This is a genomic window from Candidatus Macondimonas diazotrophica (assembly GCF_004684205.1).
Classification (GTDB): domain Bacteria; phylum Pseudomonadota; class Gammaproteobacteria; order UBA5335; family UBA5335; genus Macondimonas; species Macondimonas diazotrophica.
This window is the reverse complement of record NZ_SRIO01000010.1, coordinates 55,726-108,597: the sequence shown is the minus strand read 5'-3', so window position 1 is coordinate 108,597 and position 52,872 is coordinate 55,726. Positions and strand designations below refer to the sequence as shown.

48 protein-coding genes, 1 tRNA gene and 1 pseudogene are annotated in these 52,872 nt (G+C 62.4%); 41 read left to right on the top strand and 9 right to left on the bottom strand.

The window, feature by feature from the left end; genetic code table 11:
- Nucleotides 1-446 (top strand): annotated as a pseudogene (locus E4680_RS08960) (peptidase S8 and S53, subtilisin, kexin, sedolisin); the annotation flags it as partial.
- A 731-nt stretch (nucleotides 447-1,177) separates the two neighbouring features.
- Entirely contained in the window at nucleotides 1,178-1,594 is a 417-nt protein-coding gene (locus E4680_RS14295) for a HigA family addiction module antitoxin (RefSeq protein WP_205688861.1), read from the top strand.
- A gap of 509 nt (nucleotides 1,595-2,103) precedes the next feature.
- On the opposite strand, the gene E4680_RS08950 is transcribed toward E4680_RS14295, so the two are convergent.
- Nucleotides 2,104-2,895: an SDR family NAD(P)-dependent oxidoreductase gene (locus tag E4680_RS08950; protein ID WP_205688859.1), complete on the bottom strand. Its 792-nt coding sequence runs from the start codon at nucleotides 2,893-2,895 to the stop codon at nucleotides 2,104-2,106.
- A 93-nt stretch (nucleotides 2,896-2,988) separates the two neighbouring features.
- Between E4680_RS08950 and E4680_RS08945 the strand changes: the two genes are divergently transcribed.
- The 5 genes from E4680_RS08945 (at nucleotide 2,989) to E4680_RS08925 (ending at nucleotide 10,098) form a co-directional block, all read left to right on the top strand.
- The gene (locus E4680_RS08945; protein ID WP_135282062.1) at nucleotides 2,989-3,573 is read left to right on the top strand and encodes a TetR/AcrR family transcriptional regulator; all 585 of its coding nucleotides are present in this window, start codon (nucleotides 2,989-2,991) and stop codon (nucleotides 3,571-3,573) included.
- A gap of 1,382 nt (nucleotides 3,574-4,955) precedes the next feature.
- Nucleotides 4,956-6,143 (top strand): N(2)-acetyl-L-2,4-diaminobutanoate deacetylase DoeB2, encoded by a 1,188-nt coding sequence (gene doeB2 / locus E4680_RS08940; protein ID WP_135282061.1) that lies wholly within the window; start codon nucleotides 4,956-4,958, stop codon nucleotides 6,141-6,143.
- A gap of 62 nt (nucleotides 6,144-6,205) precedes the next feature.
- Nucleotides 6,206-7,483: an aspartate aminotransferase family protein gene (locus tag E4680_RS08935; protein WP_135282060.1), complete on the top strand. Its 1,278-nt coding sequence runs from the start codon at nucleotides 6,206-6,208 to the stop codon at nucleotides 7,481-7,483.
- Nucleotides 7,480-8,691 carry an ectoine hydrolase gene (gene doeA, locus E4680_RS08930; RefSeq protein WP_135282059.1) on the top strand — a complete coding sequence of 404 codons (1,212 nt, stop codon included), beginning with the start codon at nucleotides 7,480-7,482 and terminating at the stop codon, nucleotides 8,689-8,691. The genes E4680_RS08935 and doeA overlap by 4 nt, the downstream gene beginning before the upstream one ends.
- A 36-nt stretch (nucleotides 8,692-8,727) precedes the next feature.
- Nucleotides 8,728-10,098, top strand: a complete 1,371-nt coding sequence (locus tag E4680_RS08925) for an NAD-dependent succinate-semialdehyde dehydrogenase (protein WP_135282058.1) — start codon at nucleotides 8,728-8,730, stop codon at nucleotides 10,096-10,098.
- Nucleotides 10,099-10,362: 264 nt separating this feature from the next.
- On the opposite strand, the gene mutS is transcribed toward E4680_RS08925, so the two are convergent.
- Nucleotides 10,363-12,951, bottom strand: a complete 2,589-nt coding sequence (gene mutS, locus E4680_RS08920) for a DNA mismatch repair protein MutS (protein WP_135282057.1) — start codon at nucleotides 12,949-12,951, stop codon at nucleotides 10,363-10,365.
- Between the two features lie 483 nt (nucleotides 12,952-13,434).
- Here mutS and E4680_RS08915 point away from each other — a divergent pair, with 483 nt between their 5' ends.
- The 6 genes from E4680_RS08915 to E4680_RS08890 all read left to right on the top strand — a co-directional run bounded on the left by E4680_RS08915 (nucleotide 13,435) and on the right by E4680_RS08890 (nucleotide 18,889).
- Nucleotides 13,435-15,378, top strand: coding sequence for an FAD-dependent oxidoreductase (locus E4680_RS08915; protein ID WP_167792460.1), 1,944 nt, complete (start codon nucleotides 13,435-13,437; stop codon nucleotides 15,376-15,378).
- A 4-nt stretch (nucleotides 15,379-15,382) separates the two neighbouring features.
- The gene (locus E4680_RS08910; RefSeq protein WP_135282055.1) at nucleotides 15,383-16,810 is read left to right on the top strand and encodes a cytochrome c3 family protein; all 1,428 of its coding nucleotides are present in this window, start codon (nucleotides 15,383-15,385) and stop codon (nucleotides 16,808-16,810) included.
- A 46-nt stretch (nucleotides 16,811-16,856) separates the two neighbouring features.
- Nucleotides 16,857-17,426 carry a Tll0287-like domain-containing protein gene (locus E4680_RS08905; RefSeq protein ID WP_205688856.1) on the top strand — a complete coding sequence of 190 codons (570 nt, stop codon included), beginning with the start codon at nucleotides 16,857-16,859 and terminating at the stop codon, nucleotides 17,424-17,426.
- Complete coding sequence (locus tag E4680_RS08900) at nucleotides 17,423-17,836, top strand: c-type cytochrome (protein ID WP_205688854.1); 414 nt, start codon at nucleotides 17,423-17,425, stop codon at nucleotides 17,834-17,836. Before E4680_RS08905 ends, E4680_RS08900 begins: the two co-directional genes overlap by 4 nt.
- Complete coding sequence (locus E4680_RS08895; RefSeq protein ID WP_135282054.1) at nucleotides 17,833-18,249, top strand: globin family protein; 417 nt, start codon at nucleotides 17,833-17,835, stop codon at nucleotides 18,247-18,249. The genes E4680_RS08900 and E4680_RS08895 overlap by 4 nt, the downstream gene beginning before the upstream one ends.
- Nucleotides 18,250-18,427: 178 nt before the next feature.
- Nucleotides 18,428-18,889, top strand: coding sequence for a PGPGW domain-containing protein (locus E4680_RS08890; RefSeq protein ID WP_135282053.1), 462 nt, complete (start codon nucleotides 18,428-18,430; stop codon nucleotides 18,887-18,889).
- A 7-nt stretch (nucleotides 18,890-18,896) separates the two neighbouring features.
- On the opposite strand, the gene E4680_RS08885 is transcribed toward E4680_RS08890, so the two are convergent.
- The 3 genes from E4680_RS08885 to E4680_RS08875 are packed head-to-tail and all read right to left on the bottom strand — an operon-like array spanning nucleotide 18,897 to nucleotide 21,427.
- Nucleotides 18,897-19,901: an ABC transporter permease gene (locus E4680_RS08885; RefSeq protein ID WP_135282052.1), complete on the bottom strand. Its 1,005-nt coding sequence runs from the start codon at nucleotides 19,899-19,901 to the stop codon at nucleotides 18,897-18,899.
- A complete protein-coding gene (locus E4680_RS08880; RefSeq protein WP_135282051.1) occupies nucleotides 19,898-20,782 on the bottom strand; it encodes an ABC transporter ATP-binding protein in 885 nt (294 codons plus the stop codon). The genes E4680_RS08885 and E4680_RS08880 overlap by 4 nt, the downstream gene beginning before the upstream one ends.
- A 36-nt stretch (nucleotides 20,783-20,818) precedes the next feature.
- The gene (locus E4680_RS08875; RefSeq protein ID WP_205688852.1) at nucleotides 20,819-21,427 is read right to left on the bottom strand and encodes a hypothetical protein; all 609 of its coding nucleotides are present in this window, start codon (nucleotides 21,425-21,427) and stop codon (nucleotides 20,819-20,821) included.
- Between the two features lie 62 nt (nucleotides 21,428-21,489).
- Between E4680_RS08875 and E4680_RS08870 the strand changes: the two genes are divergently transcribed.
- From E4680_RS08870 to lpdA, 5 genes are all read left to right on the top strand, one after another.
- Nucleotides 21,490-21,936 (top strand): acyl-CoA thioesterase, encoded by a 447-nt coding sequence (locus E4680_RS08870; RefSeq protein WP_135282050.1) that lies wholly within the window; start codon nucleotides 21,490-21,492, stop codon nucleotides 21,934-21,936.
- 131 nt (nucleotides 21,937-22,067) lie between these two features.
- Entirely contained in the window at nucleotides 22,068-22,703 is a 636-nt protein-coding gene (locus tag E4680_RS08865; protein ID WP_167792459.1) for a PilZ domain-containing protein, read from the top strand.
- A gap of 547 nt (nucleotides 22,704-23,250) precedes the next feature.
- Nucleotides 23,251-26,124 carry a 2-oxoglutarate dehydrogenase E1 component gene (locus E4680_RS08860; protein WP_135282048.1) on the top strand — a complete coding sequence of 958 codons (2,874 nt, stop codon included), beginning with the start codon at nucleotides 23,251-23,253 and terminating at the stop codon, nucleotides 26,122-26,124.
- A gap of 26 nt (nucleotides 26,125-26,150) precedes the next feature.
- Nucleotides 26,151-27,443, top strand: coding sequence for a 2-oxoglutarate dehydrogenase complex dihydrolipoyllysine-residue succinyltransferase (odhB, locus tag E4680_RS08855; RefSeq protein WP_135282047.1), 1,293 nt, complete (start codon nucleotides 26,151-26,153; stop codon nucleotides 27,441-27,443).
- Nucleotides 27,444-27,496: 53 nt separating this feature from the next.
- Nucleotides 27,497-28,930 (top strand): dihydrolipoyl dehydrogenase, encoded by a 1,434-nt coding sequence (gene lpdA / locus E4680_RS08850; protein WP_135282046.1) that lies wholly within the window; start codon nucleotides 27,497-27,499, stop codon nucleotides 28,928-28,930.
- Between the two features lie 18 nt (nucleotides 28,931-28,948).
- Here lpdA and E4680_RS08845 read toward each other — a convergent pair whose 3' ends face one another.
- On the bottom strand, nucleotides 28,949-31,045 hold the full coding sequence (locus E4680_RS08845; RefSeq protein ID WP_167792458.1) for a RelA/SpoT family protein: 2,097 nt from the start codon (nucleotides 31,043-31,045) through the stop codon (nucleotides 28,949-28,951).
- A 120-nt stretch (nucleotides 31,046-31,165) separates the two neighbouring features.
- On the opposite strand from E4680_RS08845, the gene E4680_RS08840 reads away from it, so the two are divergent.
- The 19 genes from E4680_RS08840 (at nucleotide 31,166) to E4680_RS08750 (ending at nucleotide 46,090) form a co-directional block, all read left to right on the top strand.
- The gene (locus E4680_RS08840; RefSeq protein ID WP_167792457.1) at nucleotides 31,166-31,732 is read left to right on the top strand and encodes a YfaZ family outer membrane protein; all 567 of its coding nucleotides are present in this window, start codon (nucleotides 31,166-31,168) and stop codon (nucleotides 31,730-31,732) included.
- Nucleotides 31,733-31,792: 60 nt separating this feature from the next.
- Nucleotides 31,793-32,530: a YebC/PmpR family DNA-binding transcriptional regulator gene (locus E4680_RS08835; protein ID WP_135282043.1), complete on the top strand. Its 738-nt coding sequence runs from the start codon at nucleotides 31,793-31,795 to the stop codon at nucleotides 32,528-32,530.
- A 23-nt stretch (nucleotides 32,531-32,553) separates the two neighbouring features.
- The gene (gene ruvC, locus E4680_RS08830) at nucleotides 32,554-33,057 is read left to right on the top strand and encodes a crossover junction endodeoxyribonuclease RuvC (RefSeq protein WP_422666672.1); all 504 of its coding nucleotides are present in this window, start codon (nucleotides 32,554-32,556) and stop codon (nucleotides 33,055-33,057) included.
- Nucleotides 33,054-33,647, top strand: coding sequence for a Holliday junction branch migration protein RuvA (gene ruvA, locus E4680_RS08825; protein WP_135282041.1), 594 nt, complete (start codon nucleotides 33,054-33,056; stop codon nucleotides 33,645-33,647). Before ruvC ends, ruvA begins: the two co-directional genes overlap by 4 nt.
- A 5-nt stretch (nucleotides 33,648-33,652) precedes the next feature.
- Complete coding sequence (gene ruvB / locus E4680_RS08820) at nucleotides 33,653-34,693, top strand: Holliday junction branch migration DNA helicase RuvB (RefSeq protein ID WP_135282040.1); 1,041 nt, start codon at nucleotides 33,653-33,655, stop codon at nucleotides 34,691-34,693.
- 6 nt (nucleotides 34,694-34,699) lie between these two features.
- Nucleotides 34,700-36,157 carry a HAMP domain-containing sensor histidine kinase gene (locus E4680_RS08815; protein WP_135282039.1) on the top strand — a complete coding sequence of 486 codons (1,458 nt, stop codon included), beginning with the start codon at nucleotides 34,700-34,702 and terminating at the stop codon, nucleotides 36,155-36,157.
- The gene (locus E4680_RS08810) at nucleotides 36,154-36,660 is read left to right on the top strand and encodes a hypothetical protein (protein WP_135282038.1); all 507 of its coding nucleotides are present in this window, start codon (nucleotides 36,154-36,156) and stop codon (nucleotides 36,658-36,660) included. The genes E4680_RS08815 and E4680_RS08810 overlap by 4 nt, the downstream gene beginning before the upstream one ends.
- A 51-nt stretch (nucleotides 36,661-36,711) precedes the next feature.
- Complete coding sequence (locus tag E4680_RS08805) at nucleotides 36,712-38,064, top strand: sigma 54-interacting transcriptional regulator (RefSeq protein WP_135282037.1); 1,353 nt, start codon at nucleotides 36,712-36,714, stop codon at nucleotides 38,062-38,064.
- A 422-nt stretch (nucleotides 38,065-38,486) separates the two neighbouring features.
- Nucleotides 38,487-38,897, top strand: coding sequence for a tol-pal system-associated acyl-CoA thioesterase (ybgC, locus tag E4680_RS08800; protein ID WP_135282036.1), 411 nt, complete (start codon nucleotides 38,487-38,489; stop codon nucleotides 38,895-38,897).
- On the top strand, nucleotides 38,884-39,606 hold the full coding sequence (tolQ, locus tag E4680_RS08795) for a protein TolQ (RefSeq protein WP_135282035.1): 723 nt from the start codon (nucleotides 38,884-38,886) through the stop codon (nucleotides 39,604-39,606). Before ybgC ends, tolQ begins: the two co-directional genes overlap by 14 nt.
- 24 nt (nucleotides 39,607-39,630) lie before the next feature.
- Complete coding sequence (tolR, locus tag E4680_RS08790; RefSeq protein ID WP_135282034.1) at nucleotides 39,631-40,083, top strand: protein TolR; 453 nt, start codon at nucleotides 39,631-39,633, stop codon at nucleotides 40,081-40,083.
- Nucleotides 40,083-41,201 carry a cell envelope integrity protein TolA gene (gene tolA / locus E4680_RS14545; protein ID WP_135282033.1) on the top strand — a complete coding sequence of 373 codons (1,119 nt, stop codon included), beginning with the start codon at nucleotides 40,083-40,085 and terminating at the stop codon, nucleotides 41,199-41,201. The genes tolR and tolA overlap by 1 nt, the downstream gene beginning before the upstream one ends.
- A 9-nt stretch (nucleotides 41,202-41,210) precedes the next feature.
- Nucleotides 41,211-42,515, top strand: coding sequence for a Tol-Pal system beta propeller repeat protein TolB (gene tolB, locus E4680_RS08780; RefSeq protein WP_135282032.1), 1,305 nt, complete (start codon nucleotides 41,211-41,213; stop codon nucleotides 42,513-42,515).
- 46 nt (nucleotides 42,516-42,561) lie between these two features.
- A complete protein-coding gene (pal, locus tag E4680_RS08775; RefSeq protein WP_167792456.1) occupies nucleotides 42,562-43,143 on the top strand; it encodes a peptidoglycan-associated lipoprotein Pal in 582 nt (193 codons plus the stop codon).
- Between the two features lie 91 nt (nucleotides 43,144-43,234).
- Nucleotides 43,235-44,047, top strand: a complete 813-nt coding sequence (gene ybgF, locus E4680_RS08770; RefSeq protein WP_135282030.1) for a tol-pal system protein YbgF — start codon at nucleotides 43,235-43,237, stop codon at nucleotides 44,045-44,047.
- Nucleotides 44,044-44,712, top strand: a complete 669-nt coding sequence (queE, locus tag E4680_RS08765) for a 7-carboxy-7-deazaguanine synthase QueE (RefSeq protein ID WP_135282029.1) — start codon at nucleotides 44,044-44,046, stop codon at nucleotides 44,710-44,712. The genes ybgF and queE overlap by 4 nt, the downstream gene beginning before the upstream one ends.
- Before the next feature lie 15 nt (nucleotides 44,713-44,727).
- Nucleotides 44,728-45,402: a 7-cyano-7-deazaguanine synthase QueC gene (gene queC / locus E4680_RS08760; RefSeq protein WP_135282028.1), complete on the top strand. Its 675-nt coding sequence runs from the start codon at nucleotides 44,728-44,730 to the stop codon at nucleotides 45,400-45,402.
- Between the two features lie 63 nt (nucleotides 45,403-45,465).
- Nucleotides 45,466-45,541: transfer RNA gene (locus tag E4680_RS08755), tRNA-Lys, on the top strand.
- A 153-nt stretch (nucleotides 45,542-45,694) separates the two neighbouring features.
- Complete coding sequence (locus E4680_RS08750; RefSeq protein ID WP_135282027.1) at nucleotides 45,695-46,090, top strand: hypothetical protein; 396 nt, start codon at nucleotides 45,695-45,697, stop codon at nucleotides 46,088-46,090.
- Between the two features lie 122 nt (nucleotides 46,091-46,212).
- Here E4680_RS08750 and E4680_RS08745 read toward each other — a convergent pair whose 3' ends face one another.
- On the bottom strand, nucleotides 46,213-47,502 hold the full coding sequence (locus tag E4680_RS08745) for a M48 family metalloprotease (protein ID WP_135282026.1): 1,290 nt from the start codon (nucleotides 47,500-47,502) through the stop codon (nucleotides 46,213-46,215).
- A 145-nt stretch (nucleotides 47,503-47,647) separates the two neighbouring features.
- Here E4680_RS08745 and E4680_RS08740 point away from each other — a divergent pair, with 145 nt between their 5' ends.
- From E4680_RS08740 to icd, 4 genes are all read left to right on the top strand, one after another.
- Nucleotides 47,648-48,229, top strand: coding sequence for a chalcone isomerase family protein (locus tag E4680_RS08740; RefSeq protein WP_135282025.1), 582 nt, complete (start codon nucleotides 47,648-47,650; stop codon nucleotides 48,227-48,229).
- The gene (locus E4680_RS08735) at nucleotides 48,226-48,630 is read left to right on the top strand and encodes an RNA-binding S4 domain-containing protein (protein WP_135282024.1); all 405 of its coding nucleotides are present in this window, start codon (nucleotides 48,226-48,228) and stop codon (nucleotides 48,628-48,630) included. The genes E4680_RS08740 and E4680_RS08735 overlap by 4 nt, the downstream gene beginning before the upstream one ends.
- 71 nt (nucleotides 48,631-48,701) lie before the next feature.
- Nucleotides 48,702-49,130, top strand: coding sequence for an NUDIX domain-containing protein (locus E4680_RS08730; protein WP_205688849.1), 429 nt, complete (start codon nucleotides 48,702-48,704; stop codon nucleotides 49,128-49,130).
- A gap of 148 nt (nucleotides 49,131-49,278) precedes the next feature.
- Entirely contained in the window at nucleotides 49,279-51,048 is a 1,770-nt protein-coding gene (gene icd / locus E4680_RS08725) for an isocitrate dehydrogenase (NADP(+)) (protein WP_135282022.1), read from the top strand.
- Nucleotides 51,049-51,201: 153 nt separating this feature from the next.
- Here icd and E4680_RS14070 read toward each other — a convergent pair whose 3' ends face one another.
- Together E4680_RS14070 and E4680_RS08715 are read right to left on the bottom strand one after the other, a co-directional pair.
- A complete protein-coding gene (locus E4680_RS14070; RefSeq protein WP_167792455.1) occupies nucleotides 51,202-51,759 on the bottom strand; it encodes an acyloxyacyl hydrolase in 558 nt (185 codons plus the stop codon).
- A gap of 326 nt (nucleotides 51,760-52,085) precedes the next feature.
- Complete coding sequence (locus E4680_RS08715; RefSeq protein WP_167792454.1) at nucleotides 52,086-52,871, bottom strand: methane monooxygenase/ammonia monooxygenase subunit C; 786 nt, start codon at nucleotides 52,869-52,871, stop codon at nucleotides 52,086-52,088.
- Nucleotide 52,872 lies beyond the last annotated feature (1 nt).

Sequence of the window (52,872 nt, the reverse complement as noted above, 5' to 3'; positions counted from 1 at the left end):
TCCGCTTGAAGGCGACTTTCTGCTATGCCTCGCCGACAGACCCGCAGGATGCTGTTGCATATACGAGGGCAGGCTTGGAGATCGTGTTTCGACCCAGCGACAAGAAGATGAAGAAAGGTAAAGCCAACGCCGAAACGAAGGGGTTTTTCGACATGAAGAAGTACGCCACAGAGAAGGAGCGCCGTTCCGACATGGGCAAGTGGGAGACGGTTCTGCACGGCAATAAGTCCATGCGGGGCAGTAGTCTCGACAACCCTGTGTTCGACATCCACTACAACGCACGCGAAGCTGGTGGGCCGACGACGAGCGCCGAGAAGATCCGCTACGCCTTGATCATTACCGTTGAGGCACCCAAGCACGCAGACCTTTACAACGACATCTTGCGCGCTTACGCGAAGACGCTTGTGCCCATTCAGCCGAAGGTCACCCTTCCGGTACGTGTGTAGTGGCCGTTACGGGGGAGGGCGCCACCTCTACGACCGAATTTGAAGAAGGAAAACCGTTGTGATCAGCAACCAAGAGTGCCCATTTGGAGGAAGGCGATCGTGTTGATCACAGGATCTTCGGGTTCGGTACGGTCGATAGGGTGTCGGTAGCTGTTGTTCGTCCCGATATGCGGAGTCCAGGTGGTATCCGTGATGCTGGCTGGAGCATCCCGGTGCGATGGGATGACGTCAAGCGGACTGCGGGGTTGGTCATGCACGACGCCCTGCGCAAAATTGAAACGCCTGACTCTCGTCCGTTAGGCTATTGGGATAGCCTACTGGCAACCTTTGCTAAAAGATTGGCTAGCTGTGCCGCGAGGGGTCGAGGTAGCCGTAGCTGGATTCTGTCTTGCCCCAGAGTCTGCTGACATAGCAAGGGTTTTGGATGCACAGCGAAAGACGTTTGAAGCGATGCAGCGATTCTGGGAACAGGAGAGAGCAGGGGAGCACCCGTAGCCACTGTGGGATTGACCCGTCAGGCTGTAAATGTGTCGCTGATGCAGCATTCCCAGTCCCGTATCCTTCGGATTGATTGATGATGGTGTTGCCAGAGTTGCTGCCACGCAAATCGCTTCATCTCCCGCGCCAGAAAAAGATGCGCGCTTCTTAGGGTGAAATTGCCGGTACTGTTGCAGCTGCAAGAGGCACCGAGTTGGCCAGCCTGAGGGTTAGGGTTCCTCCCGGCAACTCGGTTGAAGCGCTGGCGGGCAACCCCAAGCGGCGGCACAGCGTCCGGATCCAACGACCCGTGGTGTCTCTGTGTTTCGGCTGAAAGGAGAGGACGGCGCACATCAGCTGGCTACCACGAGGAGCAGGCAATTGCGGAATTTCTCGACGAAATCCTGCTGGAAGCATTCATGAAGCTGAGGGGCATCACCGCCTGCCAACTCGCGGCAGACATCGACGTCTCACCCAGCCGCATCGTTGAACCTGTCAACGGCCGCTGTCCCATCACCGCCGATACTGCGCTGCGCTTGGTCATCCACTTCGGCATGGACGCGCGATTCCGGATGACCCTGCAAACGGAATGCGACATGCGCGTCGCGTCGCGCGAGCTGAAGGATAAGATCGTGCCGCCAATTCGGGTGCATGAGCACCGTTCGGCCTGACGTGTACCACCATGACCGAGAACGGGGCATCCACACAGCCCACCGCCTGCCCGGTGCTTGATCCGTGAAGCGCCGAGGTTCTTTCGATCGACCGACAACGCTGCCGATGGCACGCGCCATTCAAAGACAAAGCAGCCGAGCCTTTTTCGTCTCAACGGGTAAATGCCGCTGAATGCCTAGAGATCGAACAGGCTATTCGTGACCTCGCGGAGCGGCCCATGGAATCTGCTGAGCTTCCCTGCGCCTTATCTCAGGCGACGCGCTAAAGACTTCACGCCGCCGAGCGACTGCACATCGAGCAGTCGCCAAGGTCGCGCACCACCTGGGCACGGGAAGAGGGCTTCGGTCTGGCGTTGTTGTCCGCATGACACGAAGCGCCTTACATGATCCGCGCTGGTGAGTGGCGATGTCCACAAGGCCAATGGGCGAGTCTTCGACGTGCGCATCACCGGCACGGCGACGCCCGGTCTGCGCCGAGTCCGAGCGTCGCATCCATTGCGGTGGCGGCTTTACGCCACGTACCGGGGCGCTGGCGTTCCGACCTGCGTGGCGCCGAATAGAGCGGACCGGGCCTGCTCGTAAGTGGTCCAGACGCTGGTGTCGTGGACCGAGGGGAGCGTGACTGCCTCACCCTGATCGAAACCGGCAAGCGCCGCATCGACCAGCTGCTCGGTCGTCATTACCACCGCGGGATCGAACGCCGACAGGGGAATGCCGGCTTGATCGTAGAATTCGGTGGCCGTGCCAGCGGGCAGTACGGCCTGAACCCGCACGCCGGTATTCGCCAGTTCCTCCTGAAGCCCACGCGTGAACATCAGCGCGTAGCTTTTCGTGGCGCTATAGAGTGTCGTGACCGGAAGCGCGTGGAAGGCCATGACCGACGCAATGTTGATGATTGCGCCAGAGCGGCGTTTCAGAAAGGCCGGAAGAACCGCGCGGGTGAGCCGGGTGGGAGCGACGACGTTGAGCGCGATCGTTGCCGCTGCGTCCGCGTCCGACATGTCTGCGGTGCTGCAGAGCTTGCCGTTGCCAGCGTTGTTCACCAGAAGCCCGATCCGCTCGTCGGTGCGCAGCAGGTCTTCGACCCGGCCAAGTCCGGCTTCGGTTGTGAGATCGGCCTGCATCGGATGGGCTGCGATGCCGTGCGCCGCGGACAGGGTGTGCACCAGCTGGTGCAGTCGTTCCATTCTGCGGGCGACCAGCACGAGATCATGGCCGCGACTGGCGAGTCGATCGGCATAGACGGCGCCGATTCCGGAGGACGCACCGGTCACGACGGCGATGGGATTGGCTGACGACATGGGAATACCTCCATGTTGTTTAATGGTCATTAAATTATGGGTTCGTTGACTGGCTCTGTCAAAGGTTATTTAATGATAATTATGGAACAGGGCATGAAACGATCAGGAGGCAGGCCACGACGCTTCGACCGGGACGCCGCATTGGAAACGGCGATGCGGCTCTTCTGGCGTCACGGCTATGAAGGGGTCTCGTTTCAGCAGCTCACCACCGCACTGGGCGTCGCCGCGCCCAGTCTGTACGCTGCATTCGGCAACAAGGCGTCGCTCTATCGGGAGGCGCTGGATCGTTACGCCGCAATGCGTGGCGCCTCTGACCTTTCGTTCATGGATGAAGCCCTGTCTCTTCGCGAGGCGGTGCGCCTGCTGCTGGAGGGAACGGCGCAAGGTCTGGTCGACCCCAAAGGCGAAATTGGCTGCATGCTCAACACCGGCATGATCGCCAGCCATCCGGATCATGCCGATCTGGCGCATGAGCTGGCGCAGCGGCGCCGAGCGTTCCGCGAGCTGTTGGCGGCAAAATTGTGTCAGTGGGTCGGGCCGGTGCGTGCGCAAAGATTATCGCGTTACATCGTTGCGGTCATGCAGGGCTTGGCCATCCAGGCGCGAGACGGCTACAGCCTCGAGGAACTTCGAGAGGTGGTCAGCGAGGCGCTGGATGCGATTCCGGTATCGCCATAACCACGGATTGACACGGCGGAACACGATGATGTCGTGACCCATTGACACGGGCAGCGCTGACTCTCGGGATCGAGAGGATCGCCACTTCTCCGAAGTCAGGCGGTATTCCGATCAATTGGGGGTGCTCACCATGGGGGTAACATCCGTTTGATTTCGATCCGGACGATTCTCTTTCCCTGAAAATGCGGCGCGCTGCGGCCACGTCTGGTTGAGGCTGTTTCGAACCGATCCAGCCAAAGCGGCTGCCCATCGGGCCTGTGCGCCCTGACGGTCACGGACCAAGTATCGAGGATGACATCGATTTCGGCCCGAGTCACGGCAACCTTGCTTTTACGATTCCCGCGTCCGATGCGTTCATGGAGCAGATCATGCTCAGCGATGATCGGGAGCCGTGAGTGCGAAGCTCGGCGTGCGTCTGGCTATTGCGCGCGGGACGGAACAGCGTGGAATCGCTTGAAAATCCGTTCCTGCGAATCCCGTAGGCGGTGTTTATGCGGCCAACAGAGCACAACGATGCGTCGGCTCTCAGTTGATCTCGATTCTTCCCGGGTTGCGTTGGCCACATGAGTTAACGCCCGCCGCCCGATCATCGCCGACAAGGCACCATGAACGGCCGCCGTTTTCAGCGTGCTTTCGCCGTAGCGCGACGGGAGCGGAACCCTTCAAACCGCCTCCGAGTAGGGGCCCCGCAGTCTGGTGAGACGGCCAGCGCGTTGGCGGGCGGGGACGAACCCACCCGGAGCGGGGAAGGCCCCATTCTCGAATTCTCGAAACGGCTCCCGCAAGTTCAACGTAGATTCCGGTAAAGACCGGGCTCTGCCCCATTGCTCCGGCGACGAGTGCGTCTCGCACGCGGATACGCGCCAGATTCGGTGAGGGGTGTCGAAGCCCATCGGGATGGCCGGCCGCGGTGCCGGTCCAGCGCGTCCGACCGGGTTTGGCGCGCAACACGGCCCTGAATGCCAATGGTGATGCGGCGACTTGGGCCGTCTGCCGATTGCCGGCATGGACCGTGTCGTTTTCGGCGCGCTGCGGCCAAGCAATATTCACGCCATGGTCGCTTACCGATCCGTGGGCTGATCGGTCGGGTGAGGTCTCGTATCGGAAGAATTCCCCATGCCATGGCATGCCCGCTGGACTCGGGCGCGCTGTCCGCCAAGTTGAGGGGCGGGTCCGAATCGGGATGCCTGGATTGTGGCCAATCTTACCGGAAATTCAGTGATCCTTGGCGGCTCGCTGCCCCATTCTGGTGCGCTCGCCCCATTCTGGTTGCCGGTTTTTTCGGGGCCGAAGTGGCACGTCCACAGGATTCGGGTTTCCGCCGGTCGGCTCAGCAAAGCATTGCCTTGTCAGGGCCTTTTATCTGTGGTCATCATGTGGCCATGGTCGATGTGACACAGGACAACATAGCCACCCAGAGCTGGGGGAGCCTGTTGGAATCTGCGGTGCAGCTGCGTCATGCACTGCACCGGCGCCCCGAGTTGCCTTGGCACGAGCGGGGCACGGCAATCATCATCCGCGAGCATCTCAGCGCCGCGGGCATCCGCTGGCGCGAATGTGCCGATACCGGCACCGTGGCCACTTTGGCGCCCAATGCCAGCGGCGATCCCATTGCCCTGCGGGCCGACATTGATGCCCTGCCTATTCACGAACAGGCTGCGGTGGATTACCGCTCCGAGCACATCGGGTGTATGCATGCCTGCGGCCACGATGGCCATACAGCAACCCTGTTTGCCGCACTCTGGTGGCTGAAAAAGCACGAGGACCGGTTGCCTGCCCCGGTGGTGGTGTTGTTCCAGCCGGCCGAGGAAGGCGGCCACGGCGCGCGACGCATGATCGAGGACGGCGCACTGCAAGGAGTGTCCTGTATCTACGGCTGGCACAACTGGCCCGCGATTCCTTACGGCAAGGCCGTGTGTCCCGATGGCCCGGTGATGTCGGCCAACGGAACCTTCCAGATCAGGGTGATGGGGCAGGGCGGGCACGCCAGCCAGCCGGAAAAATGTCGGGATCCGGTGCTGGCGGCATCCGCCATTACCCTGTCGCTGCAACAGCTGGTGAGCCGGCGGCTGCCTCCCCAGGCCGCGGCCGTGGTCAGCGTGACGAGTATCGATGCCAGAAGCGCCGAAACCGTCATTCCCGATCAGGCAAGCATCGGCGGCAGCATCCGGCTGGCGCGCGACGGGTATCGCCCGACAGTCGAGGCGCTGATTCACAGCACTGCCATGGAAACCGCCCGGGCCTATGGCGTCGAGGCCCAGGTGACGGTGTTGCCGCGCTATGGCGCCACCATCAACCACGCCACGGCCGCCGGGGCGTACCGCACGGCGCTGGCCGAGGAGTTCGGCGCCCAATGGCAGTGCCAGGACACCTTGCTGCCGATCATGGCCAGCGAGGACTTCAGCTATTACCTCAAAGAGATTCCAGGTGCCTACGCCCTGGTGGGGGCGGATGATGGCGCGGGCCATGACCTGCCCTGTCACAGCCCACGCTACGTGTTCAACGATCATTTGATTCGGCACATGGGCCGGGTCTATGCACGACTGGCCGGTGCTCCGGTGCCGGATTGACCGGCATCCTGAGCGAATCCGGATCACCCGGGGACCGCGTCACTGACCGAGGAGGCCGAAAGATGGAAGTGTTTGGGCGTTGGGAGTCGGAGATTCGCGGGTACTGCCGCGCCTACCCCACGGTGTTCGTGTCGTCTTCGAATGCTCGGCAGGGGGACGAGCAGGGCAAGTCATTCATCGATTTCTTTGCGGGTGCCGGGGTACTGAACTTCGGGCACAACAATCCGCGCATGAAAGCGGCGATTGTGGAATACATCCAGCAGGATGGCATCACCCACAGCCTCGACATGTACACGCAGGCCAAGCGTGCATTCATCGAAACCTTCGTCGAGGTGATCCTGCAGCCGCGCGGCTGGGATCATCGTCTGCAGTTCATGGGGCCCACTGGGACCAATGCGGTGGAAGCCGCCCTGAAACTGGCGCGGCGGGTCACCGGTCGTCCAAACGTGGTGGCCTTTCACAAGGGCTTCCACGGCATGACGCTAGGTTCCCTGGCGCTGACGGCGAACAGCTATTTCCGCGGCGCGGCGGGTGTGCCGTTGAACCATGTCATGCATGTGCCGTTCGGGTGCGAGACCCCGTGTGCCGATTGCCAGCTGGGTTGCGGCATGGATTCGCTGAACGCGTTGCGGGCGCGTTTCCAGGATTCGTCCTCCGGGTTGGCGCCACCGGCCGCGTTCGTGGTGGAGGCGATCCAGGCCGAGGGTGGCGTCAATGTCGCCAGCGAAGTCTGGCTCCAGGGCGTTCAGCAGCTGGCCAGTGATCTCGGTGCCTTGTTCATCATCGACGACATCCAGGCCGGTTGCGGCCGGACCGGAAATTACTTCAGCTTCGACGGCATGGGTCTGGCGCCCGACATCGTCTGCCTGGCCAAGGGACTGGGCGGCTTCGGTACACCGATTGCCATGAATCTGGTCAAGCCGGAACACGATGCACACTGGTCGCCGGGTGAGCACACCGGCACCTTTCGCGGCCAGAACCTGTCGTTCGTGGCCGGCCGGATCGGGCTCGAGTACTTCCGTGATGGGGAACTGCTGACCGCGGTGCGGCGCAAGGGCGGGGTCCTGCGCGAAGCACTGCAGGGGCTGGCGAGCCGCTATCGCCGTCTCGGGTTTCAGGTGCGCGGCAAGGGCATGATGCAGGCCATCGACCTGCGGGACGGCGCACTGGCTAAACGGGTGGCAGGCAACTGTTTCAAGCTGGGGCTGATCATCGGGCCCTGCGGAACCGGTGGAAAAGTGATCAAGCTGATTCCGCCGCTGACGATTCCGGATGACGACCTGCAGGCGGGGCTGGAATTGCTGGCGCGCGCCATCGACCAGGCAGTGGAGGCAGCATGAAAGTTCGTGACGATATGACCTTCCCGTTCGCGGAATACGAACGGCGTATCAATGCGCTCCGCCAGCGCATGAAGGAGCGTCTGCTGGACGCTGTGGTGATCACCGACCCCGAAAATCTGATGTACCTGACGGATTATCAGACCACGGGCTACTCGTTCTTTCAGGCGCTGGTGGTGCCGCTGGAGGGGGAGCCCTTCATGATCACCCGTGAGCTGGAGGCAACCAATGTCTATCACCGCACCTGGCTGGAAATCGCGCGGCCCTATCCGGATACCGGTGATCCGATCCAGGCGCTGGTGCAGAGCCTGCGTGAGTTTGGGCTCAAGAATAAGTGCATCGGATATGAGCGCAACAGCTATTTCTTCCCCGCCTATCATCAGGATGCCATTCATACCACCTTCACCGAAGGCCGGTTGCTGGATTGCTTCGGCATTGTCGAGGAAGGCCGGATCTGCAAGTCCGAGGTCGAACTGGACGTGATGCGCAAGGCGGCCATGGCGACTCAAGCCGGTATGAAGGCCGGCATCGAAGCCTGCCGCGCCGGGGTCACGGAAAACGAGATTGCCGCCGAAATCAGCGCCGCCATGTTCAAGGCCGGCGGCGAGGCGCCGGCAGTGATGCCCTATGTGGCGTCCGGGCCGCGCACGCTGATCGGCCATGCCACCTGGGAAGGGCGCACCGTCCAGCCCGGCGAACATGTATTCCTGGAAGTGGGCGGCTGCTATCGCCGTTACCACACGGCCATGATGCGCACGGTGGTGCTGGATCACCTGTCCGATTCCCTGTGCAAGGCCCAGGAGCGCATGCGATTGGCACTGAAGGAAGCCCACAAGGCCATTCGCCCCGGTATTACCGTGTCGGATGCGGACAACCTGATTCGCCAGATCATCACCGACAACGATGTGGGCGCGCGACTGATTACGCGCTCGGGCTATTCCATCGGTATCGCGTTCCCGCCGAGCTGGGATGAGGGTTACGTGATCAGTCTCAAGCAGGGCAATTCCTCGATTCTGCGCAAGGGTATGACCTTTCATCTGATTCCCTGGATGTGGGCGGTGGATGGCGACAAAACGGTCGGGATATCCGACACCATCTATGTCACCGACGATGGCTGTGAGTCGTTCTTCGATATGGAACAGTGCATTCACAGCAAGCCCAAGCCGGCACAGGCGAAACTGCCCGGTCCGGCCAAGGCCGCCACTGCCTGACCCTCAGCAGGGATGGCCGGCACCAAGGAGCGTTCCATGTTGATGACCACCGACCCGACCACCGGCAAGCTGACCCGCCAGACGGCACCGCTGGATTCACCGGGACTGGACGCCGCCATCGGCCGGGCGCATTCGGCCAGCCGGGAATGGCGCGCGATGTCGTTCGCGGAGCGAGCGAATGTGTTGAGGAATGTGGCGCAATATCTGCGCGAGCACACCGAAGCGCTGGCCCCGCTCATGACCGAAGAGATGGGTAAACCCATCAAGGAGGCACGCGGTGAAGTGGCCAAGGCAGCCTGGTGCGCCGAGCATTATGCGGAACATGCCGAGCAGTATCTGGCGCGGCAGGTGATCGAGTCGGATGCCACACTCAGTTACGTCCAGTTTCTGCCGCTCGGCGTGGTGTTGGGTATCCTGCCCTGGAACGCCCCGTTCTGGCTGGCCTTCCGCTTCTGCGCCCCGGCGCTGATGGCCGGCAACACCTGCCTGATGAAGCACGATCCGCACGTGCAGGCCTGCGCGGCCGCGATTGCCGGCGTGTTCGATGCCGTCGGTGCGCCGCCGGCCATTCTCCAGAATCTGGCGCTGGCCAACGATCAGGTGGAGCGGGTGATTCGGGACCGGCGTGTGCAGGCGGTGTCCTTCACCGGCTCCAGCGCAGCCGGTGCCAAAGTGGCTGCGGTTGCGGCTTCGGAAATCAAGCCTGCCGTGCTGGAACTGGGGGGTTCCGACCCTTGCCTGATTCTGTCGGATGCCGATCTGGACAAGGCCGCCGAGGTGGTGACGCTGTCGCGGATCATCAACGCCGGGCAGTCCTGCATCGCCGCCAAGCGCATCATTGTCGAGGCGCCGGTCTACGACGCATTCATCGACAAACTGGCCACGCGCCTGTCGGCGCTGAAGCTGGGCGACCCACGGGCAGAAAGCACCGACGTGGGCCCCATCGCCCGGCCGGATCTGCGCGATAACCTGCACCGTCAGGTGCGGCAAACCATTGATGCCGGAGCGCGCTGTCTGCTCGGTGGCGAGATGCCCGAGGGCGATGGATTTTTCTATCCGGTGACCCTGCTGGTGGATGTCACGCCGGGCATGGCGGCGAGTTGCGAGGAAACCTTCGGCCCGGTGGCGGTGGTGATGAAGGCGGATGATGCGGAGCAGGCGCTCGCGATGGCCAATGACAGCGATTACGGTCTGGCGGGCAGTGTCTGGACCCGCACCGAGCGCGGCGAGGCGCTGGCGCGGCGCATGGAGACCGGCCAGGTGTCCGTCAATGGCATCGTCAAGACCGATCCGCGTCTGCCCAGCGGGGGCATCAAGCGTTCCGGTGTGGGGCGCGAATTGGGCGCGCATGGCATTCATGAGTTCGTCAACGCGCAGCAGGTCTGGATCGGTCCGGTGAAGGGCTAGTCCGGCGCTGGCTCGTGCGGCCTGATCGAGGCACTCCGTCAGGTTTGATCGGCCATTGTCCGACAGGAGCCTGATGAGGTCTCATGGGTCGCGTGCCGGACAAGGCCGCCGGCGGGCAGCGCGTCTCCCGGATGCGTGATGACGCCCCTTGTGTACCGGGTTCGCACCGCGCCGGGACGGCGATCGCGAGCCATGGGGACGATGGCTGGCGGGGGCGGTGTAAAAGCCTGCTGGTCTGTCGAATCAGGCCCGCCCCGTTGGGGATCAGGATTCGGTGTCCAGGCGCTCCCGCAGCCGGTAGAGCAGATCCAGCGCCTCGCGCGGGCTGAGCTGATCGGGGTCGAGGGTGCGCAAGGTCCGCGAAACTTCCGATTCGGCGGTGCTGAATAGCGGCAGCTGAGGGGGCATCTCGGCAGGCAGCGGCATGGGGGACTGTGTTTCGAGCGCGTCCAGATGGCGCCGCGCGGCCATGACCACCGATCGGGGAACGCCGGCCAGTGCGGCGACCTGCAGGCCATAGCTGCGGCTGGCAGGGCCTTCGCGCACGCTGTGCAGGAAGATCAGCGACTCGCCATGCTCGGCAACTTCCAGATGCACGTTGGCCACGCCGGTGAGATTCTGGGCCAGATCGGTCAGCTCGAAGTAGTGCGTGGCGAACAGGGTGAAAGCGCCGATGCGCGTAGCCAGATCCTCGGCGCAGGCGCGCGCCAGGGCGAGGCCGTCGTAGGTGCCGGTGCCGCGCCCGATCTCGTCCATCAGCACCAGACTGCGGGCCGTGGCATGGTGCAGGATATTGGCTGTTTCGGTCATCTCAACCATGAACGTGGAGCGGCCCGAGGCCAGTTCATCGGCGGCGCCGATGCGGGTGAAGATCCGGTCTACCGGCCCGAGACGGGCGGCGCGGGCCGGCACGTGGCTGCCCATGTGGGCGAGCAGCACGATCAGCGCGACCTGGCGCATGTAGGTCGATTTGCCGCCCATGTTCGGACCGGTGATGACCAGTAGTCGCTGGTTTGGGTCCAGGCGCAGGTCGTTGGGGACGAAGGGCCCGTCCAGCGCCTGTTCGACCACGGGGTGGCGGCCGGCGTCGATTTCGATGCGCGCCTCATCGATGAGCTCAGGCTCGCTCCAGTCGAGGCTGAGCGCCCGTTCGGCCAGACAGGCGAGCACATCCAGCGTGGCCAGCGCGGTCACGGTTTCCTGGAGTGTGGGCAGCTCGCCAGCGAGCTCCGTGAGCAAGGTCTCGAACAGCGCCTTTTCCCGCATCAGGGCCCGTTCACGGGCGCCCAGCACCTGGTCCTCGAAGCGTTTCAGCTCCTCGGTGATGTAGCGCTCGGCACCCTTGAGCGTCTGGCGTCGGGTGTACTCGGGCGGGATACGCTCGGCGTGGCTGCGGCCAAGCTCGATGTAGTAGCCATGCACCCGGTTGTAACCCACTTTCAGCGTGGCGACGCCGGTGCGTTCGCGCTCGCGCCGTTCGAGGTCGAGCAGAAAGCCGTCGGCGTTTTCCGACAGGGTGCGCAGACGGTCGAGTTCGGCGTCGAAGCCGGGCGCGATCACCCCGCCGTCGCGCAGCAGGGCCGGGGGTTCCACGACCAGCGCCCGCTGCAGCCGTTCATGAATCGCCGTGTGATCATGCAACTGCGTGTGCAGCTGATCGAGAAGCGGACTGTCCAGCTCGGCAAGCAGTGCGCGTACCTCCGGCAGCCGCGCCAGGCCGCCGCGCAGCGTGGTCAGATCGCGCGGCCGCGCAGTTGCCAGCGCGATACGGGTGAGGATGCGCTCCAGATCGCCGACGCCTCGCAACAGCGGCTGCAGCGTCTGCCGGACCGCCGCGTCCCGCAGCGTGGTGACCGCCTGGTAACGGCGGCGCAGCGCGGTCTGATCCCGCAATGGCCGCTGCATCCAGCGGCGCAGCAGACGGCTCCCCATGGGGGTTTGGGTGCGATCCAGCACGGCGGCCAGCGTGTGGTCGCTGCCGCCGCGTAGATTGGTCTCGAGTTCCAGATTGCGCCGCGTGGCTGCATCCAGCAGCAGACTGTCCTCGGGCTGCTCGACATGGAGTGCACGCAGGTGCGGCAGCGCGCCGCGCTGGGTGTCCTCGACGTAACTGAGCAGCGCACCTGCAGCGGCGATGCCGGCCTCAAGTTCCTCGGCGCCGAAGCCGCCGAGGTCATGGGTCTGGAACTGGCGGCAGAGCTGAGTGCGCGCGCTGGCCGAATCGAAATGCCAGACCGGCCGGCGGCGCAGGGCGCGATGCGTGGCCCAGGGCGCCGGTGGGACGAAGTCCTCGGGGATCAGAAGCTCGGCCGGTTGCAGCCGCTCCAGCTCCGCCAGCCAGTCCGCCTCGTGCGGGGTTTCAAGGATACAGAACCGCCCGCCGGACAGATCCAGCCAAGCCAGGGCGCAGCGTTTGCCGATTTGGTGGATCCCCACCAGCAGGTTGTCTCGACTCGACTCGAGCAGGCCTTCGTCGGTGACGGTGCCGGGGGTGACGATGCGGCTGACACTACGCTCGACCGGCCCCTTGCCGGGCGTGGGCGTGCCCACCTGCTCGCAGATCACCGCCGACTCGCCGAGTCGCAGGAGCCGCGCGAGATAGCTTTCCAGGGTGTGGTGCGGTACGCCGGCCATGGGGATGGGCAGGCCTGCCGATTCGCCGCGCTGGGTGAGGGTGAGATCGAGCAAGGCCGCCCCGCGCCGGGCATCCTCGAAGAAGAGCTCGTAGAAGTCCCCCATGCGATAGAACAGGAGATGATCCGGGTGCTCGGCCTTGATGCGCAGGTACTGCTGCATCATCGGCGTATGGCGATCGAGGGGCGGTGCGGAAGGCTTGGGGCGCGCTGGATTCATGAATGCCGTCGGAAAGCAAAGCGGGCGATGGTTGGAGACCGGAGGCGCTGCTGGGCGGCGCTGGCGATTTCGGGTCGCTGTAGGCTAGCGCGCCGGGGCCGGGGCGTCCATCCGCGCAATCGCCATTGCGCCGCAGGACGCTGGCCGATTCGCGGTTGCAAGCCCGCGAGCGTGCTGGGTTGGGGCATGGTTGTGGTGCGCTGAGAACCGCTGTGCACCGCGGTGGCCCCGCCCGGGAAGCGGGACAACGCCCGAAATGCGTTTGTACGGGAGATGAGAGGACTGGCACACGGTTTGCAAATCGTCCTGGTGAGGTAACGGCGCCTCATAAGTTCGCGCGTTCCCGCCATCGGTGGCTGGGCGGGCGCACACCGATTTGGACAACGAGGTCCAGCGCTGCCCGAAAGGGCGGCGTTGGGCCTTTTTTTGTGGATACCCGAGCAGGACAGGATGCAGGTCATGCAGCCCGAGAGAACTTCATCGATGCCGACTGAAGGGGTCGCTATGGTCGTGGGCGCCGGTCCGGTGGGCGTTCGGGTTGCCCAGGAAATCCGCCGGCGGCTGCCGAATCGGCCGTTGGTGGTGTTCGGAGCCGAGACCTGGCAACCCTATAACCGCATTCGCCTGTCCTCTGCATTGGCCGGCGAACTGCCTTGGTCGCAACTGGGGACCGACCTCCGGCTGCCCGAGGATCCCCTGACTCGGGTTCATCTGGGCTGCACCGTCACCCGGATCGACCGAATCGCCCGCACGGTCACCGATGCGCAAGGGGATGTGCACCCCTACGCCGAACTGATTCTGGCGACGGGGTCGCGGCCGCATATTCCCGATATTCCGGGAACCGGCCGGTCCGGGGTGTTCACCTTTCGGGACATGGATGACGCGCAGCGGTTGCTCGCCCGCCGTGTTCGCAGCCGCCGCACTGTTGTGCTGGGCGGCGGGCTGCTGGGTCTGGAATCGGCACGGGCCATGGCGCGCCACCATACCGAGGTGTGGGTGGTCGAACACAACGACCGGCTGATGCCGCGCCAGCTCGATGCCGAGGGCTCGGCAGTGCTGAAGGCCCGGGTCGAGACCCTGGGGATTCGTATCTGCCTCGGCGACGGTGTGATGGCGATCCTGGGGGACCGGCAGGTCACCGGCATTCGCTTGCGCAGCGGCGCGATCATCGCGTGCGATACGGTGGTCGTGGCAACCGGCATTCGCCCCAACATCCAGTTGGCTCTGGATGCCGGAATCGCCGTGGGGCGTGGCATCAAGGTCGATGATGCGATGCGGACCGCTGATCCGCAGATCTACGCGGTGGGTGAGTGCGCCGAACATCGCGGGGTGGTCTACGGGCTGGTCGCGCCTGGATTCGAGCAGGCCGGTGTCGCGGCGCATGCCCTGGCGGGCGGCCAGTCGCGCTATCCGGGGTCGGTGGCGTCCACCCGGTTGAAGGTGCTGTCCACGCCCGTGTTCAGCATGGGAGAGGCCGGTGCGGAGCAATCGCTCGACGCGGCACGTGAAGCCGTTTATCGCAATGAAACGGGCGACTATCGGAAACTGGTGATCCGTCGCGGACGCCTGATCGGCGCCTTGGCCGTAGGGCCGTGGTCGGAACTCGCCTCGATCCAGGAGGCCCTGCTGCGGCAGCGGCGGATCTGGCCGTGGCAGCGCGACCGATTTCGGCGAACGGGATCGCCCTGGCCCGAACAGGAGCGGGATCACGTCGCGCAGTGGCCGGCTACCGCGACCGTCTGCAACTGCATGGGCGTGACGCGCGGCACCTTGAGCAACGCGATGCAGGCCGGATGCCGCACGGCCGAGGCTCTGTCGGCCGAAACCGGTGCATCCACCGTCTGTGGCTCCTGCCGTCCGCTGGTGCAGGAACTGGTTGGCGGTGCGCCGCAGCGTCAAGCCGTGCCACGCGCCGGCGCCCTGGTAACCGTGGCGACCTTGACGGTGGCGTTGATCGTTCTCATGAGTGCCGTGCCGATCTCTTTTCCCGATTCGGCCGAATGGTCCTGGCGTTGGGATCAGTTGTGGCGAGATGCCTTCTACAAGCAGGTTTCGGGCTTTTCGCTGCTGGGCTTCATGGTCCTGCTGGGGCTGCTGGGGCTGCGCAAGCGTGTCAAGGCGGTGCGATTCGGTGATTTCGCGGCCTGGCGGCTGGTGCACGTGGTGTTGGGCGCAGCGGCGCTCGCGGTGTTGCTGCTGCATACCGGCGGCCGGCTCGGGCATGGCCTGAACGCCGCGCTTGCCCTCACGCTCATCGGCCTGACCGTGGCCGGCGGTCTGGCCGGCATGACCATCGGGCGCGAGCATGCGGTGGCGGTCCGGTCCGGGCGCCGGCTGCGCCGCCTGACGACCAACCTGCACATCGCGGCGCTCTGGCCATTGCCGGTGCTTCTGGTGTTCCACATTCTCAAGTTCTACTGGTACTGATCGGATGGCTGTCGCATCCCGCCGCCGATTGTGGATTGTCTGGCTGCTGCTCACGGCGAGCCTGGCCGGGCTGCTCTGGGCCGGCCTCAGTCTGCGGGGCGATTCCGACCAAGCCTGGCGAACCGCCTCGCGAGGGCTGTTGTTGCCCGGACCCACGAGTCATGGGCACTACCAGATCGAACTGGCGTGCGATACCTGCCACACCGGGGCTTTTGCCGACCGCGAGGCGATGCAGGCGCGCTGCATGGACTGCCACGGCGCCGAACTCAAGCAGGCGCGGGACAGCCATCCGCGCAGCAAGTTTACCGACCCGCGCAATGCCGACCGGGCGGCGCGACTCAACGCCGCCGAATGCGTGACCTGCCATGTGGAGCATCGTCCTGAACTGACGCATGCCGCCGGGGACACGCAACCCGTGGATTTCTGCGTGACCTGTCACGCCGAAGTCGGCAAAGAGCGCCCGTCGCATCAGGGCATGGGCTTCGAAACCTGTGCATCGAGCGGCTGCCACAACTTTCACGACAACCGCGCGCTCTATGAGGATTTCCTGATCAAGCATGCGGGGGAGCCGGAGATTGCGGACGCGCCTCGCGTGCCGGCACGCGATTTCCGCGATCTGATCGAGGAGCTGAGCGATTTTCCGTTCGAGCGGGTGAGTCTGCAGCCCTTGGGCGCAGCCGATGCAGATCACGGCATGGCGCTCGGCGCCGATCCGGCGATCGAGGCGGACTGGCTGGCCTCGGCGCATGCCCGATCCGGCGTCAATTGCAGCGGCTGCCATGTGCCGGCCACGAGCGAGGCGGTGTGGATCGAAAAGCCGGATGAGGCGGTGTGCCGCGACTGCCACGCTGCCGAAGTGAAGGGCTTCCTGGCCGGCCGCCACGGCATGCGTCTGGCTGTCGGGCTGTCCGCCATGACCCCGGGGCAAGCGCGTCTGCCGATGCGGGAGGATGCGGCCGACGTGGCGCTGGAATGCACATCCTGCCACGGTGCCCATGGCTTCGACACGAAAGTGGCCCAGGTCGAGTCCTGTCTGGGTTGCCATAGCGATACGCACAGCCTGGCCTATGAAGGTTCGCCGCATCACCGGCTGTGGCAGCGTGAGCAGGCCGGCGAACTGCCGGCGGGAAGCGGGGTGACCTGCGCCACATGCCACTTGCCGCGGGTCGAGCATTACCAGGACGACATCAAGCGCGTGCTGGTGCAGCACAACCAGAACGACACCCTGCGGCCGAACGAAAAGATGATCCGGCCAGTGTGCCTGAGTTGCCACGGATTGGCGTTCGCGATCGATGCGCTGGCCGATCCGGCCCTGGTTGCCCGCAACTTTGCCGGCCGCCCGCTCGGCCACGTCGAGAGTATCGACATGGCGCTGGAGGCGGAGCGGCGCGCCGAACAATCGCGCCGCGAGGCCCGGGAGGCCGCGGAATGATCCTGCCCATCTTCTTTTCACACCTCAAGATCAAGGAGACCACGCGATGACTCGTTTCAAGCGATTCACTGTCCCTGCCATCGTCGGGATGACGCTGATGGCACTTTCATCCACCGCCGTTGTCCAGGCCGCGGCCTGGGGTTACAAGGAAATCGCCGACGCGCTGCATGCCGTGATGGAAGCCGATCGAACCGTCTATACCCGGCTGATCGTCAATCGTCTGCAGAATCAGGAAAAGGTGATCACCGCCAGCGAACACTGGAAAGATGACAAGGCGCTCGTCCTGCCCGCGCAGATGTTCCGCTACGGCTCGGAAATGGTGGCCGAGAAAGGCGCGAATTTCAGCTATTCCCTGCTGTCGCTGTGGCCGGTGAACAAACAGAACGCACCCAAGACCGACGTGGAAAAGGAAGGGCTGGAAGCCATCAACAAGAGCGGGGCGCCGTTCTACAAGGAAGAAACGCTGGGTGGCACCAAATATTTCACCGCCATCTACCCCGACAAGGCGGTGGCCAAGGCCTGCATCAGCTGTCACAACGACCACAAGGACAGCCCGCGCCGCGACTTCAAGATGGGTGAAACTATGGGCGGCGTCGTGATCCGGATCCCGATGTGAGCCGGACGATGCTGAACAGCCGCAGACCAGCGGCACTGGTGTTGGGGAGTATGCTGACGTTCGTGTCGGCGTGCGCCCTGGCGGCGGCGTCGTCCCGCTATCCCGAATTCGGCGAGCCGCGGCTGGTGCAGGGGCGCACCGTCTGGCTGGGAACCTGCCAGGATTGCCACGGCAATCCGCTGGCCGATGCCCCTCAGGTCAAGGATGCCGAAGCCTGGGCGCCGCGCCTGGGCCAGTCCCGCGCCGCGTTGTACGACCACGCCCTTGGCGGGTATTCGAGCTCGGAATGGACCGAGATGCCGGCCCGTGGCGGCAACCCCGATCTGTCCGACGACGAGGTGCGGGCAGCCGTGGACTACATGGTACGACTGGTTGAATCGTTGGATGATAGACGGAGAGAAATGAAATGACCCCCGAGGAAATCAAGCTGGTGCAATCGACCTGGGCCCAGGTCGTGCCAATCAAGGAACAGGCCGCGGAGCTGTTCTACGGCAAGCTGTTCGAAATGGATCCCTCGCTCAAGCCGCTGTTCAAGGGCGACATGAAGATGCAGGGACAAAAGCTCATGGCCATGATCGGCACGGCCGTGGGCGGGTTGACGCAACCGGAAACCATCATTCCGGCCGTTCAGGACCTGGGTCGCCGCCATGTGGGTTACGGGGTTCAGGATGCGCACTACGATACCGTCGGTGCGGCTTTGCTCTGGACCCTGGAAACCGGACTGGGTCCGGCCTTCACGCCCGAAACCAAGCAGGCCTGGGCGAAGACCTACAATCTGGTGGCCACGGTGATGAAGGACGCCGCCGCAGCGCAGACGCACTGATCAGTGACCTGCAGGGCGTCCGGTGATCGGGCGCCTTGCGGCCAGAACATCGCGTCCGAATGGACGATGGACGAGTGGGAATGCGCGGACCGTTTGATCCGGTAGCGTCGGCTCCGGCAGGCGCCTACAATGGCCAGCGGTCCACCCCGGATCGATCGCGATCTCATCATCAGGCCCCATGTCGGACGTTCTGGCTGCTGCCGATCTGCTCTTCCAAAACGCGCGCGAGGTCTGGTGGGTGCTGCCTTTGACCGCCGCGGTCATGGTCGCCAGCACGCTGCTGCTACCGTGGCTGATCATTCAGATGCCGCCGGATTATTTCCTCCAGGGACACCGCCATCCCCTGGCTCGGCGCGAACGGCATTGGGCACTGCATGTGGCGCTGGTGCTGGGGAAGAATCTGCTGGGCTTGATCATGGTGTTGTCGGGCACCGCCATGCTCGCGTTGCCGGGCCAGGGCGTACTCACCATTCTGGCGGGCATCATGGTGATGGATTTTCCGGGAAAGTATCGCCTGGAAGGCGCCATCATCCGGCGCAGGGCTGTGCTCAAGGGATTGAACTGGATTCGCCGCCGGGCTCATAAGCCGCCACTCATTCCCCCGCCGCGTCACCCGTGGCGAGACGAACAGGACGATTGAGTCCGGTTCAATCCCAGCGGAAACTCCGCGCCCCGATCGCCAGGAATACCGTTGCCATGGCCAGCAGGATGGCCAGATGCGGCGCCACATCCGCGAAACCCGCCCGGTCGAACATGATGGCCCGGGCCGCTTCGGTCACATGGGTCAATGGCAATAGCTCCGCAGCGCGCCGCAGCCAGGGATGCAGCCCCTCGTTGGAAAACCAGACGCCCGACAGGAACATCATCGGCCAGGTGATGAGGTTGAGCAGGCCATCGGCCAGCTCCTGACTGGACAGCCGCGCGGCCACGATCAACCCGAGGCTGATCAGGGCAATCGCGCCGCAGGCAAAGACTGCGAACAGCAGGAGTGGACTGCCGCGTACCGGAACATCCAGCAGCGTCCAGGCCAGCACGAACACACTGCTGGTGATGCCGAGCGTGAGCCAGAGGCGGGAAAGCAGCTGGGCGGCGAGAAACTCGAAGGCCGTGAGCGGCGTGGCTTTGAATCGTTTGAGCACCCCGTTCTTGCGGTAGCGCACCACCACATATCCCACCCCGAACAGGCAACTGAACATCATGTTCATGGACAGGATTCCGGGCAGCAGCCAGTGGGCATAGCGAATCGCCTGGCCACTGACCTGCTGACGCACCGGTGGCGGCTGATGTACGGACTCCAGAGCACGCGCCAGGATTGCGCCGTGGGGGGAATCCTGGTTGACCCAGTAGCGATGGTTCGGGACATCGAGCAGCAGATCCAGTTGATGACGCTCGACCTTGACGATGGCCGTGTCCAGATCCATGACCGGCACGCGGCGGATATGCGGCAGGTCCCCCAGCGGATCACTTTCGGCGGCTGCGGCGCCATAGAGCCCGACGCGATACTGGGCGGGACCGTCGCCGGTGTAGGCGAAGGCAAACCCGAACACGATCAGCAACGGCAGAAGAATGTTCCAGGCCAATGAGGCCCGGTCGCGCAGGAATTCGCGGTTGCGCGCCTTCCACACAAACCAGAAGCGAACCAATCCATTCATCCGCGCAGCTCCTGGCCGGTGAGTTCGAGAAAGAGATCTTCCAGGGTTGGGGTGCGGACGCGCAGACCGGAGAGGTCGGCATCGGCATCCAGCAACCGGCGCAGCGTCTCGTTGACGGTGTGGGTTGCGAGCTCCAGACCGTGCAGGGTTTCCTGGGTGGTGAGACCCGCGCGGGCCAGGGCAGGCGCCTGGTCGGGCGGCAAGATCAGAATCGACTCATCGAAGTGGTCCGCCAGGAGCGTCGCCGGACGTCCCTGGGCGATGATGCGCCCATGGTCCATGATCGCGATTTCGTCGCACAGGGCGTGGGCCTCTTCGAGGTAATGCGTGGTCAGTACAATCGTGCTGCCGGCCGTCTTGATTTCGCGGATCAAGGCCCAGAAGCGTCGGCGCGCCTGTGGATCGAGCCCGGTGGTCGGCTCGTCCAGGAACAGCAGCGCTGGGCGATTGGCCAGCGCGATGGCGAGCAGGACGCGCTGGCGTTGGCCACCGGAGAGGGTGTTGGCATATTGATCGAGGAAATCGCCGAGGGCGCAGCGCCGCACCAATTCATCGAATTCGGTACGGCGGCGGTAGAGATGGCCGAAGGTCTCCAGCGCCTCGCGCACGGTCAGGAAATCCTGCAGCGCGGTGCTCTGGAACATGAGGCCGATCTGCTCGGGGTAATCGCGATCCACCGGCGCGCCGCGAAACCGGATCTCGCCGCTGCTGGGCGTCGTGATGCCCTCGAGGATTTCCACCGTGGTGGTCTTGCCGGCGCCGTTGGGACCCAGCAGGCCGAAGCAGCGCCCTTCGGGGACGCTGAAACTCACGCCATCGACCGCGCGCTTGGCGCCATAGTCCTTGATCAGTTCGCGGACTTCGAGAAGGGCGGCAGGCATGGTGACGGCTCGGCTCGGGGGACGACGCGGCTCATCTTAGCCGCTGGATCCGGGTTTCGACAAAGCGCCCGGCGGCGTGGCGCGAATCCATACCGGCGCTTTGGCGAGTCGGCGATGCACGCGGATGCGCCGATACAACGGCCACCAGGCATAGAGAAAGATCTCCAGCGGTCGCCATAGCGCTACCCATCCGACGATCAGCAGGCCTTCACCCAGAAAGCGGGCCGTCAACGGCGTGCCCCATTGGCTCATTACCTCGCTGGCGACCAGACACAGGCCCAGGAAGGCGAGGCCGATGACCAGCGCGGCGCGGCCTTCGCGCAGCAGGCGGTTCAGCTCACGGCGACTGCTCACGGCGCGCGCGATGAAATAGTGAGATATGGCTTCGGGCAGCAGCGGGGCGGCCGTCGGAATTTCCGCCTCGGGCAACTCGAATACCAGGGCAATGGGCGAATCGGCGCCGATTTCCTCGGCTGACTCGACCAGATAGGTCTCGGCCGCGGGGTCGAGATCCTTTTCCCGGAAGGGTGCCGGGTCGAGGCTGTGAAACAGTTGCGCCAAGCGGGTCAGTCGGATGGCGATTAACACGTGGCCATCGGCCTGAGTGAATCCCTCGGGCACTGTCTGGCGGCCGCGCCGGATCATGTGCCCACCTTCGACAGGGGAACGTAGAATAGCGGCTCGCCTTTCTCGTGGAGCACAAAAAAATGGCTGAGATGACCGATTATGCCGCGGTTTTTGTTCATCGGTTTCCGATGGCGGTGCGTTGGGGTGACATGGACGCCTATGGGCATGTCAACAACGTCAACTTCCTACGTTATTTCGAAAGTGGCCGGGTTGCCTATGCCCAGGAAGCCTATGACCACCCGGTTGGGGCGAACGGCGAAAATGTGATCCTCGCCGACACGCAGTGCAGCTTCAAGCGTCAACTGCACTATCCGGGCGACATCACGATTTTGAGTCGCACGTCCCGGGTGGGCCGGACCAGCATGACCATGGAACAGATCATCGTGCAAGGCGATGGTGCACTGGTGGCGACGTCGCGCAGCGTCATGGTGTGGTTCGATTTCCGGAGTCAACGGCCCGTCCCGGTTCCGGACAGTCTGAAATCCCGCTTGCGCCGCTATGAGGCTGCGTTGCCTGAAGGACTTTGATCGTTCTGGAGATGCCATTCGTCAGGGTGATGGCCGGTAAGGATCAAGAGCTTATTCGGACGGACGATAGGTAGTCAGAGGCGACAGGGAATTCCTTGAATCAAGGAGGCTGGCGCCGGGAGATTATGGATATGCGTCAGTCTGATCAAGCCCATTCTGTCGGAAAAGCTCCGGCCGCTGTTCCCGAAGCGGTCGGGCATACTCCGGACAGCCGGACGTCCAAGCGATGCCCGCAAGCGGGTGACGCCATGGTCGCCCCGAGTAGCCTGCTGGTGCCGTTGCGTTTCGCCGTCGTCGACGAAGCCTTGAGCGCGGCGCCCGAATTCCTGGCTACGCAGAGCGACCTATTGTTTCTGTCGACCGAGTTCAATCTCATCCGGCGCGAGCTGGATGCCTGGCGCGTCCTTGCCGAGCAGGAGGCGCCGGCGACCTCGGCCTATGTGCAGGTGATGGGTCGGCATGTCAGTCGGCTTCTGGAAGCGCTGATGCTGCGCGAACTCGGCGACGGAGAGAATCTGTGGCGAACGGTCGAGTTGACTCAGGATGGGATGATCTTTCGAAATGATCACATGCTGGTGCGTGGCAGTTTGCTGGATTTGCGCTTTCTGTTGCCCGGCGCGGGTATCGGCATTCGGACGTTGGGGCGTGTGGTGCGCTGTGATCAGCCGTCGCGTGATGGCTGCCATCTGATCGGGGTGCAGTTTCTCGACCTTGGCGAGGCAGATCGGGAGTTGCTGTCCCGCTATCTGGGGACGATCACATCCTGAAGGGCAGGTGTAAACCGGGCCTACCGATCCCGACGTCGCCTCGGGCCGCAACGGTGCCGATCCGGACTGCATGATGGCGGGCGATGTCGTGTCCGCTGCGGGTATGGCGGATTTTCGGAGCGGAACGGGCCGGTCGCGATAGCGTCAGCGGTGCACGACGCCGCCGAAATACGTTAGAATTTGGCTCCGTTTTACGGGAGCCAAGCACCCGCTGCGCGCAGCTTCATCGGTATCGAGCTGTGTGCCCACCTGCCGGGTGGATTTCGAGCGGGTCCATGAGGACGTTTCATGCCGCGCGTTTTGCCGGAGTCCAGTCGTTTGCGATCCAGTGTCCCTGTGCGGAAGCGGCGACGTGCCTTGAGAAAGGCCACGCCCATCCCCGAAGGGGGATTGCGCCGTTTTCCGAATCACCCCGCCCTGCTCCGCCTCTTCGACGCCCGGTTCCATTTCTTCGTTTCAGTTCCTCCCGCCCGTTCGACGCTTCGGTCGCCTGCTTCCGGCCATTTCCTGCTGTTTTTTCTTCCATCTCCCTTTGCGAGTGACCACCATGAGCCATGACTTGCGGGATAAGTACCGCAGCACGCCGCTTTACGGCGGAAACGCCGCGTTCATTGAAAGCTATTACGAGGAATTCCTGCGCAATCCCGACAGCATCACCGATCCCCGTTGGCGCGCTTATTTCCAGGGCTTGAGCGAGGCGGCCGGGCAGGGGCGGGATGTTCCGCATGGCCCGATCCAGCGGTCTTTCGCACACTACGTTCAACGCCGGGCAACGGGCGGGGCGGGCGCGGGTGCCCGGGCGGATGAGGCGCTGGTTGCCGCGGCGGCACAGCGCCAGGCGGCGGTACTGCGACTGATCAATGCCTATCGGGTGCGTGGGCATGAGGTGGCCCGGCTTGATCCGCTGGGCCTGTGGCAGCGTCCACCGGTTTCCGATCTGGATCCCGGCTTTCACGGCCTTGGCGAAGGCGACATGGATACGGTTTTCAATACCGGCTCGCTGTTCGCGGAGGAGCGGTTGCCGCTGCGGAAGATCCTCGATCTGGTGCGCACGGTCTATACCGGCACGGTTGGTGCGGAATACATGCACATCGTCGACACCCGCCGCAAGCGCTGGATCCAGCAGCGGCTGGAAGGCAGTTGGGGGCGCTTGGCGCTTTCCGCCGATGACCGGCGCCACGTCTTGATGCAGCTGACCGCCGCCGAAGGCATCGAAAAGTATCTGCATACCCGCTATGTGGGACAAAAGCGCTTCTCACTGGAGGGGAGCGATGCGCTCATTCCTCAGCTCGACGACCTGATCCGGCATGCGGGACGGCGCGGCGTGGATGAGGTGGTCATCGGCATGGCCCACCGCGGGCGGCTCAACGTGCTGGTCAACATTCTCGGCAAGTCACCGCGCGAGCTGTTCGAGGAATTCGAAGGCAAGCACGACCTGTCCGATCCCTTCTATTCGGGCGATGTGAAATACCACATGGGCTTTTCTTCCGACGTGGGAGTAGATGATCGTCTGGTGCATCTGGTGCTGGCGTTCAACCCCTCGCATCTGGAAATCGTCAATCCGGTGGTGTTGGGGTCGGTTCGTTCGCGTCAGGATCGCCGCGGAGACCATACCGGGGATCGCGTGTTGCCGGTGCTGATCCATGGCGATGCCTCCTTTGCCGGCCAGGGCGTGGTGATGGAGGTGTTCAACATGTCCCAGACGCGGGGTTACCGTGTCGGGGGCTCGGTGCACATCGTGGTGAACAACCAGGTGGGCTTCACCACCAGTAATCCGGAAGATGCGCGCTCGACGATGTACTGCACCGATGTGGCCAAGATGGTGCAGGCACCGATTTTTCACGTGAACGCCGACGATCCCGAGGCCGTGTTGTTCGTCACCCGCCTGGCGCTCGAATACCGTATGGAGTTCCACGAGGACGTGGTCATCGATCTGGTGTGCTACCGGCGCCAGGGTCACAACGAGGCCGATGAGCCGGCGGTGACCCAACCCCTGATGTACCAGCACATCAAACAGCGGCCCACCTGCCGAGCGCTGTATGCCGAGCATCTGGCCCAGGATGACCTGCTGCGTGCGGAGGAGGCTGATTCCCTCGTTGATTCCTATCGCGAAGGTCTGGATGAGGGGCGCAACATCATCCGCGAGTGGGCCGGGATGATCGGCAATCAGTACACCGTCAAATGGGACGATTTTCGCCAGGGGGACTGGGACCAATCGACGCCCACCGCCTTGCCCAAGGAGCGGGTGCACCAGCTTGCCCAGGCAATGAACCGGTTTCCCGAGAACTTCCGCCTGCATGGGCGCGTGGAGCGCATCGTCGACGATCGGCGCAAGATGGCGGCCGGCGCTTTGCCTGTCGATTGGGGGTTCGCCGAACTGCTGGCCTATGCATCATTGATCGAGGATGGATACAGCACACGCCTGAGCGGTCAGGACAGTGGACGGGGAACCTTCTTTCACCGCCACGCCGTGTTTCACAACCAACAGGATGCGTCGGCCTATGTGCCTTTGCGCCATCTGGATGGGCGGGGGAATTTCACCGTCATCGACTCGCTGCTTTCGGAGGAAGCGGTACTGGGTTTTGAGTATGGCTATGCGACCGCCGACCCGCGCACCTTGGTGATCTGGGAGGCACAGTTCGGGGATTTCGCCAACGGCGCCCAAGTGGTGATCGACCAGTTCATCAGTTCCGGTGAAGCCAAGTGGCGGCGCTTGTGCGGACTGGCCATGTTTCTGCCCCATGGGTACGAAGGTCAGGGTCCCGAACACTCCTCGGCGCGCCTGGAGCGCTATCTGCAACTGTGTGCGGAGCACAACATGCAGGTCTGTGTGCCGTCGACGCCGGCCCAGATGTTCCACATGATCCGCCGCCAGATGCTGCGGGCCTATCGCAAGCCGCTGATCGTCATGACCCCCAAGAGCTTGTTGCGCCGTCGCATCGCCATGTCGTCGCTGGATGAGCTGACCCAAGGCGAATTCCAGCCGGTCTTGCCCGATGTCGGATCGCTGGCGAAGGGCAAGATACGCCGACTGATCCTCTGCAGCGGACGGGTCTACTACGACTTGCTCGAGATGCGTGAGGAGCAGGGGATCGACGATACGGCGCTGGTGCGCATCGAGCAGCTCTATCCCTTCCCCCACGCCGCATTCGAAGCGGTGCTGGGGACGTATCCCAAGCTGCGTGAGGTGGTGTGGTGCCAGGACGAACCCAAGAACCAGGGTGCCTGGTATTACATCGAACACCGCATTCGCAAGGTGCTCAAAGCCAATCAGAACTTGCGTTATGCCGGCCGGGCAGCCTCGGCTTCCACCGCCGCGGGCTATCACGAGTTGCATCTGCAGCAACAAAAGCAGCTGCTGGATGAGGCCTTTGGCCGGTCTGACGTTGATGCAGCGTCCGCACCCGTTTCCGCTCACTGAACCGTCTGGAGAGAGAGCCCACTATCATGAGTATCGAGGTCAAGGTTCCCCAATTGCCGGAGTCCGTGGAAGATGCCACGGTCATGGCGTGGCACAAGCAGCCCGGTGAAACGGTCAACCGGGAAGACAACCTGTTGGACTTGGAAACCGACAAGGTGGTGCTTGAAGTGCCGGCTCCCGGTCCCGGCGTATTGGCAGAGGTTCGGGTCAAGCAGGGCGATGTGGTTCGAGCGGGCGATGTGATCGCCATCCTGAGCGAGGCGACTGGAGAAGCGGCGGCGCCCGCCGCATCGGGTGCGACCAAGCCATCCGAGGCTGAGGAGGCGGAAACGGCTGCCGGTGAATCGACGGCGGCGAAGGAGACCGAATCCGATTCCCCCCTGTCTCCGGCCGTGCGGCGGCTGGTCGTCGAGCATGGTCTGGATCCCAATGCGATTCCGGCTTCCGGGCGGGGCGGACGGCTGACCAAGGAAGACGTGCTGGAGCACCTTTCTCAAGGTAAGCCGGCGGCTTCGGCCCAGCCGGCACCGAAAGCCGAGGCGCCGTCAACGGGTGACACGCCGAGAACCGACGCATCGCCCGCTGGCGGCGATACGTCTGGCGAGCGCGACGGACGCGAGCGCCTGGAGCAACGGGTCGCCATGACACGCCTGCGGGCCCGCGTCGCCGAACGTCTGGTCCAGGCGCAGCAGACGGCCGCCATCCTCACCACCTTCAACGAGGTGGACCTTTCGGCAGTCAACGAGCTGCGCCGGCAGTATCGCGACAGCTTCGAGAAGGCCCATGGTGTGCGACTGGGCTTCATGTCGTTTTTCATCAAGGCATGCGTCGAAGCGCTCAAGCGATTCCCGGTGATCAATGCCTCGGTGGATGGGGGCGACATCGTTTATCACGGCTATTTTGATGTCGGGATTGCTGTGGCCTCCCCGCGTGGCCTGGTGGTGCCGATTGTGCGGGATGCCGATCAGCTCAGTTTCGCGGATCTCGAAAAGCAGGTGCAGGCCTACGGTGAGAAGGCCCGAGACGGCGGTCTGAGCATCGAAGATCTGACCGGCGGCACCTTCAGCATCACCAATGGCGGCGTGTTCGGTTCCCTGCTGTCGACGCCCATTCTCAATCCGCCGCAAAGCGCCATTCTGGGCATGCACAAGATTCAGGAGCGGCCGGTGGTGGTGGATGGCCAGATCGTGGTCCGTCCCATGATGTATCTCGCGCTGTCCTATGACCATCGGCTCGTCGACGGTCGTGAGGCGGTGCAGTTCCTGGTGGCTATCAAGGATTTGCTCGAAGATCCTGCCCGTTTGCTGCTGCAGGTCTGAGTCGTGATGCGGGTGGGTGGCGACGTGAAAAGACGCGAAGGAATGGGATTCTGATGGCGAAATCATTTGACGTGGTGGTAATTGGGGCAGGACCGGCGGGCTACGTGGCCGCAATCCGGTGCGCGCAGCTGGGGTTGAAGACTGCGTGTATCGATGACTGGCGTGATGAGACGGGACGCTCTTCCCTAGGTGGGACCTGCCTCAATGCAGGTTGCATCCCCTCCAAGGCGCTGCTCGAATCATCTGAGCGCTATCTGCAGACGAAAAGCGGGCTGGAAGACTATGGCATCGTGGCCAGCGGGGTGAAGCTCGATCTGGCCCGCATGCAAGCGCGCAAGACCAAGATCGTCCAGACCCTGACTCAAGGCATTGCCGGCTTGTTCCGAACCAACCGGATTACGGCCCTGGCCGGGCGTGGGCAATTGGTGGACAGCGGCCGGGTGGCCTTCACGCCTCATGATGCGGATCAGGCCGAGGAAGTCACGGCGCAGCACATCATCCTGGCATCCGGTTCGCGGCCCGTCACCTTGGGCGCGGCTCCCGTCGATGGCGATTTGGTGGTTGATTCCAGCGGGGCGCTGGCGTTTTCCGAGGTGCCCAAACGTCTGGGCATCATCGGTGCCGGCGTTATCGGTCTGGAACTGGGCAGTGTCTGGCGGCGGCTGGGGTCCGAGGTCGTATTGCTGGAGGCGCAGACGGAATTTCTGTCCATGGCCGATGCCGATCTGGCCGGTCAGGCGTTGAAGATCTTTACACGTCAGGGGCTGGATATCCGGCTGGGTTGCCGGGTCACCGGAATCAAGACCGCGCGTCGGCAGGTTCAGATCACCTATCAGAACGCCGAGGATGCAGCCGAGGAGCTCAAGGTCGACCGGCTGGTGGTCGCGGTCGGGCGCCGTCCCAATACCGATGGCCTGGCGGCGCCGGGTGCTCGACTGCAGCTCGACGAAAAGGGTTACGTGGATATCGATGAGCATTGCCGTACCAATCTGCCCAACGTCTATGCCATCGGTGATGTCGTCCGGGGGCCGATGCTGGCGCACAAAGGCTCGGAAGAAGGGGTCGCGGTGGCCGAGCGCATCGCCGGCCAGCCCGGGCACATCGACTACGATCTGATTCCCTCGGTGCTGTATACGCATCCCGAAATGGCGTGGGTGGGGCGAACCGAGGCCGCGATCCAGGCCGCCGGCGTGGAATGTCGAGTGGGAACCTTCCCGTTTGCCGCGAGCGGGCGGGCGCTCGCCGTCGGCGAGAGCGAGGGCGTCGTCAAGATCGTGGCAGACGCCAAAACCGATCGCATCCTGGGCGTGCATATCCTTGGTCCGGGCGCGTCGGAGTTGATTGCCGAGGCCGTCGTGGCCATGAGTTTCGGCGCCAGCAGCGAGGATTTGGCGCGCACGGTTCATGCGCATCCAACACTGGCCGAAGCGGTCCATGAGGCGGCACTGGCAGTGGACAAGCGTGCCATCCACATCCGCAACCGCTGAGCCTGGAGCCAGCGCCCGTCAGGCGTGACGCCGGGCGCTGGTGATGTTGGGGAAGCGGCTGATGCGCGCCAGCACATCACTGAGCTGGGCGAGGCCGGTGATTTCCAGGATCAGATCCATGACGGCACGTGCCGAGTCTTTGTCGGTGTGGGTATTGGCGCCCAGGACGTTGATGCGTTGGCTGGCCAGCAGCATGGTGATGTCCCGCAGCAAGCCTGGCCGGTCATAGGCTTCGACCCGAATGGTCACGGGGTAGGTCTGCGCGGCGGTGTCTCCCCAGCTGACCTCGACCATCCGACCCCCCGCCTCGCTTTCCAGCCGCAAGGCGTTGCGGCAGTCACGACGGTGGACAGTGATGCCCCGGCCCTTGGTGATATAGCCGACGATGGGTTCGGGGGGCACCGGGCTGCAGCAGCGCGCCAGACTGGTCAGCATGCGCCCCACGCCGTGGACATGAATGCCGCTGCGTTCGGTGGCGGTCCGCTCCCGATCCGCAGCCGGCGGCATTGCGATTTCCCTGGGTGCAACCGGTTGTAGCCGGCCGGCGATCTGCGCGGTGGTGATGTCGCCTGCGCCGATGGCAGCTAGAAAATCGTTGACCTTGCCGTAATTGAAGCGCGCCGCCAACGCATCATAGGGTTCGTCGCCCATGCTCAGGCGATTCAGTTCGCGCTCCAGAAGTTCTCGCCCGGTGGCGAGGTTCTGGTTGTAATCCTCGTGCTTGAACCATTGACGCACCTTGGCGCGTGCGCGACTGGTGGCCAGGTAGCCAAACTGGGGGATCAGCCAGTCGCGGCTTGGCTTGAGCTCCTTGGCCGTGAGAATTTCCACTCGGTCGCCGTTCTGGAGCGGTCGGGTCAACGGCGCAATTGTTCCGTTGATGCGGGCGCCGCGGCAACGATGCCCGACGTCGGTGTGAACCGCATAGGCGAAATCAAGGGCTGTGGCACCGGCGGGCAGGTCCTGGATGTCCCCACGCGGGGTGATCACATACACGCGTTCCTCGCCGATCTCGGCGCGAAAACGGTCCATGAATTCTTCCGCGTTACCGTCCTCGCCGCTGCTTTCCAGCAGTTTTCGTAGCCAGTTGATGCGCCGTTCCAGCCCGATATCGGGCGCCACACCGATTTCCTTGTAGCGCCAATGCGCGGCGACACCGAGTTCGGCCTGTTCATGCATGCGATGCGTGCGGATTTGCACTTCCAGTGTCTTGCCCGCCGGCCCGATCACGGCGGTATGCAGGGACTGATAGTTGTTCTCCTTCGGCGAGGCAATGTAGTCGTCGAACTGGCCGGGGATTGGCTGCCATCGCCCGTGAATCAGTCCCAGTACGGCATAACATGCGGGGATGTCGTCGACCAGCACGCGAATGGCGCGGGCATCGAACAGCCCGCTGAAGCTCATGCCTTTGCGTTCGAGTTTGCGCCAGATGCTGTAGAGATGTTTGGGTCGTCCAGTGACCGTGGCGCGAATGTGATGGCGTTCGAGCTCGACCTGGACCGCCGCAATCGTTTCGCGGATATAGCGTTCGCGATCGGCGCGTCGTTCATCGAGCCAGCCGGCGATCTTGTGATAGGCGTCGGGGTGCAGATACCGCAGCGACCAGTCTTCGAGCTGCCATTTGATCTGCCAGATTCCCAGGCGGTTGGCCAATGGCGCGAACAAGTCCAGCGTCTGCTGGGCCAGACGCCGCTGTTCCTCGGCGGCCAATCCTTTGGCCGATTCCAGGGTATGGAGCCGATAGCAGAGCTTGATGACCACGATTCGGGCATCTTCGACCATCGCCAGTAGCATCTTGCGCAGGCGTTCGAGCTGCACGTCGGAGTGGGCAGCGGTCTGGCTGGGCGCCAGATCGTCCATGATCCGCAACCGGTCCAGTCCTTTGAGCAGATCCCACGGCAGATCGGTGTGTGGCGGGTCTGTCCAGTCCGCCGGAAGCACGTCGGCTTCCATGAGCGGATAGAGCATGGCGGCGACCACCGCATCCTCTCCCAGTCCCAGATCCTCGACCATCAGGCCGGCCCGTAACGCACGCGCTGCTTGGTCCGGAAATCTGGCCAGACATGCCTTCGCATCAGCGGCGGTCGTGGGGGGCTGCAGAGTGAGGGCCGTCATGGGTGCGCTTGCCTTTGGATATGGTCGGCTCTTTAATCCGGGTATGATAAACGCCAATGCATGGGTTCTCATGTAAAGTTCATCATCCGTTCGTCGTTCAATTCGAGGAGTCCTTATTCCATGCGCATGCTTCCAGTCGCCGCCGTGGCGTTGTCGATGCCGTTTGCCGTTGCCGCCCATACCATCGACCTTGCAGTGGGGGACGATGCCTTTCGCGCGGCCTATGAAGGGGATGTGGCCCCTGCTGCCGGCGGGATGCTGCGGGCAGATGTCGGCGCGCTGCACAATGAAGATGACGGTGATTTGATCCATTTGGGCCTGAAAGTTCGCGGTGACGCGGGCGGTTATACCGTGGGCGTCGAGGGTGCGCTGGGTGCGACCCTGTATTGGGCCGGGATCGATGACCCGGATGAAGATGTCAGCGCCGTCGCCTTGACCGGCGAGCTGCATGTCACGCCCCAGGATTGGGATCGCGTCCGCCTTGCCTTCACGCTGAATTACGCACCCGAGGTGTTGACGTTCGGCGAGGGTGAGTCCTTGCTCGATACGGCTGCACGCTTGGAATACGAAGTGCTCCAGGAGACCCGTGTCTATCTGGGATACCGCTTGGCGCGTGTGGAGCTGGAACAGGGTGGAGATCAGGATCTGCACCAGGGTGCGCAATTGGGCATCAATATCACGTTCTGAGTCATGGCCGGAGTGCAGCCTGGGTATCTCCGGCGTTTTTACAGCGACAATGGTTGATCTATGGCAGGACATAGCAAGTGGGCCAACATCCAGCATCGAAAGAATGCCCAGGATGCACGGCGTGGCAAGCTTTTCACCAAGTTGATCCGCGAAATCACCATCGCGGCCCGGGTCGGCGGCAGCGACGTGACCAGCAACTCGCGGCTACGGCTCGCGATCGACAAGGCCTTTGCGGCCAACATGACCCGGGATACAGTGGACCGTGCGGTCAAGCGCGGGAGCGGCGATCTGGACGGCGCCGCTCTTGAGGAAGTGCGCTACGAAGGCTATGGCCCGGGTGGCGTGGCCGTGATGGTCGAATGCATGACCGATAATCGCAATCGCACTGTGGCCGAGGTTCGGCATGCCTTCACCAAGCAGGGCGGTAACCTGGGGGCAGATGGTTCGGTTGCCTATCTGTTCAATCGGACGGGTGTGCTGAGCTACGGCCCCGAAACGGATTACGACGCGCTCATGGAGGCGGCGCTTGAGGCAGCCGCCGAGGATATCGTGCGCAGCGATGACGGGTCTTTGGACCTTCTGGTCACGCCGGATGAATTCGAGCATGCCTTGGCCGTGTTGCAAGAAGCCGGTTTCGAGCCGGCTTCGGCCGAAATCACGGAACGGGCGGCCACGAACGTCCGCGTGGAGGGCGAGGCCGCCGAAAGCGTGCTGAAGTTGCTGGAGCGTCTGGAAGATCTCGACGATGTCCAGAATGTCTATTCGAACGCCGATTTCCCCGAGGAACTGCTGGTCTGAGCGTGGACTGCTTTGAGATGCCGTTGCGCATCCTGGGCATCGATCCGGGGTCGCGCATCACCGGGTTCGGCGTAATCGACGTTCTGGCAGGCGGAAAGCTTCGTTACTGCGACAGTGGATCGATCCGGCTCGGTTCGGGGGAGATGCCGACTCGTCTCGCCGAGCTTGACGCTTCTCTGAGCGAAGTGATCGCCCAGTGGAATCCCCATGAAATCAGTCTCGAGCGGGTCTTCGTCATGCGCAACGTGGACAGTGCCTTGAAGCTGGGACAGGCGCGCGGGGTCGTTCTGTGTGCGGTCGGACGTGCGGCGCTACCGCTCGCCGAGTATGCGCCGCGTTTGGTGAAGCAGACGGTTACCGGCACCGGGGCGGCAACCAAGGAACAGATTCAGCATATGATTCGTCAGTTGCTGGGTTTGCGCGGAATCCTGGCCGCGGATGCGGCCGATGCATTGGCGCTGAGTGTCTGCCATGCGCATCAGCGGCGACGGCTCGGGGCCGGGAGCACTGCGGGAGGTTGGGGATGATCGGGCGTTTGCGGGGCGAAGTGATCGATGTCGTGCCGCCGGGCCTGGTTCTGGACGTCAGCGGCGTGGGTTACGAGGTCGAGATACCCGGCTCATTACTCGAAGGGATGCAGCCCGGCCAGACGATCATGCTGTGGACCCATCTGGTCTCGCGCGAGGATGCGCTGCAGCTGTATGGGTTTGGCAGCCGCGCGGAGCGCGCATTGTTCCGTGAGCTGATGCGCGTGAACGGGGTCGGTGCCAAGCTTGCCTTGGCACTGCTGTCGGCGTTGCCCGCTGCGCATTTGCAAGATTGTCTGGCGCGGGGGGATGCGGCGGCTTTGATGCGCGTGCCTGGAGTGGGGCGTAAAACCGCTGACCGGTTGATCATGGAATTGCGCGATCGCGTCGGGCTCTTACCGCTGGCGCCGCTCCCGCAGGCGACCAATGGCGATGGGGCGGAGCGCGGCGCGTTCGAAGATGCCTATGCGGCCCTGCTGGCTTTGGGGTACCGCCCCACCGAAGCACGTGAGCTGCTCCAATCCCTCGATCCGGCCATTACGGACAGTGAGACGCTGATTCGTCTGGCCCTGCGCTCCGCGTTTCAGTAATCGCCATGCCCATCGAACGCGACCGCCTCGTCACGCCCGCCGCGCAAGGCGGCGACGAAACCGTCGACCGCGCTCTGCGGCCACGTCAACTGGCGGACTACGTCGGGCAGGCGCCGGTGCGCAGCCAGATGGAGATCTTCATCGCAGCGGCGCGTGCACGGGAGGAAGCGCTGGACCATGTATTGCTCTTTGGGCCGCCGGGGCTCGGAAAAACCACGCTTGCCCACATCATCGCCAATGAAATGGGTGCCCGCTTGCGACAGACCGCGGGGCCGGTGCTCGAGCGGCCCGGTGATCTGGCGGCGCTGCTGACGCATCTCGAAGCCGGTGATGTGCTGTTTGTCGATGAAATTCATCGATTGCCGGCGGTCGTGGAGGAAATTCTCTATCCTGCGTTAGAGGATTATCAGCTGGATATCGTCATCGGTGAGGGGCCGGCAGCGCGTTCGATCAAGCTCGATCTGCCGCCCTTCACGCTGGTCGGCGCCACCACGCGGGCGGGTTTGCTGACCTCCCCGCTGCGGGATCGATTTGGAATCGTTCAACGGCTCGAATACTACAACGCCGAAGATCTGGCGCGCATCGTAGCTCGCTCTGCAAGCCTTTCCGGTGTCATGGTGACGTCCGAAGGCGCGGCCGAAATCGCCCGCCGGGCCCGCGGCACACCCCGCATCGCCAATCGTTTGCTGCGTCGCGTGCGCGATTTCGCCCAAGTGCGCGGCGACGGGACAGTGGACTTGGCGATTGCACGGGCTGCGCTGGATATGCTGGAGGTCGATACCCACGGACTGGATGTACTGGATCGGAAGCTGCTGGGGTGTCTGATCGAGCGCTATGACGGTGGGCCGGTCGGCATTGAAAGCTTGGCGGCCGCGTTGAGTGAGGATAAGGGGACGCTCGAGGAAGTGATCGAGCCCTACCTCATCCAGGAAGGTTTCGTGCAACGCACAGCGCGTGGCCGCATTGCCACGGCGCAGGCGCTCCTGCATTGGGGACGGACCGGAGCACCTGGACCGTTGGCATCTGACTTGTTCGATTCGCCTTGATCCGGTGTGGCTGGGAGATTTGCTATCTGTTACCGACCCCGTTCCATTCTCCGGCTGATCCTGGTCAGCTACCTGGCGGTTCTGACACCCCCGATTCTGGCGATCATCTTTGCAGTGGGCTATCTCGACGTCTTGCTCACGCAGGGTCGAACGGCCGTCTACGATTCGGTGAGAGCGGCACAGAACGGCCGCGCGCTGGTCGAGCAGGTGACGGCCATGGAGCGCAGCGCGCTGCAAACGGTGGCCTTGGAAGACCCACTGTTTCTGCAATCGTATCTGCGCGGCCGGGAGAAGCTCTACGGCAGTCTGGAGGATCTGAATCCACTCACTCGATATCCGGAATTTGCCAAGCGTGTTCAGGCGTTTCAGGCGCAGGAAACACGGATTACAGAGCGGATTCAAATCGCGCAGACGCCTCAACCGACGATCGCCGAGGTGGCCGATGAGTTCGACGATTTAAGACTGCAAGCCCGCGACATCCTTGACTACAGCGTGGTCGTCATCAATCAGGAAGTGGAAGCGATACGGCAGCAAGGGGAGCAGGCTCGCCGGACGATTATCGGAATTGCGGCGATTCAGCTTCCATTCGCGCTGATTTCGGCCATTGCCTTCACGATGTTGATCGGGCGCCCGTTGCGGCAATTGCGTCGCGCCATCGAGGCCCTGGGTGACGGGTTGTTCACACGACCCATTCGGGTTCAGGGTCCCCAGGATGTTGCCGGTGTTGGCCAGCGTCTGGATTGGCTGCGTCAACGCTTGGTGGATCTGGAAGAGCAAAAAGCCCAATTCCTGCGCCAGGTTTCGCACGAGCTCAAAACGCCACTCAGTGCGATTCGGGAGGGTACTCAGCTGTTGTCCGATGACATCGCGGGCGCGCTCAATCCCGCGCAGCGCGAAGTGCTGGATATCTTGTCGAGGAATGCTGTCCATCTGCAGCATTTGATCGAGGATATGCTCAATTTCAATATGGCCCGCAGTCACCGCCCGACCTTGAATCCCCGCCCGGTTGACCTCGCTGGGTTGTTGACGGGATTGATGCAGGACCACAAGCCAGCCTTGATGAGCAAAAACCTGAATCTTCAGACGCATTTCGAGCGGGTGTCTTTGATTGCAGACGAGGGGAAACTAAAAACGGTTATCGATAACATGCTGTCGAATGCCGTCAAGTTTTCGCCTCGAGGAGGGACGCTGTGGGTCGATTGCAGTCATGAGGGAAGCGAGATATGGGTCGATGTCCGTGATGAGGGGCCGGGAATCCCCGAGGACGAGCGGGACCGGATTTTCGAGGCATTTTTCCAGGGAAGTACAGCGCTTTCAGCAGGTAGTGTGGTGAAGGGTTCAGGAATCGGACTGGCGATTGCGCAAGAATTCGCTCATGCCCATGGCGGACGGATCGAGGTGCGTCCGTCGCCTGGGCGAGGCGCATGGCTGCGTCTGCGCATTCCCGGGGGAAACGTGACATGAAGCGACTGATCCCGCCGGGGGTGGCTGCAATGGCGATTGTTCTTGGAGGTTGCGCGGCGATCTCGCGGGATCACTACGTCGAGCCGCTCGTCGTGCCGGTGTCGGTTGGCGGGGCGCAGCTATCGATGCGTCAATGGATGGATCGATATCAAGAGCTGATGGCAATGCCGCTCAGCGAGGCACGCCGGCATTACAAAACACGGCGCAGCGAGCTGGAAACGTTCGAATGTGGGGTTGGGGGGGTCGAGATCCTGATGCTCTTGACTCGTCCGGATTTCGGAACGAGCGGAGAGTTCTCGGCCAATGGAAACCTGCTCAAGGGATGCGAGGACAAACCGGGTTGGCGCGACTCCGATGTTGGTGTTTTGGTGCCGATATTGCTCAGGCAGGCTGAGCTACAGGCACGGCAGTCCGCCCGGGAACGGGCGGCTAATCGGGAGCTCGCTGAACTTCGCCGGCAAATCCAGGCTCTGAAAGAGGTCGAACGCTCCCTGCAGCGATGATGGTTTCCGATGGGATGCCAGATGACTCAATCATAGGATCTATCCAGCACCATGTCTCAACCTGCCCGTATTTTGCTTGTCGACGATGATCTCAGTCTGCTGCGGCTGCTTTCCCTGCGCCTGGAAGCTGCAGGATTCGAGGTGATGCCTGTTGAGAACGGAGAATTGGCGCTGGGCAGCTTGCCTGGATTCAGGCCCGACTTGTTGATCACCGATCTGCGCATGGACGGCATGGACGGCATGGCCTTGTTCGAGCAGGTGCATCGCCGTCATCCTTTCCTTCCGGTGATCATCCTGACTGCGCACGGCACCATCCCCGAGGCTGTGCAAGCTACGAAGAAAGGCGTATTCAGTTTTGTAACCAAGCCATTCGAAAGCCGGGAATTGCTGGAGCAGATTCAGCAGGCGCTGGAGCAGTCTCGGCTGAGCGAATCGATGTCGGGATGTGGAAACGATCAGCAATGGCGCGCGGGCATCATCACGCGCAACGCGGCAATGGAGGAATTGCTGAGTCGGGCTTATCGGGTGGCAGGCGGCGATGCGAGTGTCTTTATCGAAGGCGAGAGCGGGACGGGCAAGGAACTGCTGGCCAAGGCCATCCACCGCGCCAGTCCCCGGGCCGAGGGCCCTTTCATTGCGGTCAATTGTGGAGCAATTCCCGAGAATCTGCTCGAATCGGAGTTGTTCGGTCATCGTCGGGGCGCATTTACCGGCGCCGTGCAGGATCATCAAGGGCTATTCGTTTCGGCCAGCGGGGGCACGCTGTTTCTCGACGAGATCGGCGACATGCCCATGCCCCTGCAGGTCAAGTTGCTGCGGGTGCTGCAGGAGCGCGAAGTGCGGCCAGTCGGTGCAACGCGTCCGATTCCCGTGGATGTCCGCATCATTTCCGCGACACATCGGAATCTGGAAGAGGAAATGAAATCCAGCCGGTTCCGTGAAGATCTGTATTACCGGCTGAATGTGGTGACCCTGTCCTTACCTCCCCTCAATCATCGGCGTGATGACATTCCGCTTCTCGCTGAATACTTCAGGGAGAGCTTGGCGCAACGCTACCAGAAATCGATCACCGGATTTTCACGCAGTGCCATGGAGCTGCTGATGACGGCCGACTGGACCGGCAACGTGCGCCAGCTCTACAACGTCGTCGAGCAAGCGGTGGCCTTGAGTCCGGCGCCGCAGATCCAGGTTGGCCTGCTGCAGGATGCGATCAAGGATCGGGCCGACGACATCATTCCATTCGCCGATGCCCGGCGCCAGTTCGAGTTGGACTACCTGATCGGCCTGCTGCAGATGACGCGTGGGAATGTGACGCAGGCTGCGCGCCTTGCGGGCCGGAACCGAACCGAGTTCTACAAGCTTCTGCATCGTCATGCATTGGATCCGGCTCAATTCAAGGACTGAGCGACGTCTTCATTCGGAGACAGATCATTTTGCATGAAATTCAACTAGATGGCGTTATTGGCGTCGATCCTCGTCTCTGTTTGGAGACCCCCTGATCGGAATTCTGGATATGGCTTTTCGTAATCGCCTGATTTTGTTGAGTGCGGCGTTTTGGCCCGATAATTGAAATTCTCAATTTCGGCGATGGTCGATGGATTTTGGCTCACCCGATCATCGCGAAGTCCTGCTACCGGCAGCGAGGTTGTCGGCAACAGGTGTTTCAGACTCCCCCTTATTTGCCCCCGCTTGCGGGGGTTTTTTTTGGATGCCACCTGAAGATGGTATCGGTGAGGGGGATGCAGGAGTCATGACATGCCTCATGATTCTGATATATTTGTCGCGTTTTTCCGGCCGATGTGGCCGGGCAATGATGGAAAGAGTGTTTGCGCGAGTTTTCCTGGCCCGTTCGGGTGTATTACGAAGATACCGATGCGGGCGGTGTGGTCTATCACGCACGCTATCTCAACCTGCTCGAGCGAGCGCGGACGGAATGGCTGCGGAGTTTGGGGATCGAGCAGGATCAGCTGATGTCCGAATCCGGTTTGATGTTCGTCGTGAGTCGCGTTGCCATCGACTATCTTCGTCCGGCCCGATTCAATCAACAGATGAACGTCACCGTATCGCCCCTGCCGCTCCACGGGGCGCGCATGACCCTGCGGCAAGAAGTTCGTGATCGCCACGGACTCAGTCATTGCCGCGCGGAAGTGGTGGTCGTTTGCGTTCGCGTATCGGATCTGAAACCTGTTCGTCTGCCCCGGTTTTTGCAAGAGGAATTGTCCAATGGACACCGCTAGCCCTGAAACGTCGATTGTTTCCCTGATCCTCCAGGCCAGTGTGCTGGTGCAGATGGTCATGGCCCTTCTGCTGTTGGCCTCGCTGTTTTCATGGTATGTGATTTTCAGAAAGCGTTCTCAGTTGGCCAATGCCCGCCGCTTGAGCCGAACGTTCGAAGATCGCTTCTGGTCCGGAATGGAGCTTGGGGAATTGTTTCGACAAGCCAGCCGCGAACGCGTTCGAGAAGGGCTGGCCAGCGTTTTTGTTGCCGGGTTCGGCGAATATGTTCGTTTACGCCAGCAACCCAATCCGAACCCTGAAGAATGCATCCAGGCCGCCAATCGGGCCATGCGTGCAGCGCAGTTAAGGGAAACCGAGCGGCTCGAAGAACACCTTCCGAGTCTGGCCACGATCGGATCGGTGACACCCTACGTCGGCCTGTTTGGGACAGTCTGGGGAATCATGCATTCCTTTCAGGGATTGGCGAAGGTTCAACAGGCCACCTTGAGCATGGTGGCGCCAGGGATATCCGAGGCGCTCATCGCGACGGCGATGGGTTTGTTCGCGGCCATTCCGGCGGTCGTGGCCTATAACCGCTATGCTGCCCAGATTGGCGTGCTGGTGACCCAGATGGATGGGTTCCGTGACGAGTTCTCCAATATTCTGCAACGCAATCTGTCTCCGGCCGGAGAGGGAAGCCGTAAGCTTGCCGGCGCCGACGCCCCCTGAACCTGTGCCCGGAGGACACATCCCATGGCTCAACTGACGGGTAAGCGTGGTTTGATCGGCGAAATGAACGTCGTGCCCTACATCGACGTTATGCTCGTGCTGCTGATCATTTTCATGGCGACTACGCCGCTTTTGTCGCGTGGCGTTCAGGTTGATTTGCCCAAGGCGGACGCCAAGCCGATGACGCTCGAGGATCTGGAAGACAAGAAGCCGGTCATTCTGAGCGTGGACGCGGAAGGTCAGATGTACCTGAACCTGGTTGATGGTGGTGAGCGCGTGGTAGACGAAGACACCATTCTTGCAGAAGTCAGTGCGGTACTGGCAGAGCGCCAGGACAACCCCGTTCTGGTCCAGGGCGATCATACGGTTGATTACGGCCGAGTCGTCCAGGCGATGGTCATCCTGCAACAGGCGGGTGCACCGAATGTCGGTCTCATGACTGATCCACCACCTGAGTCTGATCGACGGCGCCGCTGATGAGCGATCGGGACACGCATCTTTCCAGCCCGGCTGACAAACCGAGCCGATTTCGGTATTGGGCGCTTTCGCTCGGTTTGCATGGCGCTCTCGTCGTAATCTTTGCCGTGATCGCAATATGGCCGCGCCCGCGTCCGGTCCAGCCAAGTGGCGGCCCGATCATCCAGGCGAATCTCGTCGATATGCGCGAGGTCAATCGTCAGGCGATCAATCGCCAAGAGGCGCGGGAACGTGCCGAAGCGCAGGCTAAGGCAGAGGCCAACCGTCGAGATGCGGAGGCCAAAGCCGAGGCGGCAGAACGCGAGAAAGCGGCGGCGGAGGCCGAGGCCGAGGCGAGAACGAAGGCCGAGGCGGCGCGCCGGAAGGCCGAGGCAGATGCTAAGGCCAAAGCCGAGGCGGCAGCGCGCGAGAAAGCGGCGGCTGAGGCCAAGGCGAAGGCGAAGGCGGAGACCGAAGCGAAAGCGAAGGCCGAGGCGGCGCGCCGGAAAGCCGAGGCAGATGCTAAGGCCAAAGCCGAGGCGGCAGCGCGTGAGAAAGCGGCGGCTGAGGCCAAGGCGGAGGCCGAGGCGAAAGCGAAGGAAGAGGCAGCACGCCAGAAGGCTGAGGCAGCGGCTCGCGAGAAAGCGGCGGCTGAGGCCAAGGCGGAGGCCGAGGCGAAAGCGAAGGAAGAGGCAGCGCGCCAGAAGGCTGAGGCAGCGGCTCGCGAGAAGGCGGCAGCCGAAGCCAAAGCCAAGGCGGAGGCCGAAGCACGGGCAAGAGCAGAGCAGGCTGCACGTGAAGCGGCAATGCGCGCAGAATTGGCGGCGGAGCAGGCTGCAAGAGATGCGGCCCTGCGTGCGGATCTATTGTCTCGGTATGTCGGCGCGTTGTCGCAGGCGGTGAAGCGTAATTGGATTCGACCACCCGTAGCCGATACGCTTGGAAACTTCAGATGCGAGTTGCGCGTTTCACAGACGCCAACCGGTCAGGTGACTTCGGCTCGCGTGGTGAAGAGTTGTGGTGATCCGATTCTGGATCGTTCCATTGAGCAGGCTGTGTTTCGGGCATCGCCCTTGCCGGCGCCTCCTCCGGAGTTGGTGGACCAGACCCGGGATCTGCTTTTTACGTTTAAACCCTGAGGGTAAAAAATGAGCACAGTGAAGCAGTGGACGGCATGGGCGGCGTTGCTGCTGCTGATGTCAATGCCGGTATTCGGTGAGCCATTGCGCATCGAGATCACCGAAGGGGTGAGTAGCGCCCTGCCGATTGCCATCGTGCCCTTTGCCGGCGCGGCTCAGGCGCCTGGTGCTCCCGTACATTCGATCGTGGATGCGGATCTGAGTCGGAGCGGGCGGTTCGATACCCTGCCGACGGGTGAGATGCCTCAGCAGCCAAGCAGTCTGGATCAGGTGAATTTCGCTGCTTGGCGGACGACGGGCGTCACCTATGCGGCGGTGGGCCAGGTGATCCCGCAGGGCAGCAGCAGCTACATGATCCGTTTCCTGATCGTCGATGTGCCGCGAGGGCAGCAGTTGGCGGCCTTTCAGGTCCCCGCCTCGGCGGATGACATGCGTAGCGCAGCGCATCGGGTCAGTGACCTTATCTATGAACAGTTGCTCGGCGAACGTGGCGCCTTCAATACACGCATTGCTTATGTGAGCGTCCCCAATCGACCGCGCGTGGGCCAACCGTCCGAGTATCTGCTGATGGTATCGGACGCCGACGGTGAAAACAGTCGAACGGTCCTGAAATCCAAAGAGCCGCTGATGTCCCCGGTATGGTCGCCCGATGGCCGCCAGCTCGCATATGTCTCTTTCGAGACAGGGCGTTCGCAGATCTTTTCGCAGGACCTGGCAACCGGAAAGCGGCGGGTCCTGTCCTCGAAACCGGGAATCAATGGGGCACCAAGCTGGTCGCCCGATGGTCGGTCGATCGCCATTGCCCTGTCCGATGGCCCGAATACGCACATCCATCTGATGGACCTGGAGAGCGGCAGCCTGCGTCAGATCACGCAAGGCGCGGCCATCAATACCGAGCCGGATTGGTCACCCGATGGGACCAAGCTGCTGTTTACATCCGATCGGGGTGGACGACCCCAGATCTACGAAATGAATCGGGACGGTGGGCAGGTGCGGCGGCTCACCTATCAGGGCAGCTACAACGCACGAGCGCGTTACAGCCCCGATGGCAAGTCGATCGTCATGGTTCAGGGGGGCAGCTCGTTCCGGATTGCGATTCAGGATTTGCAATCGGGAACGGTGCGGGTTCTGAGTCAGGGACCAGAGGACGAATCGCCCAGCTTCGCACCTAACGGCGCCATGATAATCTATGCCAGCCAGTACGGTGGCAATGGGGTTTTGTCGACGGTTTCCTTCGACGGCAAGGTGCGCCAGCGTGTGGCGGGCCGCGGGGATATCCGCGAGGCGGCGTGGTCGCCTTTCCGGCCGCGCTGAAACGGTAGTCAAGTCAACATCAATGATGTTCTGGAGTGAGAGGGTTATGGGGCGATTTCCAAAGTGGATCGTGGTGGGTATGGCGGTGCTGGCATTGGCGGGATGCGCGGGCAGTGCCAAGAAATCCTCGAAGGGGGCAGTGGCCGGAGACGAGTGGGCCGCGGCTGCCGGTGGTGCCGAAACGAGTCCGTTGGGTGAAGGCGGTGGCTTGCGAGGCGACGAATGGGGGTCGGTCCAAGGCGTCAATGCCGGCAATAGCGGCTATGGTTCGCCCAACGACCCGCGCGCGGCAAACCTCCAGTCCCAGGTGATTTACTTCGAGTACGACAGTAGTGTCGTGGCACCCGCGTATCTGGACGTGGTTCGGGCCCACGGTGAGTATCTCAAGAACAATCCGGCCACGCGTGCCAATCTGGAAGGGCATACCGATGAGCGGGGGTCGCGTGAGTACAATATCGCGCTGGGTCAGCGCCGTAGCGATGCCGTAATGAACCTGCTCATTGCTCAGGGTGTGCAGCCGTCGCAGTTGTCTTCGGTGAGTTTCGGCGAGGAAAAGCCCGCCGTTTACGGCAGTGGTGAGGACGCGTGGTCGAAGAACCGGCGTGTTGAGATCCGGTACGCCCAGTGACGATCCGCAAGCCTTGATCTTGGCCAGGGATCTTGGTGCTTTCGATTGTGCGAATTGCGACCGATGATTGGAATGTTTGGGGAGTTCGATAATGACCAAGATGCGGATATGGGGCGTGATGCTCGCGGGTGCTGGAACCCTGGCTGGCTGCGCGCCCATGCCACCCCAATCCCAGGATGATCCGATTGCCTATCGTCTCAACCAGCTTGAAGGTCGGGTGGAGAAGCTTGAGGGGGGGCAGACCAGCTCGCCCACATTGGACGTGGTGTCCAACCAGCAGCAGATCCAGGAAGATCTGCGCCAGCTCAAGGGTGTGGTCGAACAACAGGCTTACCAGCTGCAGGTTCAGGAGCAGAAGCTCAACCAGCTGACAACGACCCCTGCCGCCCCTCCGTTTACGCCGGGGGGAACGAACTCGGGGCTTGAGCAGGGACAGCCGACTTCGATGGCGCCGGCTCCGCAGGAGACACCGCCCGCTCCGGTTCCGGTCACCACGGCACCGCCGGTGGCGGGCGAGCAGGCCAATTATGATGTCGCGTTCAATCTGCTCAAGGAAGGACGTTATCCTCAGGCTGCAGAGGCCTTTGGTCAGTTTCTGCAGCAATATCCGTCCAGCCGCCTTGCGCCAAACGCGCAGTACTGGCTGGGTGAAGCGGAGTACGTCGGGCGCCAGTTCGATACGGCATTGGGAAATTTCCGCAAAGTCGTCGAGCAGTATCCGGGGAATCCTAAGGTCCCGGACGCATTGCTCAAGATTGGCTATATTCACGCGGAGAAGCAGCAATGGGCCGAAGCGAAGTCCGCCTTGGATCGGGTGATTCGTGAATTCCCGCAAAGTGGTGCCGCGGATTTGGCGCGCCAACGCCTCAACCGGCTGCAACGGGAAGGCCAGATCTCCGGGTGAAGACAGCGCACGCGCGGCTGGATCAACACCTGCGGGTCAGCGAGATCTTCTACTCGTTGCAGGGCGAGGCCGACAGTGTGGGGTGGCCGACGGTTTTTATCCGCCTGACCGGGTGCCCGCTGCGGTGCAGCTATTGCGACACGAGTTACGCTTTCCATGGTGGAACGACGATTGCCATCGCCGATGTCTTGACGGAAGTGGCTCGTTATCCCGTACGACATGTCTGCGTTACCGGGGGAGAGCCATTGGCGCAGGGCGATGCGTGCCGTGCCTTGTTGGCGGCTTTATGTGAGCGCCGTCATGTGGTTTCGCTGGAAACCTCCGGCGCACTGTCCATTGCTGGAATCGATTCACGGGTGAGTCGCGTCGTCGATGTCAAGTCCCCGGGATCCGGGGAGATGGATCGCAACCATTGGAGCAATCTGGATTTGCTCACGGAGCGCGATCAGCTCAAGTTCGTTCTGTGTGATCGCCGGGATTATGAATGGGCGATGGGGCAGGTGACGGAGCGAGCGCTCGCTTCGCGGTGCATGGTCTGGTTTTCGCCGGTGCACGGCCGGCTCGATCCTCGCCGGCTGGCGGAGTGGCTGCTTGAAGACGGGTTGCCGGTGAGAATGCAGATCCAACTGCATAAATTGCTCTGGGGCGAGGCACCGGGGCACTGATCCGGTGGATGCATCATGACCCGATCTGCGATTGTCCTGTTGTCCGGTGGTCTTGATTCGGCGACCACGCTGGCTTTGGCAAAGCAACAAGGCTTTGACTGTGCTGCGCTGAGCTTCGCTTACGGCCAGCGCCATGATGCGGAGCTCGCGGCGGCGGCGCGCGTCGCGGCCCATGCCGGGGTAAGCGTCCACCGAACGGTGACACTGGATCTGGCTGCCTTTGGCGGATCGGCGCTGACCGATTCTTCGATCGCGGTGCCGACGGCGCCATCCAGCGGCATTCCGATCACCTATGTTCCGGCGCGCAATACCGTGTTTCTCGCCCATGCCTTGGCGTGGGCCGAAGTACTGCCGGCCCGTGATCTGTTTATCGGTGTCAACGCGGTGGATTATTCCGGCTACCCGGATTGCCGTCCGGCTTTCATCGAGGCCTTCGAACGGCTGGCGAACCTGGCGACCCGAGCGGGAGTCGAGGGAAGTCCTTTTCGGGTTCACGCACCGCTCATCCACTGGTCCAAAGCTGAGATCATTCAGCGAGGGGTCGCACTCGGTGTGGATTTCAGCATGACGGTATCCTGCTATCAGGCCGACACATCCGGTGCTGCCTGTGGTCTTTGTGATGCGTGCCGTCTGCGCGCGTCCGGCTTTGCCGAGGCCGGGATCGACGATCCAACCCGATATTGGACTTGAGGTTTGCCCTTGTCATTTGCGTCCGCTGGGGTATCATGTCGGCCCGCTTGATGCATTCATCGCGGGCTGTTAGCTCAATCGGTAGAGCAGTGGCCTTTTAAGCCATTGGTTCCGGGTTCGAGTCCCGGGCAGCCCACCATCTCTCCTCGACTCAATGGACGCCTTTCCTGCATTCTTATCGGTGCGGCAATCGGCCGCATGGCGCCCGGATGGTTCTGCCCGTAGTCTGTCCGGTGTGAATCGCTGCTGTTCGTCGCTGGGCGAGCGGTGATATCTGAAATGGAGGTGGATGATGTCCGCAACGATGCCGATGCCGATCCCCAGAACGATTGCCGTTCTGATTCTTGTCTTGGCTGTGGGGTTGGGCGGCTGGGCCGCGCAGGAGCTGGGACACTATTTGGATGTGATCTGCGTGGTGCGCGGGGAATGCTATGGTCGAACCGATTGGGTGTACTGGATAAGCCTCGTGCCGCCGTTGATTTTGACCGGCGTCTTGTCGTCCGTTCTGGTGGTAGTGCTGGCCTGGAGCGCCGGAACGCGGTTCGTGCTGCAATTGGTGGGACGCGGTGGAATGCCTGAACCCGCCGTGACCCGATCGATCACGCGGGTGAGGCATGGGCTCGTCGGTGTGGGTGTCTTGTCCATGATCGGATTCGGCGCGTTGGCTGTCTGGTTTATGCAAGTCTGAATCCGCGTCGATGGACGCGCCCGTCGAGCCGGGAGTGTGCCCCATCGCCTGGCGGCGATGGGCTTGGCCCGCATGGCGTTCGGCAATCGTTCGGACGGGCGCGGCTCCGGCGTTCGGTGTCGCTACGGGGCTGCGATGGGAACCCCCATTCGGCTCAGCGTATCTCGGGCTTGCTTGCCGACGGGACTGTCCGACTGGGCTGCGATGCGCAGGTGTTCAATCGCCCGCCCACGGTCACCTCGGGCCAAGGCCAATTCTCCCAATGCGTTATGCGCCGTCGCGGTGGGCAGCAGCGTCAGGCTTTTTTCCAGGTATTGCATCGCCGGCGCATCGCGCTTCAATGCCTTGGCGGCGAGCCCGGCTCCCACGTAATGCTGATAGTAACCACCGTCGAGCGCCAGCGCACGTTCATAGTCGGCCAAGGCTTCTGAGGGGCGCGACTGCTGCAGGGCCAGATAACCTTGAAGGCCGTGGAACAGGGCTTCTCTCGGTTGTGCCTTGACGGCCTGGGCCACCAGGGTTTGCGCTTTCTCGAAGTTCTTTTTGCCTACGGCTTCCACGGCTTGATCATAGGCTTCGTACGCCGGCTGGTCCTTCAGGAGTGTTGCGATGCGATCTCTATACCGTTCCGCATTGAGTTCGCCCCTGATCCCCAATTGCTGGGCACGCAGGCGATTCTGGGCGACCCGTTCGGCAGACGGTGGATGTGAGGCGAGCAGCCCGTCGAGCCACCCCGTTTGACGCCCCTCCGACAAGCGGACGAAGGTTTCCTGCAGTGTGACCGCGGCCGACGGGTCGTAGCCCGCTCGCGCCATATAGGCCATGCCATAGTAATCCGCTTCCAGCTCGGCTTCCCGGCTGTAGCGCTGATTGAGCACCGAGGCAGCCAGCGCAGCCGTGCCGACTGCAAGCGGACCGTAGCGGTCATCGGCGCTGCCGGCAGCGGCGGCAACGGCCATCACGCCCGCTTGGAGCAGTAATGCACGTTGCATCTGCTGCGCGCTGTGGCGTGCGGCCGCGTGGGTGATTTCGTGACCCAGGACAGCCGCCAGTTCGGCTTCGTTATTCAGCTCGGTCAACAGCCCCCGATTGACGGCAAGCTTCCCGCCGGGCATCGCCCAGGCGTTGGGAATGGAGTTGTTCAGGACCACGAATTCATAGGGCAGCGGACGATCGGAGACGGCTGCCAGTTTTTGGCCCACTTCCTGAACATAGGCACCGACTCGGGGGTCGACTTTGTACAACCCGCCTTGCATCTGTTGGGCCGGAACGTAGTTCTGTGCGCCCAGGCTGACTTCCTGTTCGGTGGAGATGATGTTGAGTTCATTCTGGCCCGTGACGGGATTGACGGCGCAGGCGGTGAGCACCGATAGCAGAATGCACCCGGACAAAAGACCGATCACGCGTCGCATGCAATAAAGTCTCCGAATTGAAGGCAAGGAGGGGCAGTTGCGCATCCGCCGTGTGCAAGGGTATCTGCGACAACTTTTGCCGATGTTTCCAGTCTACACTGCCATAGGGAGTGAACACGACGCGTTACCGTAGCAGGAGTTCGGGATGATGAATGGCAGACACGGCCCGCGGGTGCATGGATGGTTCTTGGCCTTGACCTTGATATTACTGGTTGCCGTGAGTGGGGCGCCGGGTGTCCAGGCGAGTGTTCCGGCGTTGCCGCTCCCCGGGGAGATTCGGGCACTTGGGAATGACTGGCAGATGATGGGGAGCGCTCGATTCCGAAAGTATTTCATCAATGTCTATGATGGCCGACTCTGGGTCACAGCCGGCGCATTCGACTGGCAAGGGGTATACGCGCTCGATTTGACCTACGCTTTGGACTTTAAGGCCCGTGATCTGGCCAAACGCTCGGTCGACGAGATGCGGCAGATCGGCGAGATCAGTGATGCGCGGCTTGTCGAATGGGAGGGCGTAATGCGCAGGGCTTTTCCTGATGTCAAGGCCGGAGACCGCCTGATTGGCGTTAACCTGCCGGGTCGGGAAACCCGCTTCTACTTGAACGGCACACTCTTCTCGACTGTTCCCGACCCCGCGTTTGGCCGCGCCTTTTTCGGTATCTGGCTCGATCCGCGGACCAGTGAGCCGGCATTTCGCAAGGATCTGCTTGCCGGAGCGGGTGCATGAGTCAGCCCAAAACGCGAGACGAGCCGATTGATCGGATTCGGATCGACCGCTGGCTGTGGGCCGCGCGCTTTTTCAAGACCCGTTCGCTGGCCACCGAGGCGGTGGGGGGCGGAAAGGTGCATTGCAATGGACATGCCGTAAAGCCCGCGCATCTGGTGCGGATCGGCGATCGTCTTCGCATCCAACGCGGACAGGAACGCTATGAGGTGGAGCTCCTTGGACTGGATGTCCGTCGGGGCCCGGCCAGTCAGGCGGCCGCTTTGTATCTGGAGACGCTGCAAAGCCGCGCCGCGCGTGAACAGAATCGGGAGAACCATCGGCTCGCACCCCCGCCCGATCCGGGCCAACGGCCTGATAAACGAATGCGACGGCGTCTGCGTGCCCTGTCTCAGCGCTTCTGATCTGCCCGGGGTCGGTCGCTTTCGGTATACTGGGCCGGTTCCGTCACCGCCCGTAGGAACCTATTGTGCCGATGGATGTGCGCACACCACCAGTCGCCGTGGACCTGATCATCGAGATGACCGATCGATCGGAGCCCTCCATCGTGCTGGTGGCACGTCGCTATCCGCCGCTTGGCTGGGCTTTGCCCGGTGGCTTTGTCGATGTGGGTGAAACGCTGCCGGAAGCTGCGCGCCGCGAAGCTAAAGAAGAAACCGGCCTGTCGGTTACCCTGAAAGCACTGCTCGGATGTTATTCGGACCCGTCCCGTGACCCCCGCGGGCACACGGTAAGCGCTGTATATGTCGGGACCGCGAGCGGCATGCCGCAAGGCGCGGATGATGCTCGGGACGCCGCTGTCTTCACCCGCGCAAACCTGCCTGATCTGGCATTCGATCATGCCCGGATCGTGGCGGACTATTTCGAATTCTATCGGGCCGGCCGCCCTGTTCCCCTGGACTGAGGAGAATGGATCGGGCCCGAGGATTTGACTCTCTGCCGGCGCCGATCCGCCGCTGGAGTAAAACCAGGAGACCGTCTTTGGAGCGACCCTCCGAGGCGGGATGTTTCAACCCCCGGGCTGATCACCCGGTCCAGGAGAAGCGCTACTCATGACGTATCGTCACATTCGAATGCCCGCACAGGGAGACAAGGTTCAATTCGACGCCAATGGCCGGCCTAAAGTGTCCGATCAACCCATTCTCGGCTATATCGAAGGCGATGGCATCGGCCCGGATATCACGCGGGCCTGTCTGCGGATCTGGGATGCTGCAGTGGAGGTCGTTTACGGCGGACGCCGCAAGATCCACTGGTGCGAGCTGTTTCTTGGCGAAAAGGCTGCTTCTCTTTACGACGGCAACTATTACCCCGAGGAAACGCTGACGGCCTTGCGCGAGCTTGGCGTTTCGATCAAAGGTCCGCTGACCACCCCGGTCGGCGGCGGGTTCCGGTCACTGAACGTCTCGTTGCGCCAGGATCTCGATCTGTATGCCTGTGTGCGGCCGGTGCGCTACTACAGCGGCGTGCCTTCGCCCGTGCGCGAACCCCAGCTGATCGATGTGGTGATCTTTCGCGAAAACACCGAGGACGTCTACGCCGGTATCGAATATGCCTCTGGAACGCCGGATAACAAGAAGCTCGCCCAGTTCCTGCGTCAGGAAATGGGGGCAGAGTTTTTCGAGGACGCCGGGCTCGGCATCAAACCCATCAGCCCCTTTGGCACCAAGCGACTGGTACGTCAGGCGATTCAGTATGCCATCGATCATGGCCGCGAGAGTGTGACGCTGGTCCACAAGGGCAACATCATGAAGTACACCGAAGGTGCATTTCGTGGCTGGGGTTATCAGGTTGCCCGCGAGGAGTTCGGCGACCGCACCATCACCGAGACCGAGGTGTTCGAGGAGCATGGCGGCAAGGTCCCCGAAGGCAAGATCGTCATCAAGGATCGCATCGCCGACATCATCTTCCAGCTGATGCTGCTGCGCCCACAGGAATTCGATGTGCTCGCCACGATGAATCTCAACGGCGACTACCTGTCCGATGCCATCGCGGCCCAGGTCGGTGGGGTCGGCATTGCGCCCGGTGCCAACATCGGTGATGGCGTGGCGGTGTTCGAGGCCACGCACGGGACCGCGCCGAAATACGCCAACCAGGACAAGGTCAACCCGGGCTCGCTGCTGTTCAGTGGTGTCGACATGCTGGACTATATCGGCTGGACCGAAGCCGGCGACGTCATCCGCGAAGCCTTCCAGGACGTCGTCCAGGATAAAGTCGTCACTTACGACTTTGCGCGCCAGATGGAAGGCGCCCGCGAAGTGGCGACCAGCGCCTTTGCCGATGAAATCATCAGTCGTATTCATGCCGGTATCGATGTGCAGGCACGCGCTGAAGCACGGCGACAATGGCGTCTGGAAAACCGCCAGCTGCGTGAAAGCCGGCGGATCACCGCACCCATGGAGGCCATGCTGGAATCCGGTCGGAAGCCGACTGCCATTGGCCATATCATGACGCGCAAGCTGGTGACGATTGCGCATGATGCCACGATCGATGATGCCGTTCGGGTCATGCGCGATCACGGCGTGAGCTCGGTTATCGTGGAGCCGCATGATGGGCTCGGTTGGGGGATCCTGACGCGGCGCGATGTGATGGGGCGCGTTGCGCAGGCTGGACGCAATTCGGCTGAAGTGACAGTGGGCGAAATGGCCACCACGCCGGTCATCACGGTTCCGATGACCGAGCCGATCAGTGCATGCATCGATCGCATGATCAAGCATCGAATCCGCCGCCTGCTGGTGGAAGAAAACGGCAAGGTCATCGGTATTGCCACGGAAGCCGATATGGTCAATGCCGTCGAACTGTTCAACTGGATTCGGGCTGAATGAGTCTCGGGATCGCGTCCCGGCTGCTTTGACACGTCCGTTTGCCTCATCGCCGGCCCCTTTAGGGCCGGTTTTTTTGCAAAGGAATCCGGGCGCAATGCGAGGCACTTCGGCGCTATGGCGCGGTAATGGCGGCCGACCCAGTCTGCGGCTTGGTCAGAACGCCTGCCGGTAGCGCAGCCCTATGTGGTCGATCCCCTCGTTCTCACCCCCGATCACCCATTTGTGGGACATGTGATCATAGAACAGGCCCATGGATCGACCTGAGGTGATCCGATAGCCGATTTCCATGCCGAGACGGGGGAGCATCCGCACACCGAAACCGCAGTCACTTCTCGTCTTGCATCCCTGTTTGTCCTTGCTCAGAGGACCGTCGTGAACGGCGAGGCTGACGATGCCGTCGAGGAAGCCCCGCGGCGTATCGTACAGCCGCCAGCTCAGGCCGCCATACGCAGCGCTCGTATCTCCGTTGAAATTCAGGGTGGTGCCGAGATGCGGCCGCACGCTGTATGGGATAATCGACAGTGGCACAAACTGGATTTCAACATTGAGGTCGACGCCGTCTTCGTGGCGGTCACTGAATGGTCCACGGTCATGGGCAAGCACGCCGACGGCATAGAGGGGCGCTGCGTGTAGTGTGACCGCTGGGTTGCTGAGCAGGAGCAGACGCAAGAGCAACCCGAATCGGTTCGACTTCATGAGCGATCGAGGCATCCCACCTCCTCTGATTCTCGAAATCAATTCAGTAACAGAAACCCACAATGGTCGCGGTCGGTGGCGAATCCCACGAGCCAACCACGTGATTGAAGCATGGATCGTTTGAGGGAATCTTGCTTGAGCGCAAGGATCGCTGCGCGGCGATCGGGGCCGTTTTTCGGGCGTGGGGATAAACAGTCCATAGACCCGAATATCGCCGGGGGGACGCGTTCGAAGATGAGGTAACGGTGCCCCATGGGGTACGGGTGGACACGTCATGAAACAGAAAAAGCCGCCGGGGTTACCGGCGGCTTTTTGAATGTCGATCCGGTGCGGATTGGGGATCAGGTGGTCTGTGACCCTTGCGCTTGAGTAAGCCGGGTCAATTCCGCGATACGGGCCACACACTGGACTGCGAAACCGCCGAGTGCGTAGATGCCCCAGGCCAACACTACAAAGCCCCAATGGATCGGCGCCGCGAAAAGTTCTTCGGCATAGAAGAACGTGTGGCCCCACTCGTTCAGACCGAGATTGGGCATGATGAGGATTGGTCCGGCGACGACCAGGGACAACGGAATGGAAACCCGCTGGGTGAACTGTGGGAGTCGCGTATGGACCCACACCCAGGCGAAGGTGAGCCCCACTAGTGCTGCGGGAATGGCGAAATAGAACAGCGCGATGTGCGTGGGGGTGAAGTCGGTGTCGCGGATGGTCGTCTGGTGCCACGCCGCATCAGCTTCAACGAACAGGCCGAAGATGACCGCGGCCAGAATGCTGGCCATGGCCAACAGCGTCAGGACATAGTAATAGCGTTTCAGCTCTTCCTGCGGGGTGATTGCCATGATGTTGCGGTCGCGGGTGAACCACAGAACGGCTACGGCAATGGCGCCGATCAGCGGGATGACTGTCATCTGGACATAGAACAGACTCATCCAATAGGTCTGGAATTCCGGTTCGAAATAGTCCATTCCGACCGTAAAGGAGTAATTTTGCTGGTACCAGCGATAAACGCCGAACACAAGGCCGGCGAGAATACCGACGCCCAGGGCAAACATCCATGGCCCCCGAATGGAGGGGGCCGCTTCAGCTGGGGCAGCAACGGCCCTACTGGATGGCATAACCGCACTCATG

Excerpts from the sequence above, each read along its gene's own strand:
- E4680_RS08950 (WP_205688859.1), bottom strand. The coding sequence starts at position 2,895 with ATGTCGTCAGCCAATCCCATCGCCGTCGTGACCGGTGCGTCCTCCGGA.
- E4680_RS08945 (WP_135282062.1), top strand. The coding sequence starts at position 2,989 with ATGAAACGATCAGGAGGCAGGCCACGACGCTTCGACCGGGACGCCGCA.
- doeB2 (WP_135282061.1), top strand. The coding sequence starts at position 4,956 with ATGGTCGATGTGACACAGGACAACATAGCCACCCAGAGCTGGGGGAGC.
- E4680_RS08935 (WP_135282060.1), top strand. The coding sequence starts at position 6,206 with ATGGAAGTGTTTGGGCGTTGGGAGTCGGAGATTCGCGGGTACTGCCGC.
- doeA (WP_135282059.1), top strand. The coding sequence starts at position 7,480 with ATGAAAGTTCGTGACGATATGACCTTCCCGTTCGCGGAATACGAACGG.
- E4680_RS08925 (WP_135282058.1), top strand. The coding sequence starts at position 8,728 with ATGTTGATGACCACCGACCCGACCACCGGCAAGCTGACCCGCCAGACG.
- mutS (WP_135282057.1), bottom strand. The coding sequence starts at position 12,951 with ATGAATCCAGCGCGCCCCAAGCCTTCCGCACCGCCCCTCGATCGCCAT.
- E4680_RS08915 (WP_167792460.1), top strand. The coding sequence starts at position 13,435 with ATGCCGACTGAAGGGGTCGCTATGGTCGTGGGCGCCGGTCCGGTGGGC.
- E4680_RS08910 (WP_135282055.1), top strand. The coding sequence starts at position 15,383 with ATGGCTGTCGCATCCCGCCGCCGATTGTGGATTGTCTGGCTGCTGCTC.
- E4680_RS08905 (WP_205688856.1), top strand. The coding sequence starts at position 16,857 with ATGACTCGTTTCAAGCGATTCACTGTCCCTGCCATCGTCGGGATGACG.
- E4680_RS08895 (WP_135282054.1), top strand. The coding sequence starts at position 17,833 with ATGACCCCCGAGGAAATCAAGCTGGTGCAATCGACCTGGGCCCAGGTC.
- E4680_RS08890 (WP_135282053.1), top strand. The coding sequence starts at position 18,428 with ATGTCGGACGTTCTGGCTGCTGCCGATCTGCTCTTCCAAAACGCGCGC.
- E4680_RS08885 (WP_135282052.1), bottom strand. The coding sequence starts at position 19,901 with ATGAATGGATTGGTTCGCTTCTGGTTTGTGTGGAAGGCGCGCAACCGC.
- E4680_RS08880 (WP_135282051.1), bottom strand. The coding sequence starts at position 20,782 with ATGCCTGCCGCCCTTCTCGAAGTCCGCGAACTGATCAAGGACTATGGC.
- E4680_RS08875 (WP_205688852.1), bottom strand. The coding sequence starts at position 21,427 with ATGATCCGGCGCGGCCGCCAGACAGTGCCCGAGGGATTCACTCAGGCC.
- E4680_RS08870 (WP_135282050.1), top strand. The coding sequence starts at position 21,490 with ATGGCTGAGATGACCGATTATGCCGCGGTTTTTGTTCATCGGTTTCCG.
- E4680_RS08865 (WP_167792459.1), top strand. The coding sequence starts at position 22,068 with ATGCGTCAGTCTGATCAAGCCCATTCTGTCGGAAAAGCTCCGGCCGCT.
- E4680_RS08860 (WP_135282048.1), top strand. The coding sequence starts at position 23,251 with ATGAGCCATGACTTGCGGGATAAGTACCGCAGCACGCCGCTTTACGGC.
- odhB (WP_135282047.1), top strand. The coding sequence starts at position 26,151 with ATGAGTATCGAGGTCAAGGTTCCCCAATTGCCGGAGTCCGTGGAAGAT.
- lpdA (WP_135282046.1), top strand. The coding sequence starts at position 27,497 with ATGGCGAAATCATTTGACGTGGTGGTAATTGGGGCAGGACCGGCGGGC.
- E4680_RS08845 (WP_167792458.1), bottom strand. The coding sequence starts at position 31,045 with ATGACGGCCCTCACTCTGCAGCCCCCCACGACCGCCGCTGATGCGAAG.
- E4680_RS08840 (WP_167792457.1), top strand. The coding sequence starts at position 31,166 with ATGCGCATGCTTCCAGTCGCCGCCGTGGCGTTGTCGATGCCGTTTGCC.
- E4680_RS08835 (WP_135282043.1), top strand. The coding sequence starts at position 31,793 with ATGGCAGGACATAGCAAGTGGGCCAACATCCAGCATCGAAAGAATGCC.
- ruvA (WP_135282041.1), top strand. The coding sequence starts at position 33,054 with ATGATCGGGCGTTTGCGGGGCGAAGTGATCGATGTCGTGCCGCCGGGC.
- ruvB (WP_135282040.1), top strand. The coding sequence starts at position 33,653 with ATGCCCATCGAACGCGACCGCCTCGTCACGCCCGCCGCGCAAGGCGGC.
- E4680_RS08810 (WP_135282038.1), top strand. The coding sequence starts at position 36,154 with ATGAAGCGACTGATCCCGCCGGGGGTGGCTGCAATGGCGATTGTTCTT.
- E4680_RS08805 (WP_135282037.1), top strand. The coding sequence starts at position 36,712 with ATGTCTCAACCTGCCCGTATTTTGCTTGTCGACGATGATCTCAGTCTG.
- tolQ (WP_135282035.1), top strand. The coding sequence starts at position 38,884 with ATGGACACCGCTAGCCCTGAAACGTCGATTGTTTCCCTGATCCTCCAG.
- tolR (WP_135282034.1), top strand. The coding sequence starts at position 39,631 with ATGGCTCAACTGACGGGTAAGCGTGGTTTGATCGGCGAAATGAACGTC.
- tolA (WP_135282033.1), top strand. The coding sequence starts at position 40,083 with ATGAGCGATCGGGACACGCATCTTTCCAGCCCGGCTGACAAACCGAGC.
- tolB (WP_135282032.1), top strand. The coding sequence starts at position 41,211 with ATGAGCACAGTGAAGCAGTGGACGGCATGGGCGGCGTTGCTGCTGCTG.
- pal (WP_167792456.1), top strand. The coding sequence starts at position 42,562 with ATGGGGCGATTTCCAAAGTGGATCGTGGTGGGTATGGCGGTGCTGGCA.
- ybgF (WP_135282030.1), top strand. The coding sequence starts at position 43,235 with ATGACCAAGATGCGGATATGGGGCGTGATGCTCGCGGGTGCTGGAACC.
- queC (WP_135282028.1), top strand. The coding sequence starts at position 44,728 with ATGACCCGATCTGCGATTGTCCTGTTGTCCGGTGGTCTTGATTCGGCG.
- E4680_RS08750 (WP_135282027.1), top strand. The coding sequence starts at position 45,695 with ATGTCCGCAACGATGCCGATGCCGATCCCCAGAACGATTGCCGTTCTG.
- E4680_RS08745 (WP_135282026.1), bottom strand. The coding sequence starts at position 47,502 with ATGCGACGCGTGATCGGTCTTTTGTCCGGGTGCATTCTGCTATCGGTG.
- E4680_RS08740 (WP_135282025.1), top strand. The coding sequence starts at position 47,648 with ATGATGAATGGCAGACACGGCCCGCGGGTGCATGGATGGTTCTTGGCC.
- E4680_RS08735 (WP_135282024.1), top strand. The coding sequence starts at position 48,226 with ATGAGTCAGCCCAAAACGCGAGACGAGCCGATTGATCGGATTCGGATC.
- E4680_RS08730 (WP_205688849.1), top strand. The coding sequence starts at position 48,702 with ATGGATGTGCGCACACCACCAGTCGCCGTGGACCTGATCATCGAGATG.
- icd (WP_135282022.1), top strand. The coding sequence starts at position 49,279 with ATGACGTATCGTCACATTCGAATGCCCGCACAGGGAGACAAGGTTCAA.
- E4680_RS14070 (WP_167792455.1), bottom strand. The coding sequence starts at position 51,759 with ATGCCTCGATCGCTCATGAAGTCGAACCGATTCGGGTTGCTCTTGCGT.
- E4680_RS08715 (WP_167792454.1), bottom strand. The coding sequence starts at position 52,871 with ATGAGTGCGGTTATGCCATCCAGTAGGGCCGTTGCTGCCCCAGCTGAA.